This is a genomic window from Pseudooceanicola batsensis HTCC2597 (assembly GCF_000152725.1).
Lineage (GTDB): Bacteria > Pseudomonadota > Alphaproteobacteria > Rhodobacterales > Rhodobacteraceae > Pseudooceanicola > Pseudooceanicola batsensis.
In genome coordinates this window covers 3081763-3127477 of record NZ_CH724131.1, presented here as the reverse complement: position 1 = coordinate 3127477, position 45715 = coordinate 3081763, and the positions used below count along the sequence as shown (strand labels likewise).

At 68.2% G+C, this 45715-nt stretch carries 39 protein-coding genes and 1 tRNA gene; 14 read left to right on the top strand and 26 right to left on the bottom strand.

The window, feature by feature from the left end; genetic code table 11:
• Positions 1-102: 102 nt before the first annotated feature.
• The 6 genes from urtE to OB2597_RS18880 form a co-directional block, all read right to left on the bottom strand.
• On the bottom strand, positions 103-798 hold the full coding sequence (urtE, locus tag OB2597_RS18905) for an urea ABC transporter ATP-binding subunit UrtE (RefSeq protein WP_009807221.1): 696 nt from the start codon (positions 796-798) through the stop codon (positions 103-105).
• Positions 799-801: 3 nt separating this feature from the next.
• Entirely contained in the window at positions 802-1542 is a 741-nt protein-coding gene (gene urtD, locus OB2597_RS18900) for an urea ABC transporter ATP-binding protein UrtD (RefSeq protein ID WP_009807220.1), read from the bottom strand.
• Entirely contained in the window at positions 1539-2771 is a 1233-nt protein-coding gene (urtC, locus tag OB2597_RS18895) for an urea ABC transporter permease subunit UrtC (protein ID WP_009807219.1), read from the bottom strand. Before urtC ends, urtD begins: the two co-directional genes overlap by 4 nt.
• 120 nt (positions 2772-2891) lie before the next feature.
• Positions 2892-4850: an urea ABC transporter permease subunit UrtB gene (urtB, locus tag OB2597_RS18890; RefSeq protein WP_009807218.1), complete on the bottom strand. Its 1959-nt coding sequence runs from the start codon at positions 4848-4850 to the stop codon at positions 2892-2894.
• 95 nt (positions 4851-4945) lie between these two features.
• The gene (urtA, locus tag OB2597_RS18885) at positions 4946-6229 is read right to left on the bottom strand and encodes an urea ABC transporter substrate-binding protein (RefSeq protein ID WP_040609449.1); all 1284 of its coding nucleotides are present in this window, start codon (positions 6227-6229) and stop codon (positions 4946-4948) included.
• A 454-nt stretch (positions 6230-6683) separates the two neighbouring features.
• On the bottom strand, positions 6684-7145 hold the full coding sequence (locus OB2597_RS18880) for an SRPBCC domain-containing protein (protein WP_009807216.1): 462 nt from the start codon (positions 7143-7145) through the stop codon (positions 6684-6686).
• A 279-nt stretch (positions 7146-7424) separates the two neighbouring features.
• Here OB2597_RS18880 and OB2597_RS18875 point away from each other — a divergent pair, with 279 nt between their 5' ends.
• Together OB2597_RS18875 and OB2597_RS18870 are read left to right on the top strand one after the other, a co-directional pair.
• Complete coding sequence (locus tag OB2597_RS18875) at positions 7425-9224, top strand: autotransporter assembly complex protein TamA (protein ID WP_009807215.1); 1800 nt, start codon at positions 7425-7427, stop codon at positions 9222-9224.
• A 35-nt stretch (positions 9225-9259) separates the two neighbouring features.
• A complete protein-coding gene (locus OB2597_RS18870; RefSeq protein WP_009807214.1) occupies positions 9260-13339 on the top strand; it encodes a translocation/assembly module TamB domain-containing protein in 4080 nt (1359 codons plus the stop codon).
• A gap of 133 nt (positions 13340-13472) precedes the next feature.
• Here OB2597_RS18870 and OB2597_RS18865 read toward each other — a convergent pair whose 3' ends face one another.
• On the bottom strand, positions 13473-14900 hold the full coding sequence (locus tag OB2597_RS18865) for an amidase (protein WP_009807213.1): 1428 nt from the start codon (positions 14898-14900) through the stop codon (positions 13473-13475).
• 156 nt (positions 14901-15056) lie between these two features.
• Here OB2597_RS18865 and OB2597_RS18860 point away from each other — a divergent pair, with 156 nt between their 5' ends.
• Positions 15057-15848, top strand: a complete 792-nt coding sequence (locus OB2597_RS18860; RefSeq protein WP_009807212.1) for a lytic murein transglycosylase — start codon at positions 15057-15059, stop codon at positions 15846-15848.
• On the opposite strand, the gene OB2597_RS18855 is transcribed toward OB2597_RS18860, so the two are convergent.
• Positions 15845-16105, bottom strand: coding sequence for a hypothetical protein (locus tag OB2597_RS18855; RefSeq protein ID WP_009807211.1), 261 nt, complete (start codon positions 16103-16105; stop codon positions 15845-15847). The two genes, OB2597_RS18860 and OB2597_RS18855, sit on opposite strands and share 4 nt — an antisense overlap.
• Before the next feature lie 109 nt (positions 16106-16214).
• Between OB2597_RS18855 and OB2597_RS21670 the strand changes: the two genes are divergently transcribed.
• The gene (locus OB2597_RS21670; protein WP_009807210.1) at positions 16215-16367 is read left to right on the top strand and encodes a hypothetical protein; all 153 of its coding nucleotides are present in this window, start codon (positions 16215-16217) and stop codon (positions 16365-16367) included.
• A gap of 84 nt (positions 16368-16451) precedes the next feature.
• Here OB2597_RS21670 and prfB read toward each other — a convergent pair whose 3' ends face one another.
• The 6 genes from prfB to nthA form a co-directional block, all read right to left on the bottom strand.
• Positions 16452-17576 carry a peptide chain release factor 2 gene (gene prfB, locus OB2597_RS18845; protein WP_009807209.1) on the bottom strand — a complete coding sequence of 375 codons (1125 nt, stop codon included), beginning with the start codon at positions 17574-17576 and terminating at the stop codon, positions 16452-16454.
• Between the two features lie 227 nt (positions 17577-17803).
• Complete coding sequence (locus OB2597_RS18840) at positions 17804-20317, bottom strand: penicillin-binding protein 1A (protein ID WP_009807208.1); 2514 nt, start codon at positions 20315-20317, stop codon at positions 17804-17806.
• A gap of 103 nt (positions 20318-20420) precedes the next feature.
• Positions 20421-21653 (bottom strand): N-acetylmuramoyl-L-alanine amidase, encoded by a 1233-nt coding sequence (locus tag OB2597_RS18835; protein ID WP_238529737.1) that lies wholly within the window; start codon positions 21651-21653, stop codon positions 20421-20423.
• Positions 21654-21793: 140 nt separating this feature from the next.
• Complete coding sequence (locus OB2597_RS18830; protein ID WP_009807206.1) at positions 21794-22168, bottom strand: nitrile hydratase accessory protein; 375 nt, start codon at positions 22166-22168, stop codon at positions 21794-21796.
• Complete coding sequence (gene nthB / locus OB2597_RS18825) at positions 22158-22820, bottom strand: nitrile hydratase subunit beta (protein ID WP_009807205.1); 663 nt, start codon at positions 22818-22820, stop codon at positions 22158-22160. The genes OB2597_RS18830 and nthB overlap by 11 nt, the downstream gene beginning before the upstream one ends.
• Positions 22817-23422 carry a nitrile hydratase subunit alpha gene (nthA, locus tag OB2597_RS18820; protein ID WP_009807204.1) on the bottom strand — a complete coding sequence of 202 codons (606 nt, stop codon included), beginning with the start codon at positions 23420-23422 and terminating at the stop codon, positions 22817-22819. The genes nthB and nthA overlap by 4 nt, the downstream gene beginning before the upstream one ends.
• Before the next feature lie 164 nt (positions 23423-23586).
• Here nthA and OB2597_RS18815 point away from each other — a divergent pair, with 164 nt between their 5' ends.
• On the top strand, positions 23587-24492 hold the full coding sequence (locus OB2597_RS18815; RefSeq protein WP_009807203.1) for an AEC family transporter: 906 nt from the start codon (positions 23587-23589) through the stop codon (positions 24490-24492).
• A 56-nt stretch (positions 24493-24548) separates the two neighbouring features.
• Here OB2597_RS18815 and OB2597_RS18810 read toward each other — a convergent pair.
• Positions 24549-24625: transfer RNA gene (locus OB2597_RS18810), tRNA-Arg, on the bottom strand.
• Between the two features lie 119 nt (positions 24626-24744).
• Complete coding sequence (locus OB2597_RS18805; RefSeq protein ID WP_009807202.1) at positions 24745-25056, bottom strand: ETC complex I subunit; 312 nt, start codon at positions 25054-25056, stop codon at positions 24745-24747.
• 263 nt (positions 25057-25319) lie between these two features.
• On the opposite strand from OB2597_RS18805, the gene uvrB reads away from it, so the two are divergent.
• Complete coding sequence (uvrB, locus tag OB2597_RS18800; RefSeq protein WP_009807201.1) at positions 25320-27503, top strand: excinuclease ABC subunit UvrB; 2184 nt, start codon at positions 25320-25322, stop codon at positions 27501-27503.
• A gap of 14 nt (positions 27504-27517) precedes the next feature.
• Here the strand turns inward: uvrB and OB2597_RS21570 are convergent, their stop codons facing one another.
• Positions 27518-28306, bottom strand: coding sequence for a DUF3800 domain-containing protein (locus OB2597_RS21570; RefSeq protein ID WP_238529736.1), 789 nt, complete (start codon positions 28304-28306; stop codon positions 27518-27520).
• 213 nt (positions 28307-28519) lie between these two features.
• Between OB2597_RS21570 and OB2597_RS18790 the strand changes: the two genes are divergently transcribed.
• Positions 28520-29143 carry a hypothetical protein gene (locus tag OB2597_RS18790; RefSeq protein WP_009807199.1) on the top strand — a complete coding sequence of 208 codons (624 nt, stop codon included), beginning with the start codon at positions 28520-28522 and terminating at the stop codon, positions 29141-29143.
• An 8-nt stretch (positions 29144-29151) separates the two neighbouring features.
• On the opposite strand, the gene OB2597_RS18785 is transcribed toward OB2597_RS18790, so the two are convergent.
• The 5 genes from OB2597_RS18785 to OB2597_RS18765 all read right to left on the bottom strand — a co-directional run bounded on the left by OB2597_RS18785 (position 29152) and on the right by OB2597_RS18765 (position 34551).
• Positions 29152-29421, bottom strand: a complete 270-nt coding sequence (locus OB2597_RS18785) for a hypothetical protein (RefSeq protein WP_009807198.1) — start codon at positions 29419-29421, stop codon at positions 29152-29154.
• Between the two features lie 104 nt (positions 29422-29525).
• A complete protein-coding gene (locus OB2597_RS18780; RefSeq protein ID WP_009807197.1) occupies positions 29526-29828 on the bottom strand; it encodes a TFIIB-type zinc ribbon-containing protein in 303 nt (100 codons plus the stop codon).
• A gap of 74 nt (positions 29829-29902) precedes the next feature.
• Positions 29903-32194 carry a glycosyl hydrolase family 28-related protein gene (locus OB2597_RS18775; protein ID WP_040609972.1) on the bottom strand — a complete coding sequence of 764 codons (2292 nt, stop codon included), beginning with the start codon at positions 32192-32194 and terminating at the stop codon, positions 29903-29905.
• 123 nt (positions 32195-32317) lie between these two features.
• Positions 32318-32722: a DUF4864 domain-containing protein gene (locus OB2597_RS18770; RefSeq protein WP_009807195.1), complete on the bottom strand. Its 405-nt coding sequence runs from the start codon at positions 32720-32722 to the stop codon at positions 32318-32320.
• A gap of 254 nt (positions 32723-32976) precedes the next feature.
• Positions 32977-34551 carry a lysine--tRNA ligase gene (locus OB2597_RS18765; RefSeq protein ID WP_040609971.1) on the bottom strand — a complete coding sequence of 525 codons (1575 nt, stop codon included), beginning with the start codon at positions 34549-34551 and terminating at the stop codon, positions 32977-32979.
• 112 nt (positions 34552-34663) lie between these two features.
• Between OB2597_RS18765 and OB2597_RS18760 the strand changes: the two genes are divergently transcribed.
• The gene (locus tag OB2597_RS18760; RefSeq protein ID WP_009807193.1) at positions 34664-35089 is read left to right on the top strand and encodes a tellurite resistance TerB family protein; all 426 of its coding nucleotides are present in this window, start codon (positions 34664-34666) and stop codon (positions 35087-35089) included.
• A 92-nt stretch (positions 35090-35181) separates the two neighbouring features.
• A complete protein-coding gene (locus tag OB2597_RS21985) occupies positions 35182-35361 on the top strand; it encodes a hypothetical protein (protein ID WP_148234764.1) in 180 nt (59 codons plus the stop codon).
• A 341-nt stretch (positions 35362-35702) separates the two neighbouring features.
• On the opposite strand, the gene dacB is transcribed toward OB2597_RS21985, so the two are convergent.
• The 3 genes from dacB to OB2597_RS18745 are packed head-to-tail and all read right to left on the bottom strand — an operon-like array spanning position 35703 to position 39058.
• Positions 35703-37196 carry a D-alanyl-D-alanine carboxypeptidase/D-alanyl-D-alanine endopeptidase gene (gene dacB / locus OB2597_RS18755; RefSeq protein WP_009807192.1) on the bottom strand — a complete coding sequence of 498 codons (1494 nt, stop codon included), beginning with the start codon at positions 37194-37196 and terminating at the stop codon, positions 35703-35705.
• A 44-nt stretch (positions 37197-37240) separates the two neighbouring features.
• A complete protein-coding gene (locus tag OB2597_RS18750; RefSeq protein ID WP_040609446.1) occupies positions 37241-37861 on the bottom strand; it encodes a nicotinate-nucleotide adenylyltransferase in 621 nt (206 codons plus the stop codon).
• A 51-nt stretch (positions 37862-37912) separates the two neighbouring features.
• On the bottom strand, positions 37913-39058 hold the full coding sequence (locus OB2597_RS18745; protein WP_238529735.1) for an AI-2E family transporter: 1146 nt from the start codon (positions 39056-39058) through the stop codon (positions 37913-37915).
• 416 nt (positions 39059-39474) lie between these two features.
• On the opposite strand from OB2597_RS18745, the gene ettA reads away from it, so the two are divergent.
• Positions 39475-41130, top strand: coding sequence for an energy-dependent translational throttle protein EttA (gene ettA / locus OB2597_RS18740; RefSeq protein WP_009807189.1), 1656 nt, complete (start codon positions 39475-39477; stop codon positions 41128-41130).
• A gap of 477 nt (positions 41131-41607) precedes the next feature.
• Here ettA and OB2597_RS18735 read toward each other — a convergent pair whose 3' ends face one another.
• Positions 41608-42036 (bottom strand): DUF4168 domain-containing protein, encoded by a 429-nt coding sequence (locus OB2597_RS18735; RefSeq protein ID WP_009807188.1) that lies wholly within the window; start codon positions 42034-42036, stop codon positions 41608-41610.
• 421 nt (positions 42037-42457) lie between these two features.
• Between OB2597_RS18735 and OB2597_RS18730 the strand changes: the two genes are divergently transcribed.
• The 4 genes from OB2597_RS18730 to OB2597_RS18715 all read left to right on the top strand — a co-directional run bounded on the left by OB2597_RS18730 (position 42458) and on the right by OB2597_RS18715 (position 45637).
• Positions 42458-42664, top strand: coding sequence for a cold-shock protein (locus OB2597_RS18730; protein WP_009807187.1), 207 nt, complete (start codon positions 42458-42460; stop codon positions 42662-42664).
• 228 nt (positions 42665-42892) lie between these two features.
• Positions 42893-43459: a L,D-transpeptidase gene (locus OB2597_RS18725; RefSeq protein WP_009807186.1), complete on the top strand. Its 567-nt coding sequence runs from the start codon at positions 42893-42895 to the stop codon at positions 43457-43459.
• Between the two features lie 139 nt (positions 43460-43598).
• The gene (locus OB2597_RS18720) at positions 43599-44489 is read left to right on the top strand and encodes an alpha/beta fold hydrolase (protein ID WP_009807185.1); all 891 of its coding nucleotides are present in this window, start codon (positions 43599-43601) and stop codon (positions 44487-44489) included.
• The gene (locus OB2597_RS18715) at positions 44489-45637 is read left to right on the top strand and encodes a geranylgeranyl reductase family protein (RefSeq protein ID WP_009807184.1); all 1149 of its coding nucleotides are present in this window, start codon (positions 44489-44491) and stop codon (positions 45635-45637) included. Before OB2597_RS18720 ends, OB2597_RS18715 begins: the two co-directional genes overlap by 1 nt.
• The last annotated feature ends 78 nt before the right edge of the window (positions 45638-45715 follow it).

Sequence of the window (45715 nt, the reverse complement as noted above, 5' to 3'; positions counted from 1 at the left end):
GAGGCGGCCGTCGGAGCGGGGCCTGCCGGAGTGGTCGGACCTTCGCCCGATTGCCGCAACAGGTGGCGGGCGATCCCCGGTCGCGCCCGAGGAGCGCCCCGGTCAGACCGAGACCTCAGCCATCAGCTGGTCTTTTGTCAGGTCCGCCTTGGTGCCGGAGGCCGTCACCTCGCCCCGGCGCATGACGTAGAACCTGTCGGCAAGGCCGTAGGCGAATTCGAAATACTGCTCGACGAGGATGATCGCCATGTCGCCCCTGTCGCGCAGGTATTCGATCACCCTGCCGATCTGCTGGATGATGTTGGGCTGAATGCCCTCGGTCGGTTCGTCCAGCAGCAGGAGCTTGGGCCTGGTGACCATCGCGCGGGCAATGGCGAGTTGCTGCTGCTGTCCGCCCGACAGGTCGCCGCCGCGACGGTGCAGGAAGTCCCTGAGAATCGGGAAGAGTTCGAAGATCTCGTCGGGGATGCCGTGTTCTGACTTGGGCAGGCAGGCATAGGCTGTCTGCATGTTCTCTTCGACCGTCAGCAGCGGAAAGATCATCCGGCCCTGCGGCACATAGCCGATGCCCTTGTGCGCAAGCTGATGCGCGGGCATCCGGCCCAGGTCCTCTCCGTCCAGCTCCATCGTGCCACCCGAGCGGGGATGCGTACCCGAAATCGCCTTGAGCAGCGAGGTTTTGCCCACGCCATTGGTGCCCATGATGCAGGTGACCTTGCCGGTCTCGGCCGTCAGGTCGATGCCGTGGAGGATCTGGCTCTGGCCATAATGGAGGGTCAGCCCGTTTACGTTCAGCATGTCTCAGCGCCCCAGATAGACTTCGATGACCTGCGGGTTCGAGGTCACATGGTCGAGCGAGCCTTCGGCCAGGACCGAGCCCTCGTGCAGAACGGTGACCTTGCACTCGAGCCGCCGGACGAACTCCATGTCGTGTTCGACCACGACCACGGCGCGGGTCTTCGCGGCCTCCTTGAGCAGGTCGGTGGTGTGTTCGCGTTCGGCCAGCGTCATGCCGGCGGCGGGTTCGTCGACCAGCAGCAGGCGCGGCTCCTGCGCCAGCAGCATGCCGATCTCGAGCCACTGCTTCTGCCCGTGGGACAACTCGCCCGACTTGCGGTGCAGCTCGCCCGAGAGCCCGATCTCCTCGGCCAGTTCCTCGACCCGGACCTGGTCGCGCCGGTTGGGCCTGTAGAAGAGGCAGGGGAAGGATCCGCGCGGGTTCCTGAGCGACATCAGGAGGTTGGCGTGCACGGTCTGGTCCTCGAACACCGTGGGGCGCTGGAACTTGCGGCCGATCCCCTCCTGCGCGATGCGGGCCTCGTTCATCCTGAGCAGGTTGACGGATTTCTCGCCCCAGATGACCCGGCCTTCATCGGGACGGGTCTTGCCGGTGACGATGTCCATGAAGGTGGTCTTGCCGGCGCCGTTCGGGCCGATGATGGCCCGCATCTCGGCCTCGCCGATCCGGAAGGACAGGTTCCGGATCGCCTTGTAGCCGTCGAAGGTGACCGAAACGCCCGAAACCTCGAGTAGCGTGCTCATCCCCGGCCCTCCTCTTCCTGGAGCGATCCCTTGTCGGGCCCGTAGTCCGCGCCGTGGCGGTCGGGGGCGAAGCGGCCGGAGACCAGGTCGAACAGGCCCCCGATGCCCTTGGGCGCGAAGAGCGTCACGAGGACGAAGCTGAGGCCCAGCAGGACGAGCCACCAGTCCACCCAGTCGATCGTGTAGAACCCGAGCGGGACGGAGGGAACGAGGCCGCCGGTGAACCATGTCGAGATCAGCGAGACCAGCGCCGCACCGATGACCGCGCCGTAAAGCCGGCCCCGGCCGCCGATGGCGACCCAGACGGCGAGGTAGATCGAGGCGATCGGCGCGACCTCGCCCGGGTTGATGATGCCGGCCTGCGGATAGTAGAGCGCGCCGGCGATGCCCGCGATGATGGCGGTCAGGGTGAAGATGAAGAGCTTGTAGCCCTCGACCGAGTAGCCGAGGAACCGCACCCGTGCCTCGTCGTCGCGGATGCCGCGCACGACCGAGCCGAACTTGCCCGAGACGACCCAGGCGCAGAGCAGGTAGCCCAGCCCGAGCGCCAGCGCCGAGGCCCAGAGGAACCAGACCGAGACCACCGCCTGCGAGGCGGCGACGCCAGGCAGGTTCTGCAGGCCCGAGAGGCCGTTGTTGCCGCGCAGCCCGCTTTCGTTCTGGAAGAGGTAGAGCGAGAGGGCGAGGGTCATGGCCTGGGTCAGGATCGAGAGGTAGACGCCGGTGACCCGGCTGCGGAAGGCGAGCCAGCCGAAAACGAGCGCCAGCAGGCCCGGAACCAGCACCACCATAAGAAGCTGCAGCGGCAACGAATGGGCGAAGGCCCAGATCGGGGGAAAGTCGGAGGAGCCGACGACGCCGAAGATCTGCGTGCCGATGGCATCCACGATCTCCTGGTCCGTGGGGGGGATGGCCGCGTTCGCCAGGGACTCGGTCACGATGATCTCGGTCCGGGCGTACATCAGCCACATGCCGATCATGTAGCCGCCCAGCCCGAAGAAGGCGAAATGGCCGAGCGAGAGGATGCCGCAATAGCCCCAGACGAGGTCCATCGCCAGCGCGACGAGGCAGAGGCAGAGCGTCTTGCCCAGCGTCTTGACGAAGGAGGTCGAGATCATGGCCGTCCCGAAGGCCTCGGACATGAGGGTGACGGCGGCGGTGAAGATCGCCAGGAGCGCGAGGAAGATCAGGATCGACGGATTGCGCAGGATGAAGGGGCGGCGGGTCATGTCGTGCCTCCTTCCGGGGCGGAGGGGGCGCTGCCCCCTCTTGGCCCTGCGGGCCAATTCACCCCCGGGATACTTGGGGACCAAAGAAGCATCAGGACGGGTGGTCTGTGACTGTACATCTCAGTCTCCTGCGGCCCGGCCCCGGAGGGCGATGATGCCGCGCGGGCGGAACTGGATGAAGATGATGATGAAGACGATCATGTAGGTCTGCGCCGCCAGCGTGTTGGAGGGATTCAGCCATTCGATCCCCTTCTGCAGGAAGCCGATCATCGTGGCGCCGAGAAGCGTGCCCCAGATGTTGCCGACGCCGCCGACGACCACGGTCATGAAGCTCTGCACGATGTAGTCGGAGCCGAGTTCCGAGGTGACCTTGGCGTAGAGGCCGATGGCGACGCCCGCGATGCCGGCGATGCCCGAGCCCAGGCCGAAGGTCAGCATGTTGACCCGGTCGGGGTTGATGCCCATCGAGGCGGCCATGCGGGGGTTCTGGGTCACGGCGCGGGTTTCCAGGCCGAGACGGGTCTTCTTCATGATGAAGAGGAACACCGCGAGGAAGACCAGGGCGAGGACGAAGATCGCGATGCGGATGTAGGAGATCGAGACCACGTCGTTCATGATCCAGGCGCCGTCGAGCCAGCCGGGCGAGGTCAGGGGCCGCGCCTGCGTGCCGAAGACGTTCTTGGCGATCTGCTGGAGCGCGATGGAGATGCCGAAGGTGGCCAGCAGCGTCTCGAGCGGGCGGGAATAGAGCCAGCGGATCACCAGCCGCTCCATCGCCACGCCGGCACCGAAGGTGACCGCGAAGGCCACCGGGATCGCGACCAGGATCGAGACGGTGTAGTTGGGGATGATCTGCTGGATCACGTAGCCGGTATAGGCGCCCATCATGATGAATTCGCCATGGGCCATGTTGATCACGCCCATCACGCCGAAGGTGATGGCGAGGCCGATGGCGGCGAGGAAGTAGATCGAGGCCAGCGACAGCGCGTCGAGCGAGAGGTCGAGGAACTGGTTCATCGCCACGGTCATCTCGATCGAGGTCAGCACGTCCTCGGCGGCCCCCGTCACGGCTGCGTCGGTTTCCACGTAGGTTTCGTAGAAGACGTGGTCCTCGATGGCACGGGCGGCTTCGGCATTGGTGGCGGCGGGCTCGGCGCGGCCGGCCCCGACCAGCGCCGCATAGGCGCGGTCGCGCGCCGCGGGCGAGCGCAGATCGGGCACGGCGACCCCGCCGACCATGCCCCCGACGATATTGTCCTGCAGCGTCCGGCGCTGCGCGTCCGGGGTCAGCCGCGCGGGGGCGAGACCTTCCGAGACGAGCAGCTCGTAGGCCTCGCTCTCGGTGATGTCGGTGCCGGGCGTCAGTTCGCGCGCCAGGTTCACCCCCTCGGGCAGCGCGGCGCCGGCCGAGGTCCGGGTGGTGAGGATGGGATTCAGCTTGGCGCGGACATCGACGCCGAGATCGCCGCGGAACGCCTCCATCGCCGCGATCCGCTCGTCCGCCGTGGCGCCGAACGAGATGGTGAGCAGGCGCTCGATCCTCTCCTTGCGGGCCCTGATGGCAGGATCGGGTTCGCCGTCGATGCTGTCGCGCAGGACGGAAAGGTGGCTTTCGTTGCCGTTGCGCTCCAGCGACTGCAGCGCGGACAGGCGGTTGGCGGGATCGGGATCGGAAAGCTGGAACCGCACGAGCGCGGAATTGATCAGGCCGCGGATGCCCGAGTTGGGTTTGAGCTGGTCGTAGGTGTCGTCCGGAACCTCGCCGATCTCCTCGCCCGTGGCGAAGTCGAAAATCCGCAGGGTGTCGCGGTCGATTTCCTCGGCATGGACGAAGAGGCCGGTCTCCTCGTCCAGCCACATCTCGCGGGCGGCCCATTTCTCGAGAACGAGCTGCGCCCGGGGCAGGCCGCTGTCGCGGATCGCGTCGATGGCGGGCTGGATCGTGCGGCGCGAGGAGTCCTGGATGATCCCGCTGTGCTGCTGGAGCAGTTGCTGGATCGGGGCGTCGGCATCCTGGGCAGAGCCGGGGCCGGCCGCCAGAAGCGAAAGCGCCGCTGCCGCGATGAGGCGAAGGAACATGGGGGTCTGGACCGGTCTTGAGTGAGGGTGGGACGGGGCCGACGACAGCCCCGTCCGGTCCTGTCCGGGGCGCCCAGCGGCCCCCCGGTTTCGGATCAATAGTTGGATTCGATCTGGACGCAGGTCCCGGTGTCGGTGTTGTACATGCCGCACTCGAGCTCTTTCCAGTCGGACTTGAGCACCGCCGATTCCGGCAGGAAGTCGGTCCAGGCGTCGCCCGGTACCGGGTCGGTTTCCGAGATGATGTCGAACTGGCCGTCATCGAGAATCTCGCCGATCAGGACCGGCTTGGCGAGGTGATGGTTGGTGCCCATCACGGCGGTGCCGCCGGTGAGGTTCGGGTATTCCTGGCCCCACATGGCTTCGCGCACGGCGTCGACATCGGTGGTGCCGGCCTCTTCGACGGCGTTCACCCACATGTTGAAGCCGATGTAGTGGGCTTCCATCGGATCGTTGGTGACCCGGTCCTCGCCGGCGAAGCCCTTCCATTTCTCGATGAACTCGGCGTTCATGTCGGTATCGGCGGACTGGAAATAGTTCCAGGCGGCGAGGTGGCCGACGAGGTTGGTGGTGTCGAGGCCCGAGAGTTCTTCCTCACCCACCGAGAAGGCGACGACGGGGATGTCCTCGGCCGAGATACCCTGCGCCGCCAGCTCCTTGTAGAAACCGATGTTCGCGTCGCCGTTGATGGTCGAGATCACCCCGACCTTCTTGCCGTCGGCCCCGAGCGCCACGACGTCCGAGACGATCTTGGACCAGTCGGAATGACCGAAGGGCGTGTAGTTGACGAAGATGTCCTCCTCCGCGATGCCCTTGTCCTTGAGATAGCTTTCAAGAATGTTGTTGGTCGTGCGCGGATAGACGTAGTCGGTGCCGAGCAGGGCGAATTTCTCGACGCCCAGTTCCTCGAGATAGTAGTCGGTGGCCGGGATCGCCTGCTGGTTCGGCGCGGCGCCGGTGTAGAAGACGTTCTTCGAGCTTTCCTCGCCCTCGTACTGGACGGGGTAGAAGAGCAGGCCGTTCAGCTCCTCGATGACGGGCAGGACGGACTTGCGGGACACCGAGGTCCAGCAGCCGAACATGACGTCGACCTCGGAGACGGTCAGCAGTTCGCGGGCCTTTTCCGCGAAGAGCGGCCAGTCGGAGGCCGGGTCGACCACCACCGCCTCGAGCTGTTTGCCCAGGACGCCGCCCTTTGCGTTCTGCTCTTCGATGAGCATCAGCATGGTGTCCTTGAGCGTGGTTTCCGAGATCGCCATGGTCCCGGACAGCGAGTGCAGGACGCCGACCTTGATGGTGTCCTCCTGCGCCAGCGCGGCGGTGCCCAGCATGAGCGAGCCGGCGGCGGCACCCAACATGGTTCTTACAAATTGCGACATGACTTTCGTCCCCTCTCTCGTCTGTCGCGGCAGGCACGCAGCCGGTTTGCAAACCGGTCGGATTCCCCTATGTGCCGATGCAGCGACGACATCGTTGCTGGCGTGCGGTGGTGACCGGACTGGCGAATGGTTGGCCGCCGCACGCGTTCATCCCACCCGACATCCGGGTGCGTCGTCAGCAAATCGTCTTTCCTGCGGGTTGGAAACGAATGGCCCGTGTTTGGCTGCAGCAAACGGGTGCGTGATCAGTTTTTGGGCAAATTCGGGGCTCGGCGGGCGGTTCAGCCCAAGAAACAGGCAGAATGACGGCGCCGCGGGAGCGAGCCGCTCCGTTTTCGTGCCCGAAGCGCCGGGCTTGCGATGGACCACGACTCCGTGGAACCGGGCGCCGCGGTTCGACACAGCGCCCGGGCGTCAGAGCGACGGCAGGCACATTGGGCGCCGCGCCCGGGGATCAGGCGGCGTCCGGCAGGCCGTAGCGGGCGTCGCCCTGGCCGGAGGCTCCGGCAGGTTCAAGCAGCGCCTTGAGCTCCGCCAGCATCAGCGCAGCCGCCCGAGAGGCCGCGGCGACCTCTTCGGCCTCCGCATCCGGCCCGAAGCCGCACTGGCAGTAGTGGATGACCGTGCCGCCCTCGGGATAGCGGTCGAAGGTCAGCATGATCCGCGTGCCGTTCGACAGGGACAGCCGGATCAGGCAGTCGGGCCGGACCTCCTTGCAGTCCACGGCGACGGTTTCGGCCCCGTCTTCGAAGCACCAGTGAAGGCAGCGGCCTTCTTCCAGGTGAAGATCGCCGGCGGAGTGCGGCCAGAAGCGGGTCAGCATCTCGGGATCGGTGAAAGCGAGAAAGCATTCGCGGCGGGGGCGTCGGACCGGAAGGCTTGCCCGGGCGACAGCGACGGCTTTGGCGTGGATCATACTCTGGGCCTCTCCCTGATATCCGGGATCAACTCCGACCGGGTCGGGCGGTTCCCGCCGCCGGTTCAACTTGTGCGCGCGCCGGGTGGGTTCCGGGCGGAATCCTGCGCAGACCGTCCCGGACGCCGCGCATGTGCGGGGGGGCAAGGCCGCGCGCGAGGGCGCTGCGACCGGCGGTTCGGCGCATTGTGAACATCCCGGGGCGAAATCCGCTGGAACTCCGGACCCTGCCGACTAGGTTGAAACCAGTTGCAATTATCATCCGGGACACGCTGCCCCATGCCCATAGCCCTCCGAGCCTTCGCGCCCGGATCCGCCCTTGCGGCCGCATTCGCTCTTCTGATTGTTTCCCCGCCGGCGCTTTCGGCCGATCTCGTGCTGCGCGCGCCCGACGATCTGCGCGACAGCGTCGCGGCGGCGTCGCTCACGCAGAGCGCCATCGACGAGGGCCGGACCGAACCGCAGGACCTGATCGCGGCGGCGCAGGCCGATTACCGGCGCGTTCTGGCGGCGCTTTACGAAGAAGGATACTTCAGCGCCGAGGTCCACGTCCGCGTCGACGGCACCGAAGCCGCCGCGCTGTCGCCCCTGCGACCGCCCGCGCGTGTCGGCACGGTCGAGATCTCGGTGACGCCGGGGCCGGTCTTTACCTTCGGCCGGGCCGAGGTCGCCCCCCTGCCCGCCACCGCCACCCCGCTCGAGGGTTTCGCGCCGGGCCGGCCCGCGGGAACCGAGATCATGCGGGACGCGGCCGAGGACGGCGTCGGCGACTGGCGGCAGGCCGGCCATGCCAAGGCCCGCGTCAGCGACCAGTCGATCGTGGCGGATCACGCCAGCAATCGCGTGGACGCGCGGTTCCGCATCACGCCGGGGCCCCGGCTGACCTTCGCCCCCGCCCGGCTTGCCCCCGAAAGCTTCGACAGCGCGGTCCGGCCCGAGCGGATCCGTGCCATTGCCGGCGTGCCCGAGGGCGAGATCTACGACCCGGACGAGATCGACCAGGCCGAGCGCCGGCTGCGCCGCACCGGCGCCTTCCGCGTGGCCACCGTCACCGAGGCCGAAGAGATCGGGCCCGGCGACACGCTGGGAACCGTGATCGAGGTCGAGGATGCCGAGCCGCGCCGCTTCGGTTTCGGCGCCGAGGTCTCGACCGTCGAGGGGCTGCGCCTGACCACCTTCTGGCTGCACCGCAATGCCTTCGGCGGGGCCGAGCGGCTGCGGTTCGATGCCGAGGTCGCCGGGATCGGCGGGCAGACGGGCGGGATCGACTACAGCCTCGCCGCCTCGCTGACACGGCCCGCCTTCCGGCACCCGGACGCGCAGCTGACGTTCCGCGCGCTGATCGAGCGTGAGGACGAGCCCACCTATCTCTCGGACAGGCTGGAACTGGCGGTCGGCGTGGACCGGATCATCGACGAACAGCTGACCCTGCGCGGCGAAGTCGGCCTGCGCGTGGCGCGCACGACGGACGCCTTCGGCACGCGCGACTTCAGCCATGTGCTGCTGACCGGGGGCGCGACCTGGGACAACCGCGACAGCGCCACCGACCCGCGCGACGGCGCCTATGCCGAGGCCGAGCTCATGCCCTTCGTCGGCGTCAGCGGGTCGGAGTCGGGCATCCGCTCGACCGCCGAGATTCGCGGCTACCGCCCGCTTGGCGACCGGCTCGTGCTTGCCGGGCGGGTTCAGCTCGGCGCGGTCTTCGGGCCGGCGATCGCCGACACGCCCCCCGACTTCCTGTTCTACTCGGGCGGCGGCGGCACCGTGCGCGGCCAGGGCTACCAGTCGCTCGGCGTCGGGAGCGGCGCCAACAAGACCGGCGGGCGGTCCTTTGCCGCGCTCAGCGCGGAACTGAGGGCCGACGTGACCGAGAAGATCGGCGCCGTGGTCTTCGCGGATTACGGCTATGTCGCCGCTTCGAGTTCCTTCGAGGGCGGATCCTGGCACGGCGGTGCCGGCATCGGGGTCCGCTACAAGACCGGCATCGGTCCGATCCGGGCCGATATCGCAACCCCCGTCACCGGCGGACGCGCGGGTGACTCGATCAGTCTCTATGTCGGGATCGGACAGGCGTTTTGAAACAGGTTTTCGCATTTCTCCTCGGACTTTGCCTCATGGTGCTTCCCGCGACGGGACAGGCCCAGGACGACGACGGCGAGGGCTATCTGACCCGGCTGTTGCAGGACACGCTCTCCGAAGCGGGACGGGCCGTCGACATCCAGGGGTTCCGCGGCGCCCTCAGTTCGCGGGCCACGCTCGACCGGCTCACCATCGCGGATGACGAGGGGGTCTGGCTGGAACTGACCGGGGCCGTGCTGGACTGGAACCGTTCGGCGCTCCTGCGCGGGCGGCTCGAGGTCCGGGAACTTTCGGCCGAGACCCTGACGATCAACCGCCTGCCGGCCAGCGACGACAGCGACAACGCGGCGGCCTCGGGCTTCGCGATTCCCGATCTGCCGGTCTCGGTCGACGTGGGCGAAGTCTCGATCGCGACCCTGTCGCTCGGCGCGCCCGTGCTGGGCGAGGCCGCGACCTTCACTTTCGACGGGCGCGCCCGGCTCGACGACGCCGGGCTGTCCACCCGGCTCGCGCTCCAGCGGCTGGACCGCGAGGGGGTGATCACCGCGCTGGTCGATCTTCAGCCCGACGAGAACCGGCTGACCCTCGAGATCACCGCGGAGGAACCCGAGAACGGCATCGCCGCGCGCGTGCTCGACCTGCCGGGGCGGCCCGCCCTGTCCCTGCGCGTCGACGGCGAGGGGCCGCTGGACGATTTCACCGCCAATATCCAACTCGCATCGGATGGCGAGGAACGGCTGGCCGGGACCGTCACCCTGACCGGACAGGGCGACGGCGGACAGGCCTTCGCGGCCGACCTGGGCGGCGATCTGAGCGAACTTCTCCTGCCGCAGGCGCGCGAATTCCTCGGCAACGACGTGCAGCTGACGGCCCGCGGCGAAAGCCGGGCGGACGGCTCCCTGCGCCTCGACGATTTGACGGTCGAGGCGGCCTCGGTCTCGCTCGCGGGCTCGTTCGAGACGACGGCAGACGGCCGGCCGGCGCGGTTCGACCTGACCGGCGAGATCGCCTCGGCGGACGGGACGCCCGTGGTCCTTCCGTTCGGGGACGACACGTCGATCGGCCGAGCGCGGATCGCGGCGCAGTTCGACGCGGATGTCGGCCCGGACGTCACCGCGGACATCACCTTTTCCGATTTTGCCCAGCCCGATCTCCAGGTCGGCAGCGGCACCCTGGCCCTGCGCGGCGAGATCGCGACCGAGGGCACCCCGGCCGTCGATCTCGAGGTCACGGCGGGGCTGGCCGAGGTGGCCTTTGCCGATCCGGCGCTTCAGCAGGCGCTCGGCGCGCAGTTCGACGCGGCGACCGAGTTGCGCTGGAGCGAGGGCGAAGATGTCGTGCTCGACGGGCTGACGCTCGAGGGCGAGGGCTATAACGCTCAGGTCGATGCCACCTACACGGCAGGCGGCGGCACCTCGATCGTGACCGCCCTGGGCCGGGCTGAGGTCAACGACCTGACGCGGCTGTCGGCCCTGGCGGGCACCGATCTCTCCGGGCGGGCGGCGCTGGAGTTCGACGTCTCGGCCGATCTGCTGGGCGGCAGCTTTTCCATCACCGCAGGGGGATCGACGACCGATCTCGCCCTCGGGATAGAGCAGCTCGACCGCGTGATCGGCGGCGACGCGGAACTGGACCTCGCCGCGAGCCGGGGGACCGAGGGGATCGTACTCGACACCCTCACCCTGACCAACGGGCAGATCGCGCTCGAAGCCAGCGGCCGGATCACGAACGAGACGGGCCGGATCGACTATGACGCGCGGCTGGCCAACTCCGGCGCCTTCACCGGCGTCGACGGCGGACCTCTCGCGCTGAGCGGCGTCGTGCAGCGCTCGGGCGACCGCTTCGACGTCACGCTCTTCGGCGGTGGACGCGACCTTGCCACCGGGATCGAACAGGTGGATGCGCTGCTCGCGGGCGAGACGGAGCTTTCCGCGCGGGTGTCGCTGAGCGACGAGATCATCCTCGAGGATGCGCGCATCTCGACCCCCGCCATGGCCATCGAGGCGCAGGGCGACCTGACCGAGGGGCAGCGCGACATCACGGTGACCGGCCAGCTTTTCGACAGCGGCGTGGTCACCGGCAACGAAGGCGGCCCCCTCGACGTCACCATCACCGCGGTCCAGGATGGCGAGCTTTACGACATCACGCTGGACGGCACGGGCGAGGATCTGGCCACGGGCATCCCCCAGGCCGACCGGCTTCTGCGCGGCCAGACGGATCTGGCGGTCCGGCTGAGCGCAGGAGAGCGCATCCTGCTGAATTCGGCCGAAATCACGAACGACGCGCTGAGCGTGCAGGCCGAGGGCGAGTTGACCGAGGGCAGCCGCGACCTGCGGATGACCCTGCGCCTGGCAGACAGCGGCCTGCCGCTGGGCGCCAGCGGCGGGCCGGTCGAGGCCAATCTGCGCGCGGTACAGGAGGGGTCCGCCTACCGGATCAGCCTGGACGGGTCGGGCCGCAACATCGCCACCGGACAGGCGCTGGCCGACGGGGTCCTGCAAGGCACCACCGAGTTTGCCGCCGAGGCGCTGGTCGACGGCACGACCGTGACGCTCGAGTCGGCGCGGGTCGACGGGCAGAGCATCACCGCGCGGGCGCAGGGCACGGTGGCCGAAGGCGCGACGGATCTGTCCTTCTCGGCCCGGCTCGCCTCGCTCGCCGGCGTGGTACCGCAGGCTCCGGCCGGGCCGGTCTCGGCCAGCGGTCAGGTCCGGCAGGGAGACGGCGGGGCGCTGATCCTCGACATTTCGGCGGATGGCCCCGGCGGCACGACCGCACAGGTCTCGGGCCGGGTCGGGCTTCCGGGCGGTGCCGTCGACCTGGACATCTCGGGCAACGCACCTCTGGCGCTGGCGAACCCCTACATCGCGCCGCGCAGCCTGATCGGCACGGCGCGGTTCGAGCTGTCGATGAGCGGCCAGCCCGGCCTCTCGGCGCTGTCGGGGCAGGTCACCCTCTCCGGGGGGCGGGCCTCGGCGCCTTCCGTGGGCCTCGCGGTCGAGGCGATCCGCGGCTCGGTCTCCCTGTCTGGCGGGCGCGCCACGCTGGACCTGGCCGCCAGCGTCAATGGCGGCGGGCTGACGCTGCAGGGCCCGGTCACGCTCTCCGGAGCCTATCCGGCCAACCTTTCGGCCACGCTGAACAACATCCCCATCGAACGGCCGGGGCTGGTGACCACGCGCGCCAACGGTCGGATCACGGTGACCGGCGGACTGACCGGCGGCGGGCGGATCGCCGGACGGATCGGGCTGAGCGACACCGAGCTGCGCATCCCCTCGGGCGGCTTCGGCGGGGTCGAGGCGATCCCCGAGATGACGCATCTGAACGAGGACCGCGCCAGCCGGCTGACACGGGCCCGGGCCGGGCTCATCGGCGACGGGACGGGCAGCGGCGGCACCGGCGGATCGTCGGGCGGCGGGGCGCTCGGCCTCGATCTGCGGGTGGAATCGGAGACGCCGATCTTTCTGCGGGGTCGCGGCATCGACGCCGAACTGCGCGGCGGCCTCACGTTGCAGGGCACGACGAACGATGTCCGTCCCGTCGGCCAGTTCGACCTTGTCCGGGGGCGGATCGACATCCTGACCAAGCGGCTCGACCTGACGGAAGGGCGGGTGCGGCTGGCCGGCGGGTTCGATCCGATCGTCCGGCTGGTCGCGGCAAGCGAGGCCGGGGAATACGTCATCCAGATCGTCCTCGACGGCCCGGCGGCGAATCCCGAGGTCAGCTTTACCTCGCGCCCGGAACTGCCGGAGGACGAGGTCCTCTCGCAGCTGTTCTTCGAACGTGACATCGCCTCGCTTTCGCCGCTTCAGGCGGCCCGGCTCGCGGTGGCCATCGCGGAACTGACCGGCGGCGGCGGCGGCGGCATCGTCGGCCGCATTCGCGAAGGGGCCGGGGTGGACGACCTCGACATCAGCCAGACCGAAAGCGGCGAGACCGCCCTGAGCGTCGGCAAGTATGTCAGCGAGAACGTCTATACCGAGGTCGAGGCGACGAGCGGCGGCAAGACCAGCCTGACGATCAACCTCGACGTGTCGGACAACGTGACGGCCAAAGGCACGCTGGGCTCGGACGGGGATTCGAGCCTCGGGGTGTTCTTCGAAAAGGACTACTAGGCCGGATCAGCGGCCCCGCCCCTTGGCGATCCCGATGCGAGGCGGCCCGTCCGGCTGGCCGGCCCTGTCGCGACATCGTCGGCCGGGCCGCTTTCCGCTCCGGCAAGGCGCCGGCGCCGTCCGGTCCCGCTCGTCAGGCCGTTTCGCGCGGCGGGTCGGCGGGCGGCCGGCGGGCTGGCCAGCCCGTCGCATCGTGCCAGGCCTGCGCCAGTTGCAGCACCCCCAGATCACCGCGATAGGGCCCGACCAGCTGCAGACCCATGGGCAGTCCGGCCGCGCCGAACCCGGCCGGTACGCCGATGGCCGGCAGGCCCGCGATCGAGGCCGGGATGACGCATTCCATCCAGCGGTGATAGGTGTCCAGGTGCTGACCCGCGATCTCGACGGGGTGGTTCCAGTCCAGGGGAAAGGGCCAGACCTGCGCCGTCGGCATGACCAGGGCGTTCACCTCTCGGAACAGGGCGGTCGTCTTGCGGAACCAGGCCGAGCGGATCGCACTGGCGCGCTGGATCGCGACGGCCTCGAGGGCGCGCCCCCGCTCGACCTCCCAGATCACTTCCGCGCGAAGCCGGGGCCGCTGATCGGGATTGTCGTACAACGGACCGAGGCCGGCCGAGACGGCGAAGGCGCGCAGGTCGAGCCAGGCCTGCCAGAGATCCGCGGCGGGGAACGGCGGGTCGAGCGCGACGACCTCGCACCCCAGGTCCTCGAAGGTGGCGAGCGCGGCCTCGCAGGTGTCCAGAACCCCTTCCTCCATCGGCCAGGCGCCGCCCCAGTTGCCCAGCCAGCCGATCCGCCGGCCCCTGACGTCCGCCTGCAGGTGGCCGCTGTAGCGCTGACCGGAATGCGAGAAGGGCACGCCCGGCGCGGCCCCTGCCATTACGTCCAGCAGAAGCGCGAGATCCCCGGGCGAGCGCGCCATCGGGCCGGACGTGACGACGGGGCTCATAAAGAGTTCCTTTTCCTCTTCGCCGGGCACGAGACCATAGCTCGGGCGGAACCCGTAGACATTGCACCAGCCCGCCGGGTTCCGCAGGCTGCCCATCATGTCCGACCCGTCGCTCAGCCACTGCATCCGCGTGGCCAGCGCCGCCGCCGCGCCGCCCGAGGATCCGCCCGCCGACCGCCCCGGATCATAGGGATTGCCGGTGGCGCCGTAGACCGGGTTGCGCGTGTGGCTGCCCAGGCCGAATTCCGGCGTGTTGGTCTTGCCGATGATGATGGCCCCCGCGGCGCGGATGCGCGCGACGTAGAGGTCGTCCTGCGCGGGCCGGAAATCCTTGAGGATCGGCGACCCGAAGGCCGAGACGATGCCCCTGGCGTTGGCGCTGTCCTTGATGGCGATCGGCAGGCCGTGCAGCGGCCCCCTGGGGCCGGCCCTGTCGGCGGCCTCGGCCTCGGCCATCAGCGTCGCTTCGTCCCGCAGGGCCACGACGGCGTTGATCCCGGGATTCACCGCGGCGATCCGGTCGAGGCAGGCACGCATCGCCTCGCGGGCCGTGATCTCCCTCTCCGCCAGTCCGGACAGAAGCTCTGCCGCATCGAGATCGGTCAGTGTCATGCCTGGTCCCCCGTTTGTGTCCCGCGTCGTTCCGGCCATCTTACCCGTCGCGGCGGAGCGCGCCATAGGAAGAAATCCGCGGGGTACGAAGGGTTTGGCGCATCCGGCCGCCGCGGGTAGTCTGAGGGCGAGTCACCCGGAACCCGGAGATTGCCGATGCGACGCCTCGCCCTCGCCCTGATACTGACGCTGGCCGCGGGACAGTCCGTGGCCGCCCCGTGCGGGGACACCTCCCGCGGGTTCGAGACCTGGAAGGCCGCCTTCGCGCAGGAGGCCGCGCGGGCCGGTGTCGGACAGCGCGGCCTGCAGGCGCTGGCCGGGGTACGCTATTCCCAGGGCACCATCGCGGCGGACCGGCGCCAGACCGGCGTGCGCTATTCGCTTCAGGACTTCATGCGCATCCGGGGGGTGGACGCCATCGTGTCGGGCGGGCGCAAGCGCAAGGCTGCGAACCCCGCCTTCTACGCCTCGATCGAGCGGATCTACGGGGTGCCGGCCGGGATCCTGCTGGCGATCCACGGGATGGAGAGCGGCTTCGGCTCGGGCTTCGGCAAGTACCACGTGCTCAGCTCCAACGCGACGGTGGCCTATGACTGCCGGCGGTCGGACTTCTTCTCGGGCCACCTGATCGCGGCGCTCAAGCTGGTGGATCGCGGCTGGCTCGACCCGAACGCGATCGGGGCGGCGCATGGCGAGATCGGGCATACCCAGTTCCTCGCCGGCAACGTGCTGGAGTACGGGCGCGACGGGAACGGCGACGGCCGGGTCGATCTCTACAACCTCTCGGACGCGATGGTCTCGACCGCGCATTTCCTGCGGCAGAAGGGCTGGCGCCCCGGCCGCCCCTATGCCGAGGGCACGCGCAATTTCCGCGTGCTGAACGAATGGAACGCCGCCACCGTCTATCAACAGGCCATCGCCATCGCGGCCGCCCGGATCGACGGCTAACGCCCCGCGGTCGGCCCGTCGGCCCCTGTTGCGTCGGGTGACGCCGTGTCGGCCCCAGCGCCGTCGGTCCCTCCCCTGCCCGACCTTGTGTCGCAATTCGCGATACTGCTGCGCAGCATCCATTTCGTCAGGAATGCCGCCAGCGCAGCGCCGCCCGGCATCTCGATGCGCCCGGCGTCGATCTGGGCGGCAAAGCTAGAAGCGCCGATCCAGGCGCTGGTCAGCGCGCGCAGACCGGCGTGGATGTAGAGACCCATGTCGAATTCGGGATCGACGCTGCACAGATCGGGTTCGGCATTGAGGCGGATCAGCAGCCAGTAGGTCCGGTCCTCCCGCCGGGTCTTCAGCGAGGATCAGCACCACGAGATGATCCAAAAGGTCACCGAGGCGATGGTCGAGGCCGAAGGCGAGGCGATGCGCGACAAGACATGGGTGCGGACCAGGATCATCCCCTCGGGCCGGTCCACCATCGGCGGGACGATCATGGACCCGGCGGCGATCCGGCCGGCGGCGGAATAGCGCCCGCCCGAGCGAGCCTCCCGCGCACCGCATCGGCGCGGCCCGGGCATCGGCGCCATCGCTTTCCGACCGCTGGCGGCCGCGTCAGCCCTCGGCGGCGGCCTCGGCGCGGGACTTGCCGCTGACGTCCATCGCAAGCGTCGCGGCCATGAACCCGTCGAGGTTCCCGTCGAGAACCCCCTGCGTGTCCGAGGTCTCGTGCTCCGTCCGCAGATCCTTGACCATCTGGTAGGGCTGCAGGACGTAGGACCGGATCTGGTTGCCCCAGCCGGCGGAGCCCTTGTTCTCGTGCGCCTCGTTGATGGCGGCGTTGCGCCGGTCGAGCTCCAGCTGGTAGAGCCGCGATTTCAGCGCCTTCATGGCAATGTCGCGGTTCTGGTGCTGCGACTTCTCGGACGAGGTCACGACGATCCCCGTGGGATGGTGGGTGATCCGCACGGCCGAGTCGGTGGTGTTCACGTGCTGACCGCCCGCGCCCGAGGAGCGGTAGGTGTCGATGCGGATATCGGCCGGGTTCACGTCGATGTCGATATTGTCGTCGACCACCGGATAGACCCAGACCGAGGCGAAGGATGTCTCGCGCGTGCCCTTGCCGAAGGGCGAGATGCGGACCAGCCGGTGCACCCCGGATTCGCTCTTGAGCCAGCCATAGGCGTTGTGGCCGGTGATCTTGTAGGCGCAGGACTTGATACCCGCCTCGGCGCCCGGTTCCTCGGACTGAAGCTCGACCTTGTAGCCGCGCTTTTCGGCCCAGCGGACATACATCCGCTGAAGCATCTGCGCCCAGTCGCAGGCCTCGGTCCCGCCGGCACCGGCATTGATCTCGAGGAAGGTGTCGTTGCTGTCGGCCTCGCCGTTCAGCAACGCCTCGAGTTCCTTCTCGGCGGCGCGCTCCTTGAGGGCCCGGAGCGCGGTCTCGGCCTCGGCGACGACCTCCTGGTCGTCCTCCATCTCGCCCAGTTCGATCAGTTCGGCATTGTCCGACAACTCCTGCCGGATGCTGTCGTGCACGGCGATTGAGTCGACCAGCGCCTGCCGGTCCTTCATCAGCGCCTGCGCCTTTTCGGGATCGTCCCAGAGGTTCGGGTCCTCGACCCGCGCGTTGAATTCCTCGAGCCGGTGCTGCGCGGTCTCCCAGTTCATCCGCTGGCGCAGAAGCTCCAGCGATTTCTCGATGTCGGAGACGATGGTCTGTGTCTCGGCGCGCATGTCGGATCCGTTCTTTCGTTGAGTGCCGCGTGATACCGCGAAGGCGCGCGACGGACAAGGGAGGGAACGGGTCCGCCGCCGCCGCCCTCCGCTTCGGATCGCGGGGCTCCGATCCTCCCCGCTCCCGCGGGGGGCAACCGCCAGCTCCCGCAGGGTGGGTACACGCCCCGCCGGGCCGCGCAGGCCGGTTCACGCACCGGACAAGGCGGCCCCCTGTCCGGCCGCGATCAATACAATCCGCCCGAGGACATGGTGCCGAAGCTCGCCTTCGGCCCCACCACCGCCTTGCGGCCGGTCGAGGTCGTGACCTCGCGCGCGCCGCCGCGCGCCTCGTCGAATAGCGGCAGGTCCGAACCCATGGCGAACCCGCCGTCAAAGCTCACCCCGAAGATCGGTTCTTCGCCGTCGCGGAAATATTCCGCCACCACGTTCGGCCCCGAGGCGCTGTCGGGCAGGCGCGCGCCGGTAAAACGGTCGATCTTGATGAAATGCCCGCCCGGCGGGATCTTGAACTTGCCGCCGCCGTACTTGTTGATCGCCTCGCTCATGAAGCGCTGGAAGACCGGGCCGCAGAACCCGCCGCCCGAAGCGCCCCGGCCCAGCGGCCTGGGATCGTCGTAGCCGATGTAGCAGCCCGCCACCACGTTCGAGGTGAAGCCCACGAACCACACGTCCTTGGCGTCGTTGGTCGTGCCCGTCTTGCCGGCGGTCGGCACCGGCAGGTTGACCGAGGCCGAGGCCGTGCCGCGCTCGACCACGCCCTGCAGCATCGAGGTCAGCTGATAGGCGGTGATCGCGTCCATCACCCGCGCGCGGTCCGACAGGATGCGCGGCGAGCGGCTGCGCGGGATCGTCGGGTCGGTGCAGTCGGTGCAGGTGCGCTGGTCATGGCGATAGATCGTGCGGCCATAGCGGTCCTGCACCCGGTCGACCAGCGTCGGCTCGACGCGCTCGCCGCCGTTGGCGAACATCGCATAGGCCGAGACCATCTTGTAGAGCGTCGTCTCCTCCGAGCCGAGCGCATTGGCGAGATAGGGCCCCATGTTGTCGTAGACGCCGAACTTCTCGGCATAGTCCGCCACCGTGTCCATCCCCACCTCCTGGGCGAGGCGGACGGTCATAAGGTTCCGCGACCGCTCGATCCCGGTGCGCAGCGGCGTCGGGCCATAGTACTGGTGCGAGGCGTTGGTGGGGCGCCACAGGCCCTGGGGCGTGTCGATCTCGATCGGGGCGTCGATGATGATCGTCGCCGGCGTATAGCCCACGTCCAGCGCCGAGGCGTAGACGAAGGGCTTGAAGCTCGACCCCGGCTGGCGATTGGCCTGGGTGGCGCGGTTGAAGACCGAATGCTGATACGAGAACCCGCCCTGCATCGCGATCACGCGGCCGGTGTTCACGTCCATCGCCATGAAGCCGCCCTGCACCCCCGGCACCTGACGGAGCGTCCAGCGAATGAACGACCCGTCATCGTCCTCGGTCATGCGGCGCACATGCACCACGTCGCCGACCTCGAAATTGTCGTGGAAGTCGCCGCGCAGCCAGGCGATGTCGTTGCGGGGCACGACGAAGGGCTCGGCCTCGGTCTCCTCGACGCCCTCGATGCCGAGGCGCAGCTGCTGGTCCTCGACCCCGAGCACGACGGCCGGGTGCCACTTGCCGTCCAGGTCGATGTCCCGTGCCACGCGCAGATCGGACAGCGCATCGCGCCAGTCCTCTTCCGTGGTCAGCTGCGCGGGGTCGATCCGCTTGCCGGTGCCCCTCCATTCGCCCAGGCCGCGGTCGTATTGCTCGAGCTGCCGGCGCAGAGAGGCGGCGGCGAGGACCTGCATCTCGGGGTCGAGGGTCGCCCGAACGGTGAACCCGCCGGTAAAGAACTCGCCCTCGCCGAAGTCGCGCGACAGCTGGCGGCGGATCTCGTCGGTGAAATAGTCGCGGTCGGGGCGCTCGGCGCGATAGCTTTCGAAATCGCCGTTCTGCACCGTGCGCAGCGGCGCCTCGATCTCGCGTTCATAGACGGCCTCTTCGATATAGCCGTTCTCGTACATCTCGCGCAGCACGTAGTTCCGGCGCGAGATCGCGAAGTCGCGGTCGCGCACCGGGTGGGTCTCGGCGGGGCGCTGCGGCAGGGCGCCCAGATAGGCGGCCTCGGCCACGGTCAGTTCGGACAGTGCCTTGTTGAAATAGGTCTGCGCGGCCGCCGCCACGCCATAGCTGTTCTGGCCCAGGTAGATCTCGTTCAGGTACAGTTCGAGGATCTTCTCCTTGGAGAGCGTGTTCTCGAGCCGGACCGAGAGGATGAGTTCCTTGATCTTGCGTTCCGCCGACCGGTCCGAACTGAGCAGGAAGTTCTTCACCACCTGCTGCGGGATGGTCGAGGCCCCGCGCAGTCGTCCGCCCCGCACCGCATCGACGGCCGCCGCCACCATGCCGCGGGTGTCGTAGCCGCCATGGGTGTAGAAGTTCTTGTCCTCGGCCGAGATGAAGGCGTGCTTGACCAGATCGGGGATCTCGTCCGCCGGGGCGAAAAGGCGGCGCTCGACCGCGAATTCGTCGATGATCTTGCCTTCCGAGGAATAGATCCGGCTGATCGTCTTGGGCTGGTACTGCGCCAGGCTTTCGTGGCTGGGCAGGTCGCGGCCGTAGACCCAGAAGACGGCACCGATGCTCAGCGCGATGACGGCCGCGCCGAGGGTGACGAAGCTGAAGATCGCCCCGAAGAAAGAGAGTACGAATCTGATCATGCCGGCCCCTTGCGAATTCCCCGATCATATACGCGCGCGGACACGGGGGGTCAAAACACGATGGCGCCAGTCGCGCGCGGTCTTGTGCCGACGCGCCGCCCGGCTACTGGCGCACGAGGGGCTGCAGCGCCGCGTCCTCGGCCTGCCAGGTCAGGATGCCGTCGCGGATGGCGTCGGCGATGCGCGGCAGGAAGGCGGGGTCCGACAGGTTCCGCCGGTCGCGCTCGGATGAAAGGTAGCCGACCTCGATCAGCACCGAGGGGATGTCGGCGGCCTTGAGCACCGAGAAATCCGCCGCCCGGTGCGGGCGGGAGTTCAGCGGCACCTCCGCCGCCTTGACCGCCTGCTGCAGGGCGCGGGACAGGGCCCGGGCGCGCGGCGCGGTCTCCTGCCGGGCCAGGTCCATCAGCACGCCCGCCACAACGTCGTCCTTGCCGGTCAGGTCCACGCCCGACAGCAGGTCGTCGCGGTCGTGACGTTCGGCGAGCTTGGCCGAGGCCTCGTCCGATGCGGTGTCGGCCAGGGTGTAGAAGGTCGCGCCATGCGCCCGCCCGTAGGGCAGGACATCGGCATGGAGCGAGATGAAGAGATCCGCCCGGACCTCGTGCGCGATCGAGACGCGGCGCTCCAGCGGCACGAAGACGTCGTCGCTCCGGGTCAGGACGACGCGCGTGTCGCCCTGCCGGATCAGCGCCTCGCGCAACGCCTGCGCGAGGTCGAGCATCAGGGTCTTCTCCATCAGCTCGCCCCGCACCGCGCCGGGGTCGACACCGCCGTGGCCGGGGTCGATGACCACCGTCAGAACCCCGTCGTCCCCGGCCGGCGCCGGCGGCAGGCCCGGCTCGGGCAGGTCCCATTGCGGATCGCGCGGCGCGCCCGCCGTCGCGGCGAAACCGGCCGCGTCGGTCGGGACGAACCGCGCGATCATCGTGGCGCGCCCGGTGTCGGGGTCGATGCGCATGGCCGAGCGGTCCAGCGCCAGCGGCTCGGCCAGGGTCAGCACCATGCGCGACCAGCCGGGGCGATAGGTGCCGAAGCGGAGATCCGTGACCCGGTCGCTCCGCAGCGCCTCGTCGCGGTCGAGCCCGGTCCAGTCCACCTCGCGCAGGTCGATGACCAGGCGCTCGGGATCGGCCAGGGCGAACATGCGCCAGGGCACGCCCTGCGACAGCGCCAGTTCCACCCGGATGCCGCGCCCCTCGTCGGTGATCGCCGTGCCCCCCGGGGCGACGCGGGCTAGGGCCGACAGGCCCTGCGCCAGCGTGCCGCCAGCCGCACCGAGGGTCATCGCCGCCATCGCGGCGAGCGCACAGAGAAAACGTGCCGGTCTGCTCATTCCTGCCCCGAAAGTGATCCTGAAACTGGCCGCGAAACTGCCACCAACCTGCCCGGTCAAACTGCCGGATGGCTTGCTGCGCCCAGTCTAGGCCAGGCGGCGCGGATTGGAAACGGGGTCCCTGCCCCCGCCGCTCGGTTCTAGGCCCGGTCCAGCCCCGCCTCGTACCGGATCGGCGTGCCGTGCGGCGTGTTCCCGGCGGCGCGCTGCCAGACCTCCGCCATCTCGCGGATCGTCGCGGCATCGGCATGGCCCTTGTGCGTCAGAAGATCCGACAGGGCGGCCAGCCAGTCGCGGTAATAGCTCTCGGCATGGGCTTCGGAACCCGAGCGCCCGGGCAGGGGTTCGGCCCGGCCGATGCGGGCCGAAAGCGCCGCGGCCCACTCCCGCCAGGTGAAGGCTCCGCTCTCGTGCAGGGCAAGGGTGAGGGCGAAGGCCCGCGCCTGCCACGGCGCGAAGAAATGCGGCGGCTCGGGCCCGGTGAGCCCGGGGATCCCCATGCGCTCAGAGGGCATCGAGATAGGGCTCCCACAGATCGACGGACACCTCGTCCCGCGCCCCCGCCCGCGCGCCGAACAGGTCCCGCGCGGCGAATGTCACGTTGTAGAGCCAGTGCGCCGTCTCGCGGTCGCCTTGGGCGCTGGTGTCGGGAAAGACGTGATAGCCATGCACCGCCGTGATCCGCCCCGCCGCGCCGCGCACATAGCCCGGAAGCCGGACATGACCGCGCGGCTGGAGGTTGCGCGCGCGCACGCGCTGTCCGAAGGCGAAGGCCGGCGTGCTGTCGCCGGGGTCGCGGTCATAGGGGGTGCCCCGCATCAGCGCGGACCGCACCCGGTCGGCCGGCAGCGCGGCGACGCCCTCGGGCAACGGGTCGCGCGCCCTGCCCTCCGCCAGTTCGGCCGCCGTGACCAGGCCCTTGTCCCGCAACAGGCGCTCCAGCCCGCGTATCCACAGCTGGTAGTAGCTCAGGGCATAATATTCCGCCGGGTCGCGATCCTCGCGGGCAAAGCGCGATTCGTCGATCGTCCACTGGCCGGTCCCGCCCGCGGCGACGGTGAGCGCCATCGCCCGCCGTTCCCACGGCGCATGAAAGAGCGGCTCGTCCGGGTCGGGCCGCACCGGGCCGAACCCGTGACGGCCGCCGATATCCTGCGGCCCGTTCATCGCTGCGCCCCGATCAGGGCCGTGCCGATCATCGCGTCCCGCGTCACCAGCGGCGCGAGCGCCTCGGCGCTCCAGCCGTCGGTGCCCGCGGGGCGCATCGGGATGACGAGATAGCGCATCTCGGCCGTGCTGTCCCAGACGCGGATGGCGGTGGTCCCGGGCAGGGTCACGCCGAACTCCTCCAGCACCGCGCGGGGTTCGCTCACCGCGCGGGAGCGGTAGGGCGTGGACTTGTACCAGACCGGCGGCAGGCCCAGCACCGACCAGGGATAGCAGGAGCAGAGGGTACAGACGACCATGTTGTGGGTCTCGGGCGCGTTGAACACCGCCGTGAGATGTTCGCCCTGCCGCCCGCCGAATCCCATGCCGTGAATTGCGGCGGTCGCGTCGTCCCGCAGGGCCTGCGCAAAGGCCGGATCGGTCCAGGCCCGCGCGACGACCTGCGCGCCGTTGCGCGGGCCGATCTCGGTCTCGTAGGTCTCGAGGATCCGGTCGAGCGCCGCCGGATCGACCAGCCCCTTGTCGATCAGCAGCTTCTCGAGCGCCATGACCCGGGCGGTCTCTTCATCCAGATGGCTGTGGTCGTCGTGGTCGTGGGGCATCGCCTGGTCCTCCCTCTCGGGGAAGAGGATCACAGGGCGCGCGGCTTGGCAATGCACGCACCGGCCGCGCGCGTGCCGTTGCGCCCCCGCCCGACTGGCCCTATGCAGGACCGGCCGCCGGCGCCCGGCCGGCGGGGCCCCCGCCCCCACCACGAGGCCCTCCGTTGCTCGTCCTGACGATCTGGCCCCTCTTCGCGCTGATCTGCCTCGGCTTCGTGCTGCGCCGCAGCGGTTTTCCCGAGGCCGGGTTCTGGCCCGCGGCCGAAAGGGTCAACTATTTCATCCTGTTCCCGGCCCTGCTCGTCGCCAGCCTGGCGGATGCTCCGGTGCGGGATCCGGCGCTGCTGCGGCTCGGCGGGGCGGCGGTCGCCACCGTGGTCGCGGCGGCGGCGCTGCTGGCGCTCCTCCGGGCGGTGCGGCCGATGCCCGCCGCGCGGTTCGGCCCCGTGGTTCAGGGGACGGTGCGCTTCAACACCTATCTCGGGCTGGCGATCACGGCCAGCCTTCTGGGGTCGGGCGGGTTCGAGAGGGCCGCGGTCTATCTCGCCATCTCTGTTCCGGTGGTGAACCTGCTGTCCATCATGGCGCTCTCCGAGGGCAGCATCCTGAGGACACCGCGGCTGGTGATCCGGGCGGTGGCGCGCAACCCGCTGATCCTCGCCTGCGTGACGGGGCTCGTCCTGTCGGTGACGGGGATCGGCCTGCCCTTCGGCGCCGACCGGTTCCTGCAGTTGGTGGGACAGGGCAGCCTGCCGCTGGGCCTGCTCTGCGTCGGCGCCGCGCTGCGGCCCGCGGCCCTGCGACACGACCTCCCGGCCCTCGCCGGGACCGGGGCGATCCGCCTGCTGGCCATGCCTATGCTGGCCGCCCTCGTCGCCCGGGGGATCGGCCTCGAGCCGGAAGAGGCCCTCGTGCTGGTGATCTTCTCGGCCATTCCCACGGCCCCGACCGCCTATGTGCTGACACGTCAGCTGAACGGCGACGGCACCCTGATGGCCGGCCTGGTGACCTCGCAGACCCTGGCCTCGGTGCTCACCCTGCCGGTCGTGCTGATAGTCTTCGGGTCATGAGGGGCCCTGCGGCACAGGCCGCGGCCCGGGCACCTGCGGCACAAGACCCTGAGAAATGGCGATCCCTTGAGGACTCGAACCCCAAACCTGCTGATTAGAAGTCAGCTGCTCTATCCAGTTGAGCTAAGGGACCGCTGTTGCGGGTTTTCCTTGATTGGGGGCCGCTTGGCAAGGGCGGTGCGGGCCGCGGCCGGCCGGGGCCGTGCGCTTGCGGATCGGCGGCACCGGCGCGGGTCCGGTCAGTTCCGCGCCTCAGTGTGTCCAGACGAGCCGGCGGTTGGTGGCGAAGTTGTCGCCATAGCCACCGGGGCGGACGTTGGGCTTGCGGCTGTGCGGCTCGATCACGACGGCGTCGATCCCGTGGTCGCGGGCATATTCCACGGCGGCCTCCCTGGTCGGAAACCGCATCCGGACCTGCGCCTGGGTGTCGTCGTTCGAGGTCCAGCCCATCAGCGGATCGACCTCGCGCCGCGTGTCCGAGACGAAATCCAGGACCCAGTCGCGCGACTTGGCCGTGCCGGACTGCATGGCATTGCGGGCGGGGCGGTAGATACGTGCGGTCATGGGCCTCTCCTTCGTCGGGTCGCTTATGGAATATGGCGCGATTTCAGGCAAGAGGGAAGCCGGGGCCAATTCCGGACCGCCCCCCGTGCGGCGCGGCGGCAGCCGTCCGGGGCCGTGGCGCCGCGCGTTCGTCAGGGAACGCGGCGGCGTCTGCCCGCCCGAACCGCGCGCCCGGCGCCACGGGATCCTGACATGACGTGTCAGGAGGCGGGGTTGAAAGCCCCCCGCGCGACGACAAATCTTGGGAAACCGGAGAATCGCCCATGACAACCACCGCCATGCCCGAGACCCAAGAGGAGGTCCGCGCCCGTCCCAAGCTCGAGGGCGGCAAGCGGCTTGTCATGAATACCGAATTCGATCCGGCCGGCGACCAGCCGACCGCCATCGCCGAGCTCTCGGGCGGGATAGACGGGGGCGAGCGGGACCAGGTGCTGCTGGGCGCGACCGGTACCGGCAAGACCTTCACCATGGCCAAGGTGATCGAGGAGACGCAGCGCCCCGCCATCATCCTCGCCCCCAACAAGACGCTGGCGGCGCAGCTCTATGGCGAGTTCAAGGGCTTCTTTCCCGACAACGCGGTCGAATATTTCGTCAGCTACTACGACTATTACCAGCCCGAGGCCTACGTCCCGCGCTCGGACACGTATATCGAGAAGGAATCCCAGATCAACGAGCAGATCGACCGGATGCGCCATTCGGCCACCCGGGCCCTGCTCGAACGCGACGACGTGATCATCGTCGCCTCGGTCTCGTGCATCTACGGCATCGGCTCGGTCGAGACCTACGGCGCGATGACGCAGGACCTCAAGGCCGGGGGGACCTATGACCAGCGGCAGGTGATCGCCGATCTCGTGGCGCAGCAGTACCGGCGCAACGACGCGGCCTTCCAGCGGGGGTCGTTCCGGGTCAGGGGCGACAGCCTCGAGATCTTTCCCGCGCACCTCGAGGACCGGGCCTGGCGGCTGTCCTTCTTCGGGGAAGAACTGGAATCGATCACCGAATTCGACCCGCTGACCGGCACGAAGACCAACACGTTCGACCAGATCCGGGTCTATGCCAACAGCCATTACGTGACGCCGAAGCCGACGATGCAGCAGGCGGTCATCAACATCAAGAAAGAGCTCAGGCAGCGGCTCGACCAGCTGGTCGGCGAGGGCAAGCTGCTGGAGGCGCAGCGGCTGGAACAGCGCACCAACTTCGACCTCGAGATGCTCGAGGCGACGGGGGTGTGCAACGGCATCGAGAACTACTCGCGCTACCTGACCGGCCGCGCGCCGGGCGAACCGCCCCCCACCCTCTTCGAGTTCATCCCCGACACCGCCATCGTCTTCGCGGATGAATCCCACGTCAGCATTCCGCAGATCGGCGGCATGTACCGGGGCGACTACCGGCGCAAGTTCACGCTTGCCGAACACGGGTTCCGGCTGCCCTCGTGCATGGACAACCGCCCGCTTAAGTTCGAGGAATGGGACGCGATGCGCCCGCAGTCCATCTATGTCTCGGCCACCCCCGGCAACTGGGAGATGGAGCAGACCGGCGGCGTCTTCACCGAACAGGTGATCCGCCCGACCGGCCTGCTGGATCCGCAGGTCGAGATCCGTCCCGTCAAGATGCAGGTGGACGACCTGCTCGACGAGGTGCGCAAGGTCACGGCGCAGGGCTTCCGCACGCTGGTCACGACGCTGACCAAGCGCATGGCCGAGGATCTGACGGAATACATGCACGAACAGGGCATCAAGGTCCGCTACATGCATTCCGACATCGACACGATCGAGCGGATCGAGATCCTGCGCGACCTGCGGCTCGGCGCGTTCGACGTGCTGATCGGGATCAACCTCCTGCGCGAGGGGCTAGACATTCCCGAATGCGGGCTGGTGGCGATCCTCGATGCCGACAAGGAGGGGTTCCTGCGCTCCGAGACCTCGCTGATCCAGACCATCGGCCGCGCCGCCCGGAACGCCGAGGGCCGGGTGATCATGTACGCGGACAGCATCACCGGCTCGATGGAGCGCGCCCTGGCCGAGACCGAGCGCCGCCGCGAAAAGCAGATCGCCTACAACGAAGAGCACGGGATCACCCCCGCGACGATCCGCAAGAACGTCGAGGACATCCTCGCCGGTCTCTACAAGGGCGACGTGGACATGAACCGCGTGACTGCGCAGGTCGAGAAACCGATGGTGGGCGCGAACCTGCAGGCCCATCTCGACGGGCTGCGCGCCGACATGCGCAAGGCGGCCGAGAACCTCGAGTTCGAAGAAGCCGCCCGCCTGCGGGACGAGGTCAAGCGGCTGGAGGCGGTCGACCTGGCGGTGCACGACGACCCGCTGGCGCGGCAGCAGGCGGTCGAGAAGGCCGCCGACGCGGCGGTCGGCGCGCGCGGGCGGTCGACGGCGGGGCGGCCGGGGCAAAGGGGCGGGAACGTGCAGAGGAAGCGGAAGGGGCGGTAGAGGGTGGTGGACGCTCAGCTATTATTTAAATTCTGCAGGAATTGCTTCACTTCCAAGTCTGGCTGGATCTGTTCAAGGTTATGTACGGCGTAAATGCCGAACCCCAAAATCTTCGACGTTACCTTGTCAGCGAAGAATCTTGTGCGCAGCTCGTCAACATACCTCGTTTCCTTCAAACCGTACATTCTCGGGGAATCATCGACCAGCTTGTACAAACTGTGAGCAACTAAGTCAGCAAGCTGCAACAGAGGCTCGTCTTCTTTCGCCCGCACCATAATGGACTGCGGGTTGACCCTGGCCAAGTTTTTGGTGGCCGGACGGATTGGGTTTCGGCGACAGGCGCTGATCAGAGTTCTGAGTGCGGAATAGTTGAAATTTCCTTCCTCGAAAACCACGCTCAAGTCATCTTCAGTGATACAGTTCCTTCTCATGAAAAGGCCAAGCCTTTCCAGCAAATATTGCGCGCACTTGTTGTAGTAATGCTTGTCGTTGTAACCGATTTCGCGCCTATAGCCTCTAAGAGTGGACTTCAAGGAGATCACTCCGAAAGCTAAAATCCTCAGCTTTGAAACTTCACGAGCCAATGCGCAAATTTGGTTGTGATTCAATTTCGAGCAATGGAGGTCCGGCTTTGAAAATCCCTTTGCCAGATCCTCCAGAACATCCGACACTTCATTTAGCTGCGCTTCAGGTACCAACACGCCACCAAGGGTCATGTATGGCGAAGCTCCACCTGAATCGTTAGTCCTAATATTCTTGATGCCGGATTGACCGCTTTCATCAACGAAAAATTTATACCTCATGCAACCATTTAGAGTTATTTGTTGAGGTCTTGTCCAGTGGCCGAGCCTATGGCCCTGAACCGAAGCACACAGTGCCGCCGGCCCGAGTTTCATCCGTTCGACCCGTTAACCACCCACTTCCAACTTGGCACCCGCCCCCTCCCGCAGGCGTGATTTGCGGCGCGCCTCCCTCCGCCGCTATCTCTCGGCCCACACCGTCAGGAGATCCCATCCGTGCCGCCCGTCCTCCTCGCTTTCGCCTTCGTCGCCGCCGCCTCCGCCGCGCAGGCGCAGGACCTCGACCGCTGCACCACCTCGGTCCGGGGCGAGACGCTCGAGGTGGGCTACCGGTCGGACGACGACCGGGTGAAGGACAACCGCTCCTTCCGGGAATGGCTGCGGGGCGAGCACGAGGGGCTGGACTGTCCGGCCTTCGTCACGCTGCGCTACCTCACGCCCGAGCTGGACGACGCGCAGCGCGGGCCCTTCTGTCTCGTCTGGGACAGCGAGGCGCGCACCTATTCCGGCTTCGCCGAAGGTGAGCGCGACGCCTTTCTCGCCTGCAGGGAGCCGACGCGGAGCTTCTGCGAAAGGGTGAACGACACCGCCGACACGGCGGCGCTGATGACCGGGCTGCGTCGGCCCGGGACCGAGGAAGAGGCCGAGTTCCTGCGCCGGTCCTCGGGCGCCGTGATCCTGCGCGGCGGCGACACGCTGGTCACCAGGACCCTGTCCGAGGCGCTGCGCGGCTCGATCACCGCGCTCCTGGGGTCGGCCGTGACCGCCGCGGGCCTGCCCGCCACCGCGACGGCTCTGGTCGCGGTCGGCGGGGCCGTCTACGTCTGCCGCGAGCGGTAGCCGGGGGGTCAGTCGAAGATCATCTTGCCGATGGCCAGCACGATCGCGGCGCCGATCAGGGCGACGACGACAAGGGCGATCACTCCCCCGGCCGCCAGCCCCAGCACGCCGAGCGCGGCCAGCACGACCGGCAGCGCCACGGCCCCGAGGAGGCCGAGGAGCACATAGCCCGCCCGGTGCCGGCCGGCGATCTTTCCGGCCACGAGGCCGGCGACGATGCCGATCACCGCCAGGATGGCGAACGTGACCATGCCGATGCCCTGGATGACGTCTTCCATGGGGAACCTCCTGTCTCTACAGGACGTGAACCTGCGACCCGCGAAATCGTTCCCCCGCATGTCCGTTGGGGGGGGGCCACCCCACGCCGGTCGCAGGCTCCGGCTCAGTCGAAATCGAAGATCTCGGCCAGGATCGACTTGCGCTTCTTGTACTTCGGCCGCTTGTAATGGCCGCCGTCGTCATGGCGCCGCTCGGGATAGTCGCGGTAGCGCGTCGCCTGATGCGGCGGCGCCTCGCGCAGGGGCCGGTCGGGAGGGGCGGCGGCGATCTCGGCCGTCTGGCGGTCGATGATCTTGTCCAGCTCGCCGCGGTCCAGCCAGACACCGCGGCATCTGGGGCAATAGTCGATCTCGACCCCCTGCCGTGCGGTCATCAAGAGTTCCGTGTCATCCACCGGGCATTTCATCGGCCGTCTCCTTCCTGGTCTCGGACCGATGTGGGGCCAGTCCGGCGGACGGACAAGGGGCGGCGCCCCGCGGGTCAGATCGGGTTGTCCATCCGGACGCGCAGAAGAACCGTGCCCCGGACCTCGAGGGGCCATCTGAGCGTGACCTGATCGCGGTCGCTGCCCTGTTCGGTCGTGACATAGGGCATGTGGAACTGCTTGACGTTGGCGGCGGTCGTGATGGCCCCCCTGGCGACGACGGACTCGACCGTCTGCGCCCACCCCCCGAAGGGCAGTTTCGGCGCGCAGTCCACCGTCCAGGCAAGGGCGGCGGTATTCTCGTCATGCTCCAGCACCAGCGGGTTCGAGACGGGCGTCGTGACCTGATTATAGCTGTTCTCCGCGAAGACGATGTTCTTCATCCTTCCGTAATCCATGTCGGCGAAGCTGGTGTCGATCGCCTCGACGCGGTCGGTGCTGGCCGCGATGACGCGGAAGAGATTGCCGGTCACGGTCATGCCGTTGATGAAATGGCCGGGCCCGTGCGGCCGCACGGTGATGAAGGTGAACCAGGGCGCCACGTGGGAGGCGAGGAAAATGTTGTCGGTCAGGGTCATCGCCGAAAAGCTGAGTTCCGAGGCGAAGTCCGGCGCCTGGTCGTGTTCGTTGGCCCACTCGATATGACAGTTGTCGACGTAGTTCCCGGTGAATGTCATGCGGGCGGAGATCTCGGTCACGATCAGCCCGGCAGTCCGGATCGCGTTCGAGGCGCTGTCGCCCTGAAAGAAATGGTTGCCGGTGAAGATCGAATTGGCCCCGCCCACCACCGCGAAATGGCGCAGGTGCATGGCGCGGTTGTCGCGGATCTTCAGGTCGTTGGCATTGGAGTTGAACCCGATCGAGACGCGGTCCTGCCCGAGCTTGGCGCTCTCGTCCGACAGGAACTGGCATCGGTCGATCATCATGCCCTGACAGCCCGACCCGTGCGAGGTGATGCCGCGATCCTTCGGGCGGGTAATGAAACTGTCGCGCAGGCGGAAAACCGTCCCCGTGGGCGCCAGCAGGAGCGCGGAACAATCGCCCCAGCACTGGAATTCGACATCCGAGATCTCGAACTTGTCGAGCCGGGAGAAGCCGGAGAAATCAAGGAGGTACTGAAAACGCCGAAAGGTGAAGGTTTGCGTGCCCGCCGCATCGTAGAGCGGTTTCGACAGGGTGATCTCGCCCGCGCCGATGTTGCGGTCGCGGACATAGACCTCGCGCCCGACCCCGCTGGCGGTGACCAGCGACCCGACCGGAATGTTCGCGAGATTGGCCACACCGGTCAGCTTGAGCGGGTTCGACGGGGCGTAGGTGGCCTGGGAGGTCACGGTGACGGTGTCCCAGGCGGGGCCGGCGATGCATTCGAACTGGCCATTGCGGATCAGCCGGCGGGTGGCATAGCTCGTCTTGTTGGGCACCGCGGCCTGCATGTCGATGGGCGCGGTCACCCCGATCCTGCGCCCGCCCATGTCGAGCGACTCGTGATCGGTGTTGTTCAGCAGGGCCTGGAAGGCCTTGCGAAAGGCCAGCTCCTCGTCGCCGAAGGCATCGATATAGCTGGGCAGATCGAAATTCTTGCGCAGCGACAGGATCTTGTCCGTCGCCATTGTGATCGTCCCCTCGAAGGTCGCGCGGCTTTGCAGCGCAAGGCTGTCGGCCAGGTGATAGGTTCCGGCGGGGACCATGACCATCCGTCCGTTCGCAGCCGCGTCGGCCGCTTGGAAGGCGGCGAGGTCGTCGGTCGTGCCGTCGCCCCTGGCGCCATAGTCGCGGACGTCGACCCAGGCCATCATATCCCGCAGAAAGATGCTGGTGATGTCTTCGATGACAATGTCGTCGATGCGGACCGTGCCGCCCGTCGGCCCGACCAGGTCGAGGCCGAAATGACCGTAGTCCGGCTCCTGCCCCCAGATCATGTCGACGCCCGACCGGTTGCCCGAACCGACGATGGCAGTCAGCTCGACGACCTCTCCGTAACTGTCCAGCGCGGTCTGCGGCGTGGCCTCGACCAGACCGCCGACATGGCTGTCGTTGTCCCTGCCGGCCCAGCCGGCGATGCGCACCTCGGGCAGCGCGCCGCTGACGGCCTTGATCCGGATGCGGATGCGCAGATAGCAGCCGGGCAGGATCGGCGTGCGCCCCATGTAGCGCAGCCTTTGCGTCGAGGCGGTCTTGAGGAGTTCCAGGCATCCGCCGAAATCCTGATCGGCCGGGATATAGGCCGCGTTGGCCGCGCCGTCGTAGGTGTCGGACCCGGCGGTGCCGTCGCCGCTGGACCAGACGTCGAGACCGTCTTCGAACGCGGTCGGCATGAACTGGATGCCGTCAGTGATCGCCTTGTTCATCGTCTTCCCCTTTTCCTTCGCCTGCTTCGGCGTGACGCTCCGGCGGGGGTGTCCGCCCTGGAAGGCCAAAAGGGGTACTCGACGATGGTTAACCGTTCGTCACGGCATCGGGCGCTGCCCCGGTCAGGCGGCGAGCGGCGGCGCCTCGACAAAGCGGACGCCGTTGATCTTCCAGCCGTTTCCGGTCTCGATCATGTCGTAGTCGAGCAGGTGCACCCGGCCCTTCCCGTCGATGATCTCGACCCGCTGGATGGTGCGCCCCCCCTCTTCCCGCAGGTCGAGCATGCGGACCTCACCGGGGTTGCGGACCATGGGATAGCCGTTCCGCACCATCATGCCGAAGTTGCCCGGCGTGCGGAATATCCCCCGGATCATCGGGCTGGCGTGGGAAAAGGCCGCGTCGAGGTCATCGGCGCGAAAGGCCTCGAACTGGCGGGCGATGGTCTCGGCCGGACCGGCCCCCTGCGCAAGGGCCTGCGGCACGGCCAGCATCAGGGCGAGAGCGGCGTTCAGGATCATGTGTTTCATGGCATCCTCCTGTCAGCACATACGGAGCCGGCGGCGGATCGGTTTCATAATTCCCCGGGACGCGTCGGTTCGAGCGGGGCTGCGCGCAGGGGCAAGGGACCCGCCCGCCGGTCCGGTCGGAACGTTCGACCTGGACGGTCGGGGCGCTTCGGGTCCATCCCGCGCGCTCCGCCGGCGACAGTACCGACCGGCGCCGTGCCGCCGCCGCCCGCATTGCCCCGTCGCGACGGCCACGCCCTGCGTGACCGCGCGCTTCAGCTCAACTCGCCGGCGAGCGCGCGATCGATCAGGCGGATCGTGTTGTCGACCCCGTAGAGCGCGATGAAACCGCCAAAGCGCGGCCCCTGCGAGGCGCCCAGCAGGACCTCGTAAAGCGCGCGGAACCAATCGCGCATCGGGTCGAACCGGTCGCGCCCGACGTCGAAGACCACCTGCTGAAGCGCATCGCCATCGGCGGGCCCCTCGTAGGCGCGCAGGGCGTTGCGCAGGGTATCGAGCGCCTCGGCCTCTTGCTCGGTCGGCGCGCGGTAGACCTTCTCGGGCTTCACGAAGTCGTTGTAATAGCGCACCGCATAGCCGGCGGCGGCGTCGAGATCGGTGTGCGTTTCGGGCGTGGCCTCGGGCGCGTAGCGGCGGATGAAGCCCCAGAGCGTTTCCCTGTCCTCGGCCCCCGCGACCGAGGCGAGGTTGAGCAGCATCGAGAAGGGCACGACCATATGCGATTGCGGTACGTCGCCGCCATGAATGTGCCAGACCGGGTTGTTCGCCCGCTGCGCCGCGTCCTGACCGGCATAGGCGCGCAGCTGCTGGTGATATTCGTCCATCGCCTTGGGAATCACGTCGAAATGCATCCGCTTGGCCGTCTTGGGCTTCTGGAACATGAAATACGACAGGCTTTCGGTCGAGGCATAGGTGAGCCATGCGTCGATCGACAGGCCGTTCCCCTTGGACTTCGAGATCTTCTCGCCGTTCTGGTCGAGGAACAGCTCATAGGTGAAGTGTTCGGGCTTCCTGCCGCCGAGGATCTCGCAGATGCGGTCGTAGATCGGCGTGTTGGTGGAATGGTCCTTGCCGTACATCTCGAAATCCACGTCGAGCGCGGCCCAGCGGGCGCCGAAGTCGGGCTTCCACTGAAGCTTGACGTTGCCGCCGGTGACGGGAAGGGTCCACTCCCGGCCCTCCTCGTCGTCGAAGGTGACCGTGAAGTCCTGCGCGTTGACCTCCTTGAGGGGGACATAGAGGACGCGGCCGGTCTCGGGATGGATCGGCAGGAAGATGGAATAGGTCTGCTGCCGCTCTTCGCGGAGGGATTTGAGCATGACCTTCATCACGTCGTCATAGCGTTCGACGGCGCGTTTCAGCACCGCGTCGAAGCGGCCCGAACGGTAATATTCCGTGGCCGAGTAGAACTCGTACTCGAAGCCGAAGGTGTCGAGGAACCGGCGCAGCATGGCGTTGTTGTGGTGGCCGAAGCTCTCGTGCGTGCCGAAGGGATCGGGGACCGAGGTCAGCGGCTTCTGCAGGTGTTCGCGCAGCATCCCGGCGTTGGGCACGTTGTCGGGCACCTTGCGCATCCCGTCCATGTCGTCGCTGAAACAGATCAGCCGGGTGGGAATGTCGCTGATCGCCTCGAAGGCGCGGCGGATCATCGTGGTGCGCGCGACCTCGCCGAAGGTGCCGATATGCGGCAGGCCCGAGGGGCCGTAGCCGGTCTCGAAGAGGACGTGGCCCTTTTCGGGCGGCGCGGCCTCGTACCGTTTGAGCAGGCGGCGCGCCTCTTCGAAAGGCCAGGCCTTGGACGTCATGCCCGCGTCACGCAGTTCCGCCATCTTGCTCTCCATCGCTCGCGCCGGGGGTGGTCCCGGGGCGCGCACCTCTCTATTGCTCCCCCGGCACAGCGTCAATATTCTGCGCCGCAACACGATCCGTCCGGAGTCCCCGATGAACGAAACCGCCGACCACGCCCTGTCACCGCAGGATTGCCTCGTGATGCTGATGATCGCCGTCTCGGTCTCGGACCAGACGATCCGCACCTCGGAGCTCATCAAGATCGAGAACCAGGTGAACACGCTGCCGATCTTCGGGCAATTCGACATCGACCGGATCACGGTATTGTCGAAGACCGTATACGACCTGTTCGCCCACGAGGACGGGCTGGACGCGCTCTTTGGCCTGGTGCGCGAGAACATGCCGGAAAAGCTGAACGAGACGGCCTATGCGCTGGCCTGCGACGTGGCGGCGGCGGACGGGACGATCCGTGAGGGCGAGCTGCGGCTGCTCGAGGAGATCCGCGACGAGCTGAACATCGACCGGCTCCATGCCGGCGCGATCGAGCGCAGCGCGCGGGCGCGTCACATGACGATCTGAACCGGCCCGCCCTTCGGGCGGCGCTTTTGCGCCGATGCCCCCGGGTCGCGTTTCCGTGAATTGACCTGGTTGACCCTTCGGGGCGACGATACATGCGCAGAACATGCATTTGGATCGCCGCCATGAAGAAAAATGGTCTTTTGATTATCGGTGTCGCACTGCTGTGCGCCCTGCCAATTCTCGGCACCCTTCTCGACGTCTCGAACGGGTTGGACCGGACGGTCCGCCTTGCAGCGCCGGTCGCCAGCCCGGTGACGTTGCGGAGCCATTGATCGCCGTTGCGCGGGCGGCGCCCCGGGCTCGCCCCGGGGCCGCCCGGTCGTGCCGCGCCGCCGGACCGATGTCGTGCCCGGACCTCCTGTCATGTCGTCCGCCGCCGGCGCCGCACCATCCTCGGACTTGACCCGAGGTCTCTGCGTCGTGCCGCGTGCAGTGAGACGAGACCCTCGGGTCGGCCCCCAGGGTGACCGTCATGCGGAGCGGAAGGAGCTGCCCGTCTCCCCCGAGGGCGACGGTGATGCGGAACGGCGGGAGATCCCCGGTCGGGGCCGGGGATGGTCGCGCGAGAAGCGACGGTGGCGCGGGGTGGCGGTTGGCGCGTGGCAGTTTGCCGTCAGCCGGCGTGGACCAGGCTCCAGCGGCGCAGGAGCGCCTGCTGCAGGAGGCGGGAGCGGCGGGCCCAGGCGCGGCCGCCGGGGGGGCGTTCGCGCTGCGCCTCGGTAAGTTCGTCGCGGCGGGGCACATCCGCCGTGAGGATGGCGAAGGCAAGGTCCGTGCCGTCTGGCAGGCTGGCGAACCCTGCGAGGGTGCTGACGAAATTGAGCGTTCCGGTCTTGGCCTGCACGCTGAGCGGATGGTCGGACATGCGCTGGTAGTCCTCGTTGCGCACGGGGATCTCCTTGAGCAGCGGGCGCAGCACCTCTTGCGCGAGCGGGCTGGCCATGGCGCGGACCAGATCGCCGGTCGTCGTGCGCGACCGGTCGCCCAGGCCGGAGTGGTCCACCATCCGCGTCTCGCGCAGGTCGAGCGTCTCGCGGGCCCAGTCCGACATGGCGCGGGCCGAGTTGACCAGGCTGTCCGGCCGGCCCAGGCGGGCGGCGGCGGCGGACATGCCCACCATCTCGGCGGTGATGTTGGTCGAATACTTCAGCATGTCGCGCAGGATGTCGGTGAGCGGCTGGCTCTGCCGGCGTTCGATCACCTGCCCCGGCGGCAGGATCCCGGTGACCTCGGGGGCCTTGAGCGCGATGCCGTGCGAGCGGAGCATGGTCTGGAAGACCTCGCCGGCGTAGAGTTCGGGCTTGCGGACGGGCAGCCAGCGCGAGCCGCCGTTGCCCAGGGCGCCCTGCGCCACGGTCCATTCGTCGCGGCCGCCGGCGTCGTCATAGGTGTAGACCGGTCCGGAGCGGTTCACGACCTTCATCCGGGCCATCGCCACCTCGGGCCGATACCGGGCCGAGCGGGCATCCATGGTGACCCCCCATTTGCCGCCCGTGCGCTTCCACTCGAAATGCACCCGGTTGAAGTTCAGCGAGAGGCCCGAGATCGCCGGGTTGTAGCCCACATGCGGCGGCTGGAGCGTGTCGATCACCGGTTCGAAATTCAGCGCGCCGCCCCAGACGAGGAAGCGGCCCTCGACCGCGCGCAGGCCCGTCTCCTTCACCTTCGCGGCGAGATCGGCCATGTCGTCGGTCTGCAATGTCGGATCGCCGCCGCCGGCGAGGACCAGATCGCCCCTGAGCACGCCGTCGACGATCTCGCCGGTGGCGAGGACCCGGGTCTCGAACCGGTGGTCCGGCCCCAGCACGTCCAGCGCATAGAGCGCGGTCAGCGCCTTGGCCACGCTGGCCGGCGGCATCGGACGGGTCGGGCTGCGCGCCTCGAGCGGACGGCCGCGGGTCAGGTCGAAGACGGTGAAGGCGGCCTCGCCGCTGAGGTTGGCCTCCTCGACGATCCGCTCGGCCGTCAGGGCCAGCGGCTCGGCCGAGCCGGGGCGCGGCCGCGGCCGGAGCGAGGTGGCCGGCGGCGCGGCCAGCAGGGCGGATGGAAAGGCGGCGCCTGCGGAGAGGGCGGAAAGAAATGCGCGGCGGTCCAGTCTGGCTGTCATGGCGACACGTTAAGCAGGCCCGAGAGGTCTGCTCAAGGGGGTCCTCATCGCGTTTCGGTGACGTGGCCGGACCAATCGCCGCGGTCGCGCAGCATCGTGGATGACACCGAGACCATCGGCACGTTGACGAAGCACCAGCTGGGCGCGGGGCGTCGGCCCAGCAGAGCCGAGGCGCGGGACGGCAGGCGGAACCGGGAATAGAGGCGCGCCGCCCGGGAGGTGCGGGCCCCGATGCGGTCGCCTGGGCGGGCGAGGATGCCGACGGGCACGTTTTCCATGATCCAGCGCCAGTCCTGCCAGCGGTCGAACTGCACGAGGTTGTCCGCCCCCATCAGCCAGACGAAGCGGGTCCGCGGATAGAGGTGGACCAGCCGGCGCAGGGTCGCGGCGGTATAGCGGGTGCCCAGCCGGGCCTCGATCGCGGTGACGGTCACGCGCGGATGGTCCATGACGCGCCGCGCCCGCGCCATGCGATCGGCCAGCGGCGCGGGCGGGTGCGGCTTGAGCGGGTTGCCCGGGCTCACCAGCCACCAGACATGGGTGAGGCCGAAGCGGCGCATCGCCTCGCGGGTGATATGGACGTGGCCGTCGTGGGCCGGGTCGAAGGACCCGCCGAGCAGGCCGATCACCTGGCCGGGGGCCGCCATGGGAATGTCGTGGCGCATTCCGCGGATGTAGCCGAGATTTCCCGGCTTACCAAGCGCTTGCCTGCGGCCTCAGTCGCGGATCGGCGGCGGATCGGCGCCGCTGAGGAAGTTGCCGATGAAGCCGAGGCCCGGAAGGTTGTCGCAGACCACCTTGACGAAGACCAGGAACGGCACGGCCATGAGCGCCCCCGCGACCCCCCAGAGCCAGGCCCAGAAGATCACCGCGACGAAGACGGCGGCGGCGTTCAGGCTGAGATGGCGGCCGACGAGCCAGGGGGTGACCATCTGCCCCTCGATCGAGGTCAGGAGAAGGTAGACCCCCGGCGGGATCAGCATCTGCCCCACCGTGTCGTAGGTGATCAGCGACACCGCGGCCACGGCGACGACGCCCAGCATGGCGCCGAGATAGGGCAGGTAGTTCAGCAGGAAGGCCGCCACGCCCCAGACATGGGCATAGGGCATGTCGAGCGCGTAGAGGCTGATCCCGATCGCCAGCCCGAGGCAGGCGTTGATCACGGTGATCGCGCCGAGGTAGCGCGAGATCTGGCGCTCGATGTCGTTCGCCACCCGGATCGCGCGCTTCTTATCGCTGAACTTGGGAAAGCTCTGCACCAGCTTGGTCTGGAACATGTCCCCCGAGGCGAGGAGGAACATCGCGAGGATCAGCGCGATGATCAGCGCGGAGCCGGTCCCCGCGAACGAGGCGAGGGCGGTTTCCAGCATGCCGGGTTCGTCGACGAGCACGCGGGTGACATCCCCCTCGTCGTCTTCGCCGGCGGTCTCGTTCTCGCCCTGGGCAAGCTCCTGCATCTCCTTCTCGGCCTGCTGGACCTGCTGCACCTTCTGCCGGACCGCCGAGAGCTTGTGCTCGGCCTCGGCCCGGACCTCGGGCAGCGTCTCGACCAGCGAGGCGGCAGGCCCGCTGAGCAGGTAGAGCCCGAAGGACGAGCTCATGCCGATGGTGGCGATGAGCGCGACGGCGGCGATGCCCGTGGGAACCCCCAGCTTGTAAAGCCACCGGACCAGGGGCGAGAGGGTCAGCGCGATGAGAAACCCCAGGACGATCGGCAGGACCACGTCCTTGGCCAGCGAGATGGACCAGAAGAACAACAGGATCAGAAGCCCGCCCAGCAGGTACTCCATGCGTTGAAGAACCTTGAGGCGCTCTTGCGCAAGTTCTTTCGTCGGAGCGACCGACCCGGCTTCGTCCTGCACTGCTGTCCCCCGTGGCTATGACGGATAACGTCGCACCCCCGCATTCGTTCCGTGGCCGGTCACGCGGCGACGGGGCGGCAGGCTGGCGCCCCCGGCCGGACGGGCCGGGACCATGCGGAAAGTCGGTCAGCCGGGGCACGCCGCGCCGGATTGCCGGTGTCCGGCGGGCGCCGCTTTTCCGGTTCTTTCAGGCCGGGCGAAAGGGGCTTGGCAGAGGTTTCGCGCCACGCGGCGGCGCCCCGAGACAAGAGAGATCGGCGAAAACGGCGGCCGCGGAACGCGACAGAGACCGGATGTGCCGTTCCGACGCGGGCGCATCCAGGGACCACCGCGATCCGCGCCCCTGGCAGCCCCGCCTCCCGTTGCGCCCGCCGGCGGCGCGACGTAGACACGCGGAAACTGTCGTGGAGGGAAACATGGCCAGCTATCAGTACGTCTATCACATGTCCGGCGTGTCCAAGACCTATCCGGGCGGCAAGAAGACCTTCGAGAACATCAACCTGAACTTCCTGCCCGGGGTGAAGATCGGCGTCGTCGGCGTCAACGGGGCCGGCAAGTCCACCCTGCTCAAGATCATGGCGGGCTGGGACAAGGATTTCCAGGGCGAGGCCTGGCATGCCGAGGGCGCCAAGGTCGGCTATCTCCCGCAGGAGCCGGAGCTGGACCCCAACCTCGACGTGCGCGGCAACGTGATGCTGGGCGTGGCCGGCAAGAAGGCCAAGCTCGACCGGTTCAACGAGCTCGCGATGAACTATTCCGATGAGACGGCGGACGAGATGGCCGCGCTCCAGGACGAGATCGACAGCCAGAACCTGTGGGATCTCGATGCGCAGATCGACATCTCGATGGAGGCGCTGCGCTGCCCGCCGGACGATGCGGACGTGACCACGCTCTCGGGCGGGGAAAAGCGCCGGGTGGCCCTGTGCAAGCTGCTGCTGGAACAGCCCGACATGCTGCTCTTGGACGAGCCGACCAACCACCTCGACGCCGAGACCATCGCCTGGTTGCAGCAGCACCTGATCGAGTACAAGGGCACGATCCTGATCGTCACCCACGACCGCTATTTCCTGGATGACATCACCGGCTGGATCCTCGAGCTCGACCGCGGGCGGGGCATCCCTTACGAGGGCAACTATTCCTCCTGGCTGGAGCAGAAGGCCAAGCGGCTGGAGCGCGAGGCCAAGGAAGACAAGGCCAAGCAGAAGACGCTGGAACGAGAACTGGAATGGATGCGGCAGGGGGCGAAGGCCCGGCAGGCCAAGTCGAAGGCGCGGATCGCGGCCTACGAGGAGATGGCCAACCAGTCGGAGCGCGAAAAGGTCGGCCGGGCGCAGATCATCATTCCGAACGGGCCGCGCCTCGGCTCGAAGGTGATCGAGGTCGAGGGCCTAAGGAAAGCCATGGGCGACAAGCTGCTGATCGAGGACCTGTCCTTTTCCCTGCCCCCGGGGGGTATCGTGGGGGTGATCGGGCCGAACGGCGCGGGCAAGTCCACGCTCTTCAAGATGCTCACCGGCCAGGAACAGCCGGATGCCGGAGCGATCGAGTTCGGCGACACGGTCGAGCTGTCCTATGTCGACCAGTCGCGCGACGACCTGGCGGATGGCGATACCGTCTGGGAGGCGATCACCGGCGGGGCCGAGATCATCCAGCTGGGCGATGCGCAGGTGAATTCTCGGGCCTATTGCTCGTCGTTCAACTTCAAGGGCGGCGACCAGCAGAAGAAGGTCAACCTGCTCTCGGGCGGGGAACGCAACCGGGTGCACATGGCGCGGCTGCTGAAGTCGGGGGGCAATGTCCTGCTGCTCGACGAGCCGACCAACGACCTGGACGTCGAGACGCTGCGGGCGCTGGAAGACGCGCTGACGGAGTTCGCGGGCTGCGCGGTCGTGATCTCGCACGACCGGTTCTTCCTCGACCGGATCTGCACGCATATGCTCGCCTTCGAGGGGGATGCGCATGTGGAGTGGTTCGAAGGGAACTTCGAGGATTACGAAGAGGACAAGAAGCGGCGGCTGGGTCCGGATGCGCTTGAGCCGAAGCGGTTGAAGTACAAGAAGTTCACACGGTGACCGGGTGTGGGTGGGGTGGACCCCCACCCTACGTGGGTGCGCCGCTACGGATGCCCCCCTTCGAGGTGCCGGGTCTAGGATGGGGCTGCACTCACCTCGCGCATCGCCCGTGAACCGCGCCTTGATCGCGCCGATGCGCCGGGCGTAGGCCGCGTCCACCGCGGGCCGGGTCCGGACGCAAGGCATGTGAGCGGACGGGACGACCCGGGCGGACATCGGGACCGGCCGGGCGATCAGTCTCGCCACCACGGCAGAGCGGAGCGCCGCGACCACGCGGACCAGCATGTCCAAGCGTCGGTCGGCGAGACCGGGCATGCAGTAGACGAAGGCGCCGGGTCGGTGCGGACCGAGGTCGGCGGACCTGCCTCCGATTGGTACACGCCACGGTCAACATCGCGCGTTTCCAGGAGTCCCGCGCAGAAAAAACGCCGCCCTCGCGGGGCGGCGTTTCCGTAGCATTCAAGGGTCGCGCGTGCGTCAGCCCTCGTTGCTCTCCATCTCGTCGGCGCCGGGCTCCGTCTGCATGCGCTGTTGCACCATGCTGACGAGGCGCTGGTTCAGTTCTTCGTCCGTCTGGGCCAGGCGGCTGATCGCGTTGTAGGTCTCGACGGTGATGCCGTCGGCCGCGCGCACGGCGGCGACCATGGCGGTGTTGGCTTCCTGCGCGATCTCCTGGCGCTCGGCGTCATCGGACGCGTTCTGGAGTTGCGGCACATAGGTGCTGCGCACTTCCTGCAGTTTCAGCGTCGCGTCCGCGAAGCTTTCCAGCTGCGCGTCGGAAAAGCTCATCATGTCTTCCTGGCTGGCCTCGGCGCCTTCGGCTGCCTGGGCGTGCGCCGCCACCGGCGACAGTGCCAGGCCGGCCACCATCGCGCTGCGCAGAATTCTGGATGCGATAAAGGTCATTGGTCCTCCGATCATCGGATTTGGGTCCTTGGCGCGGCCCCGGCCGGGCCTGCGCTTCCAAGGAACGATCTAAGGGCCGGCGGCCGCGACACAACAAAGAGGCGGCGTTTTCGGCGAGACATCGCTGAAAAGCCGGGCGCGCGTCGGCGGAGATCCGCGTTGTTCCCGCCCGGTGACGTTGAAATGGGCCAAAAGGGCCGTTTTCTGCGGCGTGAAACGAGGCGCCGCCGGGCGCCGGGCCCGGCAATCGCACGCCCATGCCGCCGATTCCGCTTTCACGTGGCTCCGATTGCTGCCACAAAGGGGGGGCTTTACGACCTCTACCGACTCCCTGCTTCGCGATACGGCGACAGTCTTGGTTAGACTCAGTTAGCCGCAGCCGCCGCATCCCGTGGGCGGCATGAAACAAGGAGACACGGATATGGCCACCGGCACCGTGAAATGGTTCAACACCACCAAGGGTTACGGCTTCATCGCCCCCGAGGGTGGCAGCAAGGACGTTTTCGTCCACATCTCGGCCGTCGAACGCTCGGGCCTGACCGGCCTGCAGGACGGCGCGAAGGTCAGCTTCGACCTCGAATCCGGCCGCGACGGACGCGAGAGCGCCTCGAACCTCGCCCTGCTCTGATTCGCAGAGACGTGATCATCGAACGGCCCGCGGCACCCCGCGGGCCGTTTCCTTTTTCCGGCCCCTCGGTGCGCGATCCGCGCGTGATCACCGCAAGTTGATGGGTTTTCCGTGTCGGACGGGCCACAGGTTGCCGACCGAGGTGGAACAGGTCGGCCGGCCGGGCCGTTACGAATCGGCCATCCCGTGGCAGAATCTGAAAAATTTCCCGCACCGAGGCCCCTGCACATGACCACCCGCCGAGATTTCCTGACCATCGCTTCCGCCGCCGCGGCCTCTGCCGCGCTGCCTGCCCCCGCGCTCGCCTATACCCCGCCGAAGCACCTGCTGCCCACGGAGGTGCGGATCTCGAGCCGGTTCCAGCCAGGCGAGATCGTGATCCTGCCGCGGGCCTACTACCTGTACTACGTCACCGCCCCGAATGCGGCGATCCGCTATGGCATCGCCGTGGCCAAGCCCGGGCTGGGCTATACCGGCACGGCGACGATCAAGCGCAAGGTGAAATGGCCGACCTGGCGCCCGACGGACGACATGATCGAACGCGATCCGGGCCTTTACGGCAAGTACAGGGACAACGAGGACCGGATGCCCGGCGGCCCGGGCAACCCGCTGGGCGCGCGGGCGCTCTATCTCTTCGAGGGCAACCGGGACACGCTCATCCGGATCCACGGCACGGTCGAGCCGCGGTCGATCGGGCGCAGGGCCTCGTCCGGCTGCTTCCGGATGATCAACGACCACGTCATCGACCTCTACAACCGGGTCGAGATCGGCACCCCTGTCACCGTGCTTCAGTAAGGCAGTTCCCGGGCCAGGGACGGCGGGCGCCGGCGCCGGCCGCGCACAAGGGGCAGGAAGAGAGCGGGACGGGCCGCGCCCGGGGTGGCCATCCCCGCCAGCAAGGTTATTGTGTCGCGCATTGATCCAGCGGACGGTGATGCGCCTCCTTTCTCTCATCTGTCTCCTGGCCCTGACGGCCTGTTCCTTCCTGCCCCCGCCACAGAAGACGGAGGCCAACCCCGTCGTGCACGACGGCAATGCCGAGGTGGGCATCGACCGGGCCATCGTGGTGATTCCCGGGGCGCTGGCGTCGATCCGCCTCTTCGCGCCGGTGCTGGAGTGGGACGTGCCTGAAAGCACGGTCCTGGCCTACCGCTTTCCCGGCGTCGACGGGCTGGAGCTGAATCACCGGATCGACATCGTCGATTCCGGCGCGCTGATCGCCCGGCATCTCAACGCGCTGAAGGTGAAGGAGGTCTATCTGATCGGCTATTCCACGGGCGGGCCGATCGCGCTCGAGACCGCGCGGCGGCTCGAGACGCGGGACGTGCAGGTCGCGCTGGTCTCGTCGGCCAGCGACTCTCCGGCCGCGGCCATCGCCTCGGCCCGGGGGGCGCTGGATGTCGTCCGGGCCATGCTGCGCGCCCGGGGCCGGGAACTGGACGAGGCCTGGCTCGAGAACTACCGCACCCTGCTCTACGGCCGACGGCATTTCAGCGAAGAGGAACTGGCCGAGCAGAGCCGCCGGATGGCCGCGCTGAAACGCGGGCAGATCACCACCCCGCCGCGGCGGATGACGATGGCGCATACGGCCGATCTGATGACCTGGTACCTGGAGCGCCCCGAGGAACTGGCCGGGGCGCGCATCGGATTTTTCCACGGCAGCGAGGATTCGGTCTTTTCCGAGCGGAGGACGCGCCGCTATGCCCGGCGCTTGCAGGCAGAGGAGTTCCACAGCTATGAGGGCCAGGGACATCTGCTGTTCGTGACCGAGCCGCATCTGTTCGACGATGTGCGGGCGTTTTTCGGGCTGAAGCCGGAGAGTTGATGGAAGACTATGACGTGATCGTCATCGGCGGCGGGCCGGCCGGCGGGGCGGCGGCCCATGTGGCCGCCCGGGCGGGGCTGCGCGTGGCGCTGATCGACAGACATGCCTTTCCGCGCGAAAAGCTGTGCGGCGGCGGGTTCACGGGGCGCAGCTATCGCTATTACGCCGAGATCTTCGGAGAGCCGATCCCCGAGGAAATCATCCTGACCAAGCGTTCGGTCGAATTCCACGCGCACGGCCAGCCGCTGGCCCGGATCGACGGCATCCCGCCCATCCACATGACCATGCGACGCGACATGGACGCGGCGATCGTCCGGCGTGCGCTGGCCTCGGGGGCCGAGGATTTCACCGGCACGGCGGTGGAGACACTCGAGCCGGCGGCGCGGCGGATCGTCCTCAAGGACGGCCGGAGCCTGCGCTACCGCGTCCTGATCGGCGCGGACGGGGCGAATTCGCAGGTGGCGCGAACGCTCTACGGCGCGGCCTTCGACCACGACCGGATCGGCTTCGGACTGGAGATCGAGGGCCCCGCGCCGCCGGACGACGCGCCGGTGCGGATCGACTTCGGTGCCGCGGAATGGGGCTATGGCTGGAATTTTCCCAAGGCGGGGTCGGCGACCATCGGGATCGGCGGGGTCCACGCGAAGAACCCCGAGATGAAGGCGGCGATGCAGCGTTACCTCGCCCTCTTCGGCGTGGCCGGGGCGTATCGGGTGAAGGGTGCCTTTCTACCCTTCGGCGACGTGCGCCGCCGGCCGGGCCGGGCCGAGGTGCTGCTGGCGGGGGATGCCGCCGGGCTGGTCGATCCGATCACCGGCGAGGGCATCGCCTATGCTATGAAGTCGGGGGCGCTCGCGGCCGAGGCGGCGGCCGAGGCGATCCGGGCCGGAGACCCGCCGCGCGCGCTGAGGCTCTACCGGCGGAAGCTGCGCGAGATCCACCGCGCGATGTTCCATGCGCGCTGGATCCGCCAGATCATCTTTGGCCGGCGGTTCCGGGGGGCCTTCGTGCGGGCTTTCCGCGGATCGGGCACCGTGCGGCACGAGTACCTGCGGCTGATGGCGGGCGAGATCGAATATCCGGCGCTGGCATGGGCGACGCTGAAGAAGGTTCCCGGCTTCATGGTGCGGAGCGTGACCGGGCGGTAGTCGGTTCGTGCTTGTGGCGGGACGGAAACCCGCCCTACGGGCTGCGCGACCGTCATCCACGGGCACGACCCGAGGCTA

What these genes read in the sequence shown, in the direction of transcription:
- OB2597_RS18865 (WP_009807213.1), bottom strand. Translation starts at nt 14,900, where the DNA reads ATGACACTGACCGATCTCGATGCGGCAGAGCTTCTGTCCGGACTGGCG.
- OB2597_RS21570 (WP_238529736.1), bottom strand. Translation starts at nt 28,306, where the DNA reads ATGAGGTATAAATTTTTCGTTGATGAAAGCGGTCAATCCGGCATCAAG.
- nthB (WP_009807205.1), bottom strand. Translation starts at nt 22,820, where the DNA reads ATGAACGGGCCGCAGGATATCGGCGGCCGTCACGGGTTCGGCCCGGTG.
- OB2597_RS21985 (WP_148234764.1), top strand. Translation starts at nt 35,182, where the DNA reads ATGCGCAGAACATGCATTTGGATCGCCGCCATGAAGAAAAATGGTCTT.
- OB2597_RS18875 (WP_009807215.1), top strand. Translation starts at nt 7,425, where the DNA reads ATGCCCATAGCCCTCCGAGCCTTCGCGCCCGGATCCGCCCTTGCGGCC.
- OB2597_RS18835 (WP_238529737.1), bottom strand. Translation starts at nt 21,653, where the DNA reads ATGAGCAGACCGGCACGTTTTCTCTGTGCGCTCGCCGCGATGGCGGCG.
- urtB (WP_009807218.1), bottom strand. Translation starts at nt 4,850, where the DNA reads ATGTTCCTTCGCCTCATCGCGGCAGCGGCGCTTTCGCTTCTGGCGGCC.
- OB2597_RS18775 (WP_040609972.1), bottom strand. Translation starts at nt 32,194, where the DNA reads ATGAACAAGGCGATCACTGACGGCATCCAGTTCATGCCGACCGCGTTC.
- OB2597_RS18735 (WP_009807188.1), bottom strand. Translation starts at nt 42,036, where the DNA reads ATGACCTTTATCGCATCCAGAATTCTGCGCAGCGCGATGGTGGCCGGC.
- uvrB (WP_009807201.1), top strand. Translation starts at nt 25,320, where the DNA reads ATGACAACCACCGCCATGCCCGAGACCCAAGAGGAGGTCCGCGCCCGT.
- urtC (WP_009807219.1), bottom strand. Translation starts at nt 2,771, where the DNA reads ATGACCCGCCGCCCCTTCATCCTGCGCAATCCGTCGATCCTGATCTTC.
- urtA (WP_040609449.1), bottom strand. Translation starts at nt 6,229, where the DNA reads ATGTCGCAATTTGTAAGAACCATGTTGGGTGCCGCCGCCGGCTCGCTC.
- dacB (WP_009807192.1), bottom strand. Translation starts at nt 37,196, where the DNA reads ATGACAGCCAGACTGGACCGCCGCGCATTTCTTTCCGCCCTCTCCGCA.
- OB2597_RS18750 (WP_040609446.1), bottom strand. Translation starts at nt 37,861, where the DNA reads ATGCGCCACGACATTCCCATGGCGGCCCCCGGCCAGGTGATCGGCCTG.
- OB2597_RS18725 (WP_009807186.1), top strand. Translation starts at nt 42,893, where the DNA reads ATGACCACCCGCCGAGATTTCCTGACCATCGCTTCCGCCGCCGCGGCC.
- OB2597_RS18870 (WP_009807214.1), top strand. Translation starts at nt 9,260, where the DNA reads ATGGTGCTTCCCGCGACGGGACAGGCCCAGGACGACGACGGCGAGGGC.
- OB2597_RS18830 (WP_009807206.1), bottom strand. Translation starts at nt 22,168, where the DNA reads ATGCCCTCTGAGCGCATGGGGATCCCCGGGCTCACCGGGCCCGAGCCG.
- OB2597_RS18770 (WP_009807195.1), bottom strand. Translation starts at nt 32,722, where the DNA reads ATGAAACACATGATCCTGAACGCCGCTCTCGCCCTGATGCTGGCCGTG.
- OB2597_RS18780 (WP_009807197.1), bottom strand. Translation starts at nt 29,828, where the DNA reads ATGAAATGCCCGGTGGATGACACGGAACTCTTGATGACCGCACGGCAG.
- nthA (WP_009807204.1), bottom strand. Translation starts at nt 23,422, where the DNA reads ATGCCCCACGACCACGACGACCACAGCCATCTGGATGAAGAGACCGCC.
- OB2597_RS18805 (WP_009807202.1), bottom strand. Translation starts at nt 25,056, where the DNA reads ATGACCGCACGTATCTACCGCCCCGCCCGCAATGCCATGCAGTCCGGC.
- OB2597_RS18760 (WP_009807193.1), top strand. Translation starts at nt 34,664, where the DNA reads ATGAACGAAACCGCCGACCACGCCCTGTCACCGCAGGATTGCCTCGTG.
- OB2597_RS18720 (WP_009807185.1), top strand. Translation starts at nt 43,599, where the DNA reads ATGCGCCTCCTTTCTCTCATCTGTCTCCTGGCCCTGACGGCCTGTTCC.
- OB2597_RS18765 (WP_040609971.1), bottom strand. Translation starts at nt 34,551, where the DNA reads ATGGCGGAACTGCGTGACGCGGGCATGACGTCCAAGGCCTGGCCTTTC.
- OB2597_RS18860 (WP_009807212.1), top strand. Translation starts at nt 15,057, where the DNA reads ATGCGACGCCTCGCCCTCGCCCTGATACTGACGCTGGCCGCGGGACAG.
- OB2597_RS18840 (WP_009807208.1), bottom strand. Translation starts at nt 20,317, where the DNA reads ATGATCAGATTCGTACTCTCTTTCTTCGGGGCGATCTTCAGCTTCGTC.
- OB2597_RS18880 (WP_009807216.1), bottom strand. Translation starts at nt 7,145, where the DNA reads ATGATCCACGCCAAAGCCGTCGCTGTCGCCCGGGCAAGCCTTCCGGTC.
- ettA (WP_009807189.1), top strand. Translation starts at nt 39,475, where the DNA reads ATGGCCAGCTATCAGTACGTCTATCACATGTCCGGCGTGTCCAAGACC.
- OB2597_RS18730 (WP_009807187.1), top strand. Translation starts at nt 42,458, where the DNA reads ATGGCCACCGGCACCGTGAAATGGTTCAACACCACCAAGGGTTACGGC.
- OB2597_RS18715 (WP_009807184.1), top strand. Translation starts at nt 44,489, where the DNA reads ATGGAAGACTATGACGTGATCGTCATCGGCGGCGGGCCGGCCGGCGGG.
- OB2597_RS18785 (WP_009807198.1), bottom strand. Translation starts at nt 29,421, where the DNA reads ATGGAAGACGTCATCCAGGGCATCGGCATGGTCACGTTCGCCATCCTG.
- urtE (WP_009807221.1), bottom strand. Translation starts at nt 798, where the DNA reads ATGCTGAACGTAAACGGGCTGACCCTCCATTATGGCCAGAGCCAGATC.
- urtD (WP_009807220.1), bottom strand. Translation starts at nt 1,542, where the DNA reads ATGAGCACGCTACTCGAGGTTTCGGGCGTTTCGGTCACCTTCGACGGC.
- prfB (WP_009807209.1), bottom strand. Translation starts at nt 17,576, where the DNA reads ATGCGCGCCGAGACACAGACCATCGTCTCCGACATCGAGAAATCGCTG.
- OB2597_RS18855 (WP_009807211.1), bottom strand. Translation starts at nt 16,105, where the DNA reads ATGGGTCTCTACATCCACGCCGGTCTGCGCGCGCTGACCAGCGCCTGG.
- OB2597_RS21670 (WP_009807210.1), top strand. Translation starts at nt 16,215, where the DNA reads ATGATCCAAAAGGTCACCGAGGCGATGGTCGAGGCCGAAGGCGAGGCG.